Here is a 55,677-nt window from a genome sequence, read left to right on the forward strand (position 1 = left end):
TGGCCAATGTCTATCTGGCGCTGGACGCCAATCTGGAGATCGTGCCCGTCCTCAACAAGATCGACCTGCCGGCGGCCGAGCCCGACCGCGTCAAGGAGCAGATCGAGGAGGTGATCGGCCTCGATGCGTCGGAGGCGGTGATGATCTCCGCCAAATCCGGCATCGGCATCGACGAGGTGCTGGAAGCCATCGTCACCCGCCTGCCGCCCCCGCGCGACGGGGACCGCACCCGCCCCTTGAAGGCGATGCTGGTGGACAGCTGGTACGATCCCTATCTCGGCGTCGTGGTGCTGGTGCGCGTCATCGACGGAGAGTTGAAGAAGGGCCAGACCATCCGGATGATGGGCACCGACGCCAAGTATCCCGTCGACCGCGTCGGTGTCTTCACGCCCAAGATGGTGGCCGTGGATGCGCTCGGCCCCGGAGAGATCGGCTTCATCACCGCCTCCATCAAGGAAGTGGCCGATACGCGCGTCGGCGATACGATCACCGAGGACAAGCGCCCGACCGCCGAGATGCTGCCCGGCTTCAAGCCGGCCCAGCCCGTCGTCTTCTGCGGCCTGTTCCCCGTGGACGCCGCCGATTTTGACGATCTGCGCGCCGCCATGGGCAAGTTGCGCCTCAACGACGCGTCCTTCTCCTTCGAGATGGAATCCTCTGCCGCGCTCGGCTTCGGCTTCCGCTGCGGCTTCCTTGGCCTGTTGCACCTGGAAATCATCCAGGAGCGGCTCAGCCGCGAATTCGATCTCGACCTCATCGCGACCGCGCCGTCGGTCGTCTACACGATCCGCATGAACGATGGGACTGAGATTCAGCTCCACAACCCGGCCGACATGCCGGACGTCGTGCGTATCGACACGATCGAGGAGCCCTGGATCCGCACCACGATCCTGACCCCGGACGATTACCTCGGCAACATCCTGCAACTGTGCCAGGAGCGCCGCGGCATCCAGATGGACCTGTCCTATGTGGGCAAGCGCGCCATGGTGACCTACGAGCTGCCGCTGAACGAAGTGGTCTTCGACTTCTACGACCGGCTGAAATCCATCAGCAAGGGATATGCCTCCTTCGACTACCAGATGGTCGATTACCGCGAGGGCGACCTCGTGAAGATGGGCATTCTGGTGAATGGCGAGCCGGTGGACGCCTTGTCCATGCTGGTCCACCGCAACCAGGCGGAGCGGCGCGGACGCGCCATGTGCGAGAAGCTGAAGGAACTCATCCCGCAGCATCTGTTCAAGATCCCGATCCAGGCCGCCATCGGCGGCAAGGTGATCGCGCGGGAGACCATCTCTGCCCTGCGCAAGGACGTGACCGCCAAGTGCTACGGCGGCGACGCGACCCGCAAGCGCAAGCTTCTGGACAAGCAGAAGGAAGGCAAGAAACGGATGCGCCAGTTCGGCAAGGTGGAGATCCCCCAGGAAGCCTTCATTGCCGCCCTGAAGATGGATAGCTGACCCCGGCCAGCCCGTGCCCTGTGCCGGGTCGGCCCGGCGCATGACCGGATATCTGACATGACCGAGACGATCGCCGCCGGACTGGATTTCGGCACCACGAACTCGACCCTTGGCGTCGCCGCCCGCGGCGGGCCGGCGCGGCTCCTCCCCGTCGAGGGGGACGCCACCACCATTCCCTCCGCGCTCTTCTTCAGCCTGGAAGACGGCAGGACCTATTTCGGACGGCAGGCCGTCCGGGAATATGTCGAGGGCGCGGAAGGCCGCTTCATGCGCGCCCTGAAGAGCATTCTCGGCACAAGCCTCATGAAGGAGACGACGCTGATCGGCCGGGAGCGCATGAGCTTCCAGGACCTTATCGGCCGTTTCCTGCGCCACATGCGCGAACGGCTGGAGGCAGCAAACGTGCCGGCCGACAGGATCGTCCTGGGGCGTCCGGTCCATTTCGTCGATGACGACCCGGTGGCCGACCGCACCGCCCAGGACCAGCTCGCCGCCGCAGCCCGGGCGGAGGGCTTCTCCCATGTCGAGTTCCAGTTCGAACCCGTCGCCGCGGCGCTGTATCGCGAATCGGCCATAGACCGCGAAGAGCTTGCGCTGATCGTCGATATCGGCGGCGGCACGTCGGACTTCTCGCTCGTTCGCCTGTCGCCCGAGCGGGCCAAGGCCGGCCATGGGGCGAGCGACCGGTCAAGCGATATTCTGGCATCCGCCGGCGTCCATATCGGCGGCACGGATTTCGACCGGCTGATGAGCATCCGCACGGTCATGCCGCATTTCGGCCTCGGCACCATGACGTCCGACGGCAAGCGCAGCCTGCCGGTCTGGTACTTCAACGATATGGCGACCTGGCATCGCATCAACTTCCTCTATACGCCGCAGGTCCGCCGCGACATTGCCGCGCTTGCCCGTGAAGCGGCCGAACCAGCGCGGGTCGAGCGCTTTGCGCATCTGATCGAGCATCGCTCGGGGCACCGGCTCGCCGGCGCAGTAGAGGCTGCCAAGATTTCCCTGACGGACGCGCCGCACGCATCTGTCCAACTGGCCGAGCCCGGTCTGGATGTGGATCTTCCCGTAAGCCAAGCTGCCTTCGCGGCGGCCACGCAGGAGCTGGTGGCGCGCATCGGCCGGACCTTGAAGGAGACGCTGGACAGCGCAGGCGTCGCCCATGCGGCGGTCGACAGCGTCATCCTGACGGGCGGCGGCGCGGAAGTGCCGGCCATCCAGGCGGCGGTGACGGCGCTCCTGCCGCAATCGGCCCTTCTGCGCTCGGATGCCTTCGGCAGCGTCGGCATGGGCCTTGCGCTGGATGCCGCGCGCCGCTTTGCCTGAGACGGGCTTTGCGCGCGGGCACCCGGCTTGCTACATCCCGAAGGGCGATCCATCAGTCCGGAGGAAACGACCGCATGACGCTGAACCTCGACACCGCCCGCACCATCATCTCGGCCGCCCTTGCCAAGGCATCGGATGCCGGGTTCAAGCCGCTCACCGTCGCGGTGCTCGATGCCGGCGGCGCCCTGGTGGCGCTGGAGCGCCAGGATGGATCCTCTCGCATGCGCCCGGACATCGCGATCGGCAAGGCCAATGGCGCGATCGCGCTCGGCATGGGCTCGCGCGCCATCTTCAAGCGCGCCGAGGAACAGCCCTATTTCATCCAGTCCATGAACGCGCTGGCCGGCGGCAAGCTCGTCCCGGTTCCGGGCGGCGTGCTGATCCGACAGGACGGCGCCATAGTCGGCGCAGTCGGCATTACCGGCGATACGTCCGACAATGACGAGATTGCCGCCAAGGCCGGCATCGAAGCGGCAGGGCTGACGCCCGATGCCGGCTGAGTGGGAGACAGCCCCGTACATCGGGCTGGACGGCCTGACGGATCTGATCCTGTCCCGGACACAGCCCGGCCAGCGCAGGCTCGTCGCACTGGCCGGCCCGCCCGGCGCCGGCAAATCCACCGTGTCGGACAGGCTCAAGCACGCGCTCAACGCAGAACGGCCGGGTCTCGCCGACATCCTGCCGATGGACGGCTATCATTACGACGACGCGGTGCTGAACGCACGCGGCCACCGGCCCCGCAAGGGCGCCCCGCATACGTTCGATCTCGGCGGGCTGACCGCCATGCTGGACCGTCTGGCCCAGCACGGAGGCGAGGAAATCGCCGTTCCGGTTTTCGATCGTGACCTGGAGATTTCCCGGGCGGGGGGACGCATCATCTCAGCCACGACAAGGGTGATCCTGGTCGAAGGGAACTATCTCCTGCTCGACGCGGAAGGCTGGCGTGATCTGAAGCCCCGCTTCGACCTGACCGTCTTCGTGACCGCCGATCCCGCCACGCTCAAGGCCCGGCTGACCCAACGCTGGCTCGGCTTTTCCTATGACGACGCCATGATGGACGAGAAGCTGGAAGGCAACGACCTGCCGAATGTCCGCCTGGTCCTGAAGTACAGCACCCGGCCCGATCACGTGCTTCGGACGGATATAGCATAAATTGGTCTAACCACTTGCCCTTTCCGTCCGCTTCCTCCTATGGAACGCGGACGGGAAAACGGAAGGACGACATCTCATGACCATGCTGGCCGGCAAGACCGCCTTCATCACCGCCGCGGCCCAGGGGATCGGCCGCGCCACGGTCGAGCTCTTCGCCGCGCAAGGCGCCCGTGTGATTGCCACCGATATCAACGAATCCGCCCTTGCGCAGCTCGGCAGCCTGCCGGGCGTGGAGACGCGGCGCCTCGACGTGCTCGACCGGAACGCGGTCAACGCCGCGGTGGCGGAAGCCGGGCCGCTGGATATCCTCTTCAACTGTGCGGGTGTCGTCCATTCCGGCACGGTCCTGGACTGCACGGATGCCGAGCTCGACTTCGCCTTCGAACTCAATGTGCGCGCCCAGATGCGCACCATCCAGGCGGCCCTGCCGGGCATGCTCGCCCGGGGCGACGGCAGCATCATCAACATGGCTTCCGTAGCCTCCAGCGTGAAGGCCGTGCCGAACCGCTTCGCCTACAGCGTTACCAAGGCGGCCGTCATCGGCCTGACCAAATCCATCGCCGCCGACTATGTGGCCAAGGGGATACGCTGCAACGCCATCTGCCCCGGCACGGTGGATTCGCCATCCTTGCAGGAGCGGCTGCGCGCCGGCGGCGACTACGAGGGGGCACGCGCGGCCTTCATCGCCCGCCAGCCCATCGGGCGGATCGGCCAGCCGGAAGAGATCGCCAATCTGGCGCTCCACCTGGCAACGGCCACCTATACGACCGGGCAGATCCACGTCATCGACGGGGGGTGGACGGCCTGACGGTGAGCCTGCGCCGGTTTTCCCGCCACCAGATATAGACCCCGCTGGCGATCAATATGCCGGTTCCGGCCAGCGTCAGCGGGTGCATCGGATCCCCGAAGATGGCCACGCTGATCGCGCTCGCAAAAATAACCTGCGAGTAGAGGAACGGCGACAGGAGAGACGCCGGGGCAACGGCGAAGGCCTTGACCAGGAGCGAATGGCCGCAGGCGCCGAGCAGGCCCGCGGCCATCAACATGCCCCACTGCGCCAGCGTCGGAGGCTGCCAGACGAAGGCGACCAGAACGCTCATGATCACCGCGCCGGCTGCCGTCGTGTTGAACTGCGTGGCGGCGGCATCTTCCCGCCCGGCCAGCCGCCGCGTCATCATCAGGTAAAGCGAATTCGAGACGACGGCCCCGAGCGGCAGCAGCAGCCATGGGTCGGTACCGCCGAATTGCGGCCGAACCACCAGCATGACGCCGACGAAGCCGGCGATCACCGCCACGATCCGGTGAATGCCGATCCGCTCCCCCAGAAAGACGACGGATAGGAGCGTCACGAAGACCGGCGAAAAGAACAGGACGGCAGTCGCGTCCGCCAGCGGGATGTGCGACAGCGCCAGATACATCATCAAGGTCGATGACAGGAGCGCCATACCGCGCAGGAACTGCAGCACCGGATGGCGCGTCCGCAGGAAGCCGATGCCCCGGTGCCGCGCGGCGAGGACGGACCCGACCGCCAGCGTATGAAAGATGTACCGGCCCCACACGACCTGCATGACGGGGAGCGTGGCCGCCAGCGTCTTGGCGAATCCGTCCATCGTGGCAAAGAGCATGCCCGCGCACAGCGTCATGCCGATGCCGGTCACGAGAAGGGTCGGATTGGACTGCGCTGACATGGTGACTGCTAAGGCTGGATGACGGTTCGATGTCCCATCCGATTAAGCCTGTCGGCGGCGCTGCGAAAGGGTTGCGCAGCGCCGCATGGCAGTTTTTATGTCGTCAGCACCAGGGCACTCGCCGCCTCGCCGCTGCCGATGATCATGGGCTGCCGCCAAATCTGCCCGGCAGGTGCGTCGAACTTGGTGAAATCGGTAAACTCCGCGTCGGCGGCCGAGCGCGTCAGCACCGTTCCGCCGGTGGCGCGGACCAGGGGAACACCCCCCGCGACATCCCAGATGTTCGGCGCATCGAACCGCGCGCCGGCCAGGAGCCCTGCCGCCACGAAGGCGCATTCGGCCGCGGCCGATCCCGTCTGCCGGGCCTCGTAGCCGAGCGTCATGTCGGTCATCAGGTTGGGCATGGCGACGATCCGGCGGCGGACGGCGGAGCGATCCACGCTGTCGATACGCGCGCCGTCGAAGAAGAGCGGCCCGCCCTGCGCAGCATGGTAGACGCCCGGCCGCAAGGCGTGGCTGGTGGAGCACCAGACCGCCCCGACCACGGGATCGCCGCGATGGACGATCCCGATCGATGCGGCAAAGATGGGAAAGCCGTTGACGAAGTTGGCCGTGCCGTCGACGGGGTCGATGACCCAGGTCCACTCCGCCGGCGGCAGATCGCCGCCGCCCTCTTCCTCGCCGACGATGGCGTGGCTCGGGTAGCGCTCGGCAAGCCGCTCGCGCAGGACGGCCTCCACGGCGCTGTCGATTTCCGACACCGGGTCACGAAACTCGGCCTCCTCGGCAGAGGCAAGCTTCTTGTACTTCACCGCCAGCGCCTGGCCCAGCGAGGCGGTGATGCGGTCGCCGGCCAGATGGGCCAGTTCCACGGCCATCTGCTCAATATCGCGAAGATCGACGTCGCTCATTTGATTTCCTTGATCGTCACCTGTCCGGCCATGATCTCGATGTCATGGATGTTGCCTGTGCCGCGCCCGTGCCGTGTCACGTTCATCGCACCCGCTGCGCTGGCAAGGCGCAGGCAATCCTCTGGCCCGTCGCCGCGCGCCAGCGCCACGGCCAGGGCCGCGGTCATGGAATCGCCGGCGCCTGTGGGGTCGCGCGGGGTGAGCTGCGGAGCGGATGCTTCCCAGAAGCGGCCGTCCATGACGGCCAGGGTGCCGGCGCCGGCGCAGGACACAACGATGGCCTCCGCCTTCTTCTGCAGGCCCTCCATGGCGCGCATCAGGCTCTTGCGGCTATCGTCCTTGGCAAGCCCGGCGGCCATCAGCTCCTCATGGCTGACCTTCAGGAGAGTCAGCCCCTCTTCCACCGCCTCCAGCACCGTGCCGGCAATGTCGGCGATCGATATGACCCCATTGGCCTTCAGGTCGCGGGCCAGCCGGCCATAGGTCTCCACCGGCAGGACCGCACCGTCCGGGACGCCGGTCACGATGATGGTCCCGCAGCGTACGCCCTCTGCCAGCGCCGCATTGTACAGATCGTCCACCTCGTGCCGGTCGAGCCGCGGGGGCGGCACGCTGGCGATCTCCTTGCGCTCGCCGCCGCGCCGGTCGTTGATGTAGCCGCCATTGGCGTGGCGGATCGGCACGGCGCGAAAATCCAGCCCTTCCGCGCGCACCAGGGCCTCGATCAGCGTGCGGGCTTCGCCCCCGACCGGGCCGACGAGCATCGCCTTGCCGCCGAGTTCCGCCGCCATGCGCGCCGCCCAGACACCCTGGCCACCGGCGTGGAAGTAGACCTCGTCCTCTCCGCTCGCCAGATGCTCGATGGTGATGGTGAAAAGCGGCCAGGGTGCGAAGACGGCAACTTCGACGGGCTTGTGTTTTCGAGGCGCTGGGTCGGAAGGCATGTGTCATCCATGATCGTTGTCGACGGATGATAAAGCCGGTATCGGCCCGACGGTTGCACGGGGCCCTGCGCAAAAGAAAAGCCCCGGCGCCGGGCGCCGGGGCTCGTGGGGGATGGTGGCGGTGCGGTTCGCGTCAGTTGACGCGGCGCGCCTTTTCCACCGCTTCCTCGCAGACTTCGACATGCTTCAGCAAAGCCTCGTTGGACAGGATCGACGCGATGCTTCGGATGTTGCGTCCCTGCATTTCCGGGGTTTGCTGGACTTTCTGAAGACGGACCAGAAGTTCGGCTCTGCTCATCGATACTCTCCCCTTTTCCTGTACGCGCCGCGAACGGTCAGCCGTTGGCCACACGCGCCCGGGCGCCGCCGGCTTCCGCGAGCGGCAGTTCGATGTCGACTTCCAGCGTGGAGATGGCGTCTCCACGGTCCATCGAGACCTTCACCTTTTCGCGATCGATATTCACGTGCTTGGCGATCACCGCCAGGATTTCCTCGCGCAGCACGGCGACGAGGTCGGATTGGCCGAGCGTCGCGCGTTCATGCGCCAGGAGCACCTGCAGGCGCTCGCGCGCCGCCGGCGCGGTATTGCGCCTGGCGAAGAGATTGAAGATGCTCATGCGGCCCTCCTTCCGAAGAGTTTCCCGAGCAGGCCCTTCTTGTCCGAGGGGACTAGCATCGGCACGCTTTCGCCCTTCAGACGGCGGGCGGCGTCCATATAGGCGCGGGCCGGTGCGCTGCCGGCGTCCGACAGGGTCACCGGCGTGCCGAGGTTGGATGCGCGCAGCACCTCGGCGCTTTCCGGAATGATGCCGAGCAGCGGGATGGACAGGATTTCCAGAACGTCGTCGACCTTGAGCATGTCGCCGCGCTCGGCGCGGTTGACGTCGAACCGGGTCAGGAGCAGGTGCTTCTCGACGCGCTCGCCGCGCTCGGCCAGTTCCGTCTTGGAATCCAGAAGGCCGATGATGCGATCGCTGTCACGCACCGAGGAGACTTCCGGATTGGTCACGACGACGGCGATGTCGGCATGGCGCATGGCGAGCGTCGCCCCGCGTTCGATGCCGGCCGGGCTGTCGCAGATAACCCAGTCGAACTGCTCGCGCAGGTCCGCCATGACGCGGGCGACGCCTTCGGTGGTCAGGTTGTCCTTGTCGCGCGTCTGGGACGCCGGCAGAAGGTGCAGCGTATCCACGCGCTTGTCGCGGATCAGGGCCTGGGGCAACTTGGCGTCACCCTGCACGACATTGATGAGATCGTAGACCACGCGGCGCTCGGCGCCCATGACGAGGTCGAGATTGCGCAGGCCGACGTCGAAGTCGACGACGACGACCTTCTGGCCACCCTGTGCCAGGGCAGCGCCCAGAGCGGCTGTCGACGTGGTCTTGCCGACTCCCCCCTTGCCCGACGTCACTACCAGAACTTTTGCCATTATCGACGTCCTTTCGTTCAGCTTAAGACCGCTGCCTTCAACACATCCCCGTCGAGCCAGACCTGTACGGCCTGGCCGCGGAGTTTCTGTTCCATGTCTTCCGCCGTCTTGTAGAGCCCGTCGATCGCGATCAGCTCGGCCTCGAGCTTGCGGCAGAAAATGCGGGCCTTCGGGTTGCCGGCGGAACCGGCCAGCGCGCGCCCGCGCAGCGCGCCGTAGATGTGGATGGACCCGCCGGCAACGATCTCCGCGCCGGACGACACCGATCCGAGCACCGTCACGTCACCATCCGGGTGGATGATGGACTGGCCGGACCGCACCCCCTCTTCCACGATCAGGGTCGTGCTGCCCTGGGGCGGCGAGAAGACACTGGCCGCAGGCTCGCTCGCCGCAGCGCCCTTGGGCTGCGCCTTGCTGGCATCCGCACGGCCGGTGGCAGATTCGTCCGGCAGCTCCGGATCGGCGGCGGGCCGTCCGCCGCGCATTTCCGGCGGCATGCCGGGCCCGAGCAGCGACGGCTTGGCGCCTTCGATGCCCATGATCCGCACATTGCGCCTGGCCAGTTCGTCGATCAGCCGTTGCAGGTCTTCCCGCGTCACGGGAAGGCCCGCCACGTCCAGCACGATCGGCCGGCTCAGGAAGAAGCCGGTCGAGCGGCGCGCCAGGTCGTCCAGCTCGTGAAGCCAGTCCTCGAAGGGAAGCTCCGGGGACAGGACGAGCGCCAGGAAGGACCGTCCGCGCAGGCGGATTGCTTTGCGACTGGTCAATGCTTCATTCATCTTGGTTAACGAGTGGTTTCCATCGGTGTACGGCACACAGGATTAACAGGCGGTTAATTCCCGAACCTTGCGCCTTTGATGGGAAACGCTTTTTTTTGAGCCGCCTCAGGCAACCCCGGCACGCAGCAGGTCGACCGTCCGCAGCATGCCGACGGGCTTGCCCTCCGCCACCACGAAGAGCGCGCCGATCTGCCGGGCTTCCAGGATCTTCAAGGCTTCGCCGGCAAGCATATCGGGAGAGACGCAGACCGGATTGCGGGTCATCACATCCTCGACGGTCCGCTCCAGAAGGTCGGGCGCCATATGGCGGCGCAGATCGCCATCGGTGATGACGCCGACGAGCCGTTCATCCTGGTCGACAATGCCCACGGCTCCGTAGGTATAGGCGGAGATGATGCCGATCGCCTCCGCCATGGCGGTGCCCGGCCGTGCCAGCGGCAGGTCCGGCGCCCGGCGCATGAGCTCTGCGACGGACAGGAGCCGCGCGCCCAGCCGGCCGCCAGGGTGATAGATCTTGAACTCGGCTGCCGAGAAGCCGCGCACGTCGATCAGCGCGACGGCGATGGCATCGCCCAGCGCCAGTTGCAGAAGGGTGGATGTCGTCGGCGCAAGATTGTGCGGGCAGGCCTCCCGCACGCGGGGGAGAACCAGCGCGACCGTCGATTCGCGCGCCAGGGTGCTGTGCGCATCGGCGGTGATGGAGATCAGCGGAACGGCGAAGCGCTTGGTGTAGTGGATGGTCTGGGCCAGTTCGCTCGTCTCGCCCGACCAGGACAGGGCCAGCACGACATCGCTCGGATCGACCATGCCGAGATCACCGTGCGTCGCCTCGGTCGGGTGCAGGTAATAGGCGGGGGTACCGGTGGAAGCGAAGGTCGCCGCCAGCTTGCGTGCGATATGTCCGCTCTTGCCGACGCCGGTCACGATCAGCCGGCCCGCGCGGTCGCGGATCAGCCGGACCGCCTCAGCCAGCGCGCCGCCCAGGGCGCCGCTCGCCACCTGCGCTTCCACATCCACGAGCGCTTCGCGTGCGATCGCCATGCTGCGGCTTGCGGAGGCGATGACGTCCGCATCGGGCAGCGTGCCGCCGTTTCGTGTCGCGCTCGATGTCATGCCGGCCGTCGCCCTCCGCAGCTACTTGCAACTACACCTCATAGACGAGGTCGTGTCCGAGATAGCAGCGCGCGACGCGTCGTTCCAGCGGGCGCCCGTCGTGACCGAAGATGACCTGGCGCAGAAGCAGGATGGGTTCGCCGGCAGCGACCCCGATTGCCCGGTCGGAGGATTTGGCGGCTTCGACCGACAGCCGCTCCACCGCACGCACGGCCAGACCATGCCCGAACCAGCGCCGGGCGGCGACCTCCCGAAGGGCGGCCTCGTCCGCGATGGCCGCATCCGGACTCAACGGAGATTGCGCCACCTCCGTCGCGAACACCCGACCGTCGTGCCTCCGCCGCCGATGGCTCACCAGCACCACCGCATGCATCGGTATCCGCAGGTCGCCGGCAATCTCGGCATCAGCCGTGCCAAGGGCGACATGCGTGACGTCCATCACCCCGTCGACCCTTTTGCCGTCGGCGGAACGTACGGCCGACAAGCGGCTCAGGAACCGCTCACTCCTTACGTCGTGAAGCATGGTCCACCGACCGGCGGAGCGGTCGATGACGCCGAAACCATCGAGGACGTCGAAGGCCCGCCGAACCGTGCCGATCGACAGCGAGAATTCCCGGGAAATGTCCGCCTCCGATGGAAGGAACTGACCGGGCGCCCATTGGCGGCTGACGATCTTCCCCACGAAGACGTCAACGACCTGAAGATACAATGGTCGAAGATCGAAGCTGTTCAGGATTACCACACGTCCTAGTGAGCGATAGAATCTGAAGGAATCATATCACGGCTGTAGGAAGTTTAAATCACAAACATAAAGGATTATGCCAGATCGCAATTATGTGAATGTTTATCTTCTAATACCTGAAGGATATGGAACTGCGATTTCGACCTGTTTCTAGATTGGTTGGCCCTCACCGGCACCGCATTGGCACTTGCATATAATATGCTGCATGACAGCGCGCATGTGCGTAGGCCAATGGTTGCGGAGAGACGGCGTCTTCGGCAAAAGGGACGCGAACGCCGTCCTCGCTTTGAGCGATGAATTTTTTAATCGATTAGATTATCATGAGGCCCAAGTAGGCTATAATGACCGAGCAGGCACCACCAGGAAGAGAGCGTGTGACCAGTCTTATCATTCCCGTCGACAGTTTCGATTACGTCGTCTTTGGCGGCAATGGCGATCTTGCCGAACGCAAGCTGCTGCCCGCTTTGTACCACCGCGATCTCGACGGTCAGATCCCGGCCGATTGCCGCATTATCGGCGCATCGCGCACGGCAATATCGGACGATGAGTACCGAGACTTCGCCCGCAAGGCGATCGACACCTTCGTCAGCACTGCCGACCGCAAGCCCGAGGCGATCGAACGCTTCATAGGACGTTTATCCTACCTCCAGGTCGATGCGCGCAGCGATGACGGGTGGGACGCGCTGAAAGCGCGGCTCGATGAAGCGCCACCGGAGCGCATTCGCGCCTTCTACCTTGCTGTCGGGCCGGCCCTGTTCGGCGATTTCGCCATGCGGATTCGCCAGTTCGGCCTCGTCAACGCCAATACGCGGCTCGTGGTCGAAAAGCCGGTCGGCCGCGATCTCCAGTCCGCCCGGGAGCTGAACCGCATCATCGGCGAGCATTTCGACGAGCAGCAGGTCTTCCGCATCGATCACTATCTCGGCAAGGAGACGGTGCAGAACCTGATGGCGCTGCGCTTCGCCAACATGCTCTACGAGCCGCTTTGGAATTCCGCCTATGTGGACCATGTCCAGATCACCGTGGCGGAATCGGTCGGGCTCGAGGGCCGCGCCGGCTACTACGACAAGGCCGGGGCCCTGCGCGACATGGTGCAGAACCACATCGTGCAGCTCATGTGCCTGGTGGCGCTGGAGCCGCCGGCCGCCATCGACGGCGACAGCCTGCGCGACGAAAAGCTGAAGGTGCTGCGCGCCCTCAAGCCGATCGACGCCAGCAACATCGAGCATGTCACCGTGCGCGGGCAGTATCGGGCGGGCGCCTCCAATGGCGGGCCGGTCGCCGGCTATCTGGAGGATCTCGGGGAGCCGAACAGCAGCACCGAGACCTTCGTCGCCATCAAGGCCGAGATCAACAACTGGCGTTGGGCCGGCGTGCCCTTCTATCTGCGCACGGGCAAGCGGCTGACGCAGCGCATGAGCGAGATCGTCGTCACCTTCCGGCCGATCCCGCATTCGATCTTCGGCCCCAATGCCGGCCACGTCCAGCAGAACCAGCTTGTCCTGCGGCTGCAGCCGGACGAGGGTGTGAAGCAGTGGCTGATGATCAAGGATCCGGGCCCCGGCGGGATGCGCCTGCGCCACGTGCCGCTGGATATGAGCTTTGCCGAATCGTTCGGCGTGCGCAATCCCGATGCCTATGAGCGGCTCCTGATGGATGTCATCCGCGGCAACCAGACCCTCTTCATGCGCCGCGACGAAGTCGAGGCGGCGTGGGAGTGGATCGATCCCATCCTGACGGCCTGGGCCGAAAAGGACGTCAAGCCGCAGGGCTACACCTCCGGCACCTGGGGTCCGTCCAGCTCCATTGCGCTCATCGAGCGTGACGGGCGGACCTGGCACGAACCCGAGTGAGGCCCGGCATGGACTTGCGTTTCCACGAATACCCATCGCGTGAAGCTCTGGCCGAAGGGCTGGCGGCGGGGGTCGCCGCCATCCTGGCGACCGCCATTCATGCGCGCGGGGCCGCGACACTGGCCGTCTCCGGCGGATCGACACCCAAGCTCTTCCTGCAGAAGCTGTCTGCCGCCCAGATCGAGTGGGACCGCGTCACCGTGCTACTCGTCGACGAGCGGTGGGTGGCGAGCGACAGTGAGCGGTCCAATGCGCGGCTCGTCGCCGACAATCTTCTGCAGGGTGCGGCCGCCAAGGCACGGTTCGAGGCCTTCTTCGTCCCGGGCGAGTCGGCATTCGAGGCCGCCGCCGGACTGAACCGCCGCTTCGAGGCGCTGACCCGCCCGCTCGATGCGGCCGTGCTCGGCATGGGCAATGACGGGCACACCGCGTCCTTCTTCCCGCAGTCGGAACAGCTCGGCCATGCGCTGGCGCCGACCGGCGGCGAATGCATCGCCGCGGTGGAGGCCCCCGGCGCCGGCGAGCCGCGCATCACGCTGACGCTGCCGGTCCTTTTGTCGGCCCATTTCCTGGCGCTCCACATCGAGGGGGACGACAAGCGCGACACGCTGCGCGAAGCGCTGGCGGAAGGGCCCGTGGAGGATATGCCCGTGCGCGCCGTGCTGCGGCAGGACCAACGCGACGATCTGCAGATTTTCTGGGCCCGCTAGGATCCGGGCATACTGAAAGGCTGAAAGCCATGACCATCGACAGGCGCCTTGCGGCCATCACCGATCGTATCCGCGAGCGCTCGCTGCCCCGCCGCGAAGCCTATCTCGCCCGCGTCATGGCGCAGGCACAGTCGCGCCCGCGGCGCGCGGGGCTAGGCTGCGGCAACCTGGCCCATGGTTTCGCAGCCTGCGGCGTGGGCGACAAGGACAGGTTGATGGGTGATGTCACGCCCAATCTGGGCATCATCACCGCCTATAACGACATGCTGTCCGCCCACCAGCCCTATGAGCGTTTCCCCGACCTGATCCGCCAGGCCGCGCGTGATTTGGGCGCCACCGCCCAGGTGGCCGGCGGCGTGCCTGCCATGTGCGACGGCGTCACGCAGGGTGAGGCCGGGATGGAGCTCTCGCTCTTCTCGCGCGATGTCATCGCCATGTCGGCCGGCATCGGGCTCAGCCACGACATGTTCGACGCGGCGGTCTATCTCGGCGTTTGCGACAAGATCGTTCCCGGCCTCGTCATCGCCGCGCTGACCTTCGGCCATCTACCGGCGGTGTTCATTCCCGCCGGGCCGATGCCCTCGGGCCTTCCCAACGACGAGAAAGCCCGCATCCGCCAGCTCTATGCCGAGGGCAAGGTCGGGCGGGCGGAACTCCTGGAGGCAGAGTCCAAATCCTATCACGGTCCGGGCACCTGCACCTTCTACGGGACGGCCAACTCCAACCAGATGCTGATGGAGATCATGGGGCTGCACTTGCCGGGCAGTTCCTTCGTCAACCCGAACACGCCGCTGCGCGACGCGCTGACGCGCGAGGCCGCCCAGCGCGCGCTCGCCATCACCGCGCTCGGCAACGAGTACACGCCCGTCGGCGTGATGGTGGATGAGCGCACCATCGTCAACGGCGTGGTCGGCCTGCATGCGACGGGCGGCTCCACCAACCATACGCTGCATCTCGTCGCCATGGCGGCGGCGGCCGGCATCAGCCTGACCTGGCAGGACATATCCGACCTGTCGGACATTACCCCGCTCCTGGCGCGCGTCTATCCGAATGGCCTGGCGGATGTGAACCATTTCGACGCGGCCGGCGGCATGGGCTTTTTGATCCGTGAGCTGATCGGGGCCGGTCTTCTGCACGACGATGTGCGCACCGTCTTCGGCCAGGGGCTCGCCGCCTATACGGTGGAAGCCGGGCTGAGCGAAGACGGGCTCGGCGTGCGCCGCAGCCCCGCACCGGCGCAAAGCCACGATCCGAAGGTCCTGGCGCCGGCCTCCGCCCCCTTCTCGGCCAATGGCGGGCTGCGGGTCCTGGGCGGCAATCTCGGCAAGGCGGTCATCAAAGTGTCCGCCGTCAAGCCGGAGCGCCGGATCGTCGAGGCGCCGGCCCGGGTCTTCGACAGCCAGGAGGCCGTCCAGCGCGCCTTCAAGGCCGGCGAGCTGACGGGCGACTTCATCGCCGTCGTGCGCTTCCAGGGCCCGGCCGCCAACGGCATGCCGGAGCTGCACAAGCTGACCCCGGCGCTGGGCGTCTTGATGGACCGGGGCCAGAAGGTGGCCCTGGTGACCGACGGCCGTATGTCCGGGGCCTCCGGCAAGGTTCCCGCCGCGATCCACGTCACACCGGAAGCCAAGGAAGGCGGCATGATCGCCCGCATCCGGGATGGCGACATCCTCCGGCTGGATGCCGAGACGGGGCAGCTGGAACTCCTTCTGGATGACGCGGCGCTGGCCGCGCGCCAGCCGGCACAGATCGACCTGACGCCCAACGAATTCGGCATCGGCCGCGAACTCTTTGCCGTGTTCCGGCGCGCGGTCGGCCCGGCCTCCACGGGGGCGTCGGTCTTCTAGCGATGGTCGGCACCTTCTAACCGCGGTGGAAACGCTCTAGTATGAACCCGTCCGCGCCGTCGTCGCGCAGCGCGGACGGTCGAGCTGCGCCGCCACGGATATCAGGACCCCATGTTCAACTCGAAGCCGCACCTGCCCCGCGGATCGCTTCGCTCCCTCGGCATTCTGCACGATATCTTCGTGGCCGCGCTGTCCATGATGCTCGCCCTCGGCCTGGCGTGGAACTTCCAGGCGCTGACCATCTACTGGCAGCTCTGGGCCATCATCGGCGGATTCACCCTCCTGTCGGCCGCCATGTTTCCGCTGTTTTCCCTGAACAGCGGCGCCTGGCGCTACGCATCGCTGCTCGACGTCGTGTCCATCGTGAAGGCGGTGACGGCGATCGTGACCCTGTTCCTGCTCGGACATTTCATCCTGTTCCGGGGCATGTTCCTGCCCCGCTCGGCGCTTGTCATGTGCTGGTTCATCATGATCGTGGGCCTGGGCGGCCCGCGGCTCCTGTACCGCCTGTCCAAGGAACGCGGCTTCAGCGAGAACGCCGTGCGCCCGCTCCTGCCGGGCAAGGTGGAGCATGTCGTGCTTTACGGCTTCAACGACAATGCCGATCTGTTCATCCGCAACGCCCGCCGGTCGCGCCCGCTGACCCATATCGTCGCCATACTGGACCCGCAGCCCAAGAACTGGCGCCGCCGCCTGCACGGCGTGCGGGTGGTGGGCGATCTTTCGGCGCTGGCCACGCTGACGCGCAAGAGCGAACTGGCCGCAAGTCCGGTGTCACAGATCATCGTCACGCAGACCAACCTGCCCCCATCGGACATGTCGCGGGTGGTCGAGGCGGCGTCGCCGCTGAAGCTCGCCATCAAGCGCCTGCCTGACATATCCCGTGCCGGCGGCGTGGACAGCGAGGCGCCGATCGACGCGCTGCCCGTCTCGCTGGAAGATCTGCTCGGGCGCCGCGAGGTCGATCTCGACATCCGCGAGGTCGCCCAGCTCATCAATGATCGCTGCATCGCGATCACCGGCGCCGGCGGCTCCATCGGTTCTGAGCTGACCAAGCAGATCGCCGGCTTCCAGCCGCGCCGGCTGCTGCTGATCGACAATTGCGAGTTCAATCTCTATTCGATCGGCCGCCAGATCGCGGCCGCCCATCCAGAGATCGCGACCATCGAGCGCATTCTGGACGTGCGCATGGCGGACCGGATCAACGCCGCCTTCCAGGAGTTCCAGCCGGATGTGGTCTTCCATGCCGCGGCGCTGAAGCACGTGCCCTTGGTGGAGGAAAACCCCGTCGAGGGGATCGAGACGAACCTTCTGGGCACCCGCAACGTGGCGGACGCCGCTCTGGCATGCCGCGCCACCGCCTTCGTGATGGTGTCCACCGACAAGGCCGTGAACCCGGCCAATGTCATGGGGGCGACCAAGCGGGCGGCAGAGGCCTATTGCCAGGCCCTGGACCTGGCCGGCAGCGAAACGCGCTTCATGACCGTGCGCTTCGGCAATGTCCTCGGCTCGGCAGGATCGGTCATTCCGCTGTTCCAGTCGCAATTGCAGCGCGGCGGACCGCTGACCGTCACCCACCCCAAGATCACCCGCTTCTTCATGACCATCCCGGAAGCCTGCCGGCTGATCCTGCATGCGGCGGGCCATGGTGTCGCCAACCGCACCGAGCGGGGCCGCATCTTCGTTCTGGACATGGGCGAGCCGGTCCTGATCACCGAACTGGCCGAACGCCTGATCCAGCTTGCGGGCCTGCGCCCCGGCGTCGACATCGAGATCCGGTATATCGGCCTGCGGCCTGGCGAAAAGCTCTACGAGGAGCTCTTCGGGGAAGGCGAAACCGTGGAGACCACGGGCCGCGAGGGGCTTCTGGCCGCCAGCTCCAGCGTCAGCGACACATCTTTCCTGCGGCGCAATTTCGAGGTACTGGAGCGGGCCGTTCGCGCCAGCGATGCGCCCCGCGCCGTCGAGCTCCTGTCGCATATCGTGCCGGATTACCGCAAGGCCGAGATCCTCGACGAGCCCGTCGCCCGGCCGCGTCCGCAGGCACCGGTCCTCCCGCCCGCGCAGTAACGGGCGGCGTCCTCAACTCAGGCGTGTCGGCGCGCTGCGCGCATCGTGGCGTTGGCGCAGTTCCTCCGGCGTCAGGATGCGCGCTCCACCCTGCTCCCCCGCCCCATCGGCCAGTCGCCGCGCGGCCATGTCCCGCAGTTCCTGGCGCAGCCTGTCCCGCCGGCCGAGCACCGTCTGCGCAGTGTCGGGCTCCGGCCCGTCGGGTGCGAGCGTGGATGCCGCATCACGTGGCCGGGTCGGCAGCGCCGCCTGCGCCTGTCGGACGGCTTCAGCCAGGTCCTGGACGGACCGGGCCATGTCGTCCACCTGCGCCGCTTCGTCCCTATCCTCCGGCGGCGGCTCCTGCGCCACGGGCGTTTCCGCCGGCACCGGCAGCGGCGCTTCGGCCACCGGCTCACCCTGCGGTTCGTCCTCTTGCGCAGATGCTGCCGGTGCGACCGCGGCAGACGGAGAGACCAGCCGCATCGGGGCCTGACCTGCCCCCAGATCCACCGCATGATAGGGCACGTCGGACAGGATGGTGGGGGTGCTCTGCTGCGGGCGGCGCAGAAGCCGCGCCACGGCCAGCACGCACAGCAGCGCGAGGGCGAGGACGATCCCCGCCGCCGCCCCCAGGATCGCCCGTGCGAGTGGACCGGGGCCGACCGGTGCCATGGGCGGCAGGGCCCTGGATACGATATCGACCGGCGCGCGCCGCGGCCCCGCCGCCAAGGCGGCCAGGGAGGCCTGCGCGCCGGCCAGTTCGGCCTCGAGCGCAGCCACTGCTGGCGATGGGGCGGCCGGCGCAAGCGCCGGCTCCGCTTGCGGCGGAGAAACCGGGCGCGCCTCGGCCTCTTGGCGCGCCGCGTCGAGACTCGCCTCACTGGCAGCGATCAGCCGCCGGCCTTCCTGCACAAATGCAGCGCGCGCCGCATCCAGGCGACGGGCGGCTTCGATGCGCCGCGGATGGCGCGGCCCATAGGTCCGGGACAAAAGGTTCAGTTCGGCTGCGGCCTCGTCCCGGCGCGCGCCGAGCGTCGCCAGAGCGGGCGGCAGCGCCGACAGGTCGGCCTTGTCACTGCCGACTGCTTGCGCGAGCGCGTCGCGCTCTGCTGTCAGCGCCGCGATGCGGGGATCGGGTTGCGATGGCTTTGCCGTCTGGCGGGATGGCGCGGCGGGCCGCGCAGGCGCTTGCCCTTCATCGCCCAGGGCAGCCAACCGGTCTTCATAGGCTGCGATGCGGCGCTGTGCGGCGGCAAGGGCCGCATCCTGCCGCGCGGCCAGATAGGCCGCCTCGCCCTGCGCGAAGGTCTCAGCGACCGCATTGGCCCCGCGCGCGGCCGCCTCGGTCGTGGTGGAGCGCACCTGCAGGGATGCCGTCAACTCGCCGGATGGGCTGACAAGGCTGACATCCTGCGCAGCCACGCCCGTAGCACGGAGGGCCGCCTCGCCGGTTGCCCGGGCAAGGCGTGCGCGCAAGGCGGCCAGATCGTCGATCCCCGCATCCGCATAGGACCCCGCATCCAGGACAAGCCGTGCCTCCGCCTGGTAGTGCGGCGGCGCGATCCTGTGCCAGCCGAGGCCGGCCGTAAGGCCCGCGGCTCCGCAGGCCAGCACGAGGAAACAGGCGGCGATGCCCCGGTTCGCGGGCCGGTCGCTTCTCTCCCGGGCCATTGGGCGTTGATCGCTTGGCATGATCCATCCGCATCGGGCGCATTATGGGAAGGCGCCAGTCTCGCCGAACATGGCAAACAAACTCTTAAACCTGCGGTTGCCAACTGTCACGCCGGAGCCGGTGGTCATGACAGGTGGGGGAATACCAACGCGGCGCCAAATGCCCTAGATGAAAGGCCCGACGGATTCTTGAGCGTCGCCGAAAGCGAGACCATGAGCGAATTACACCTGATGGCCCTGGACGAGGCCGACCTTCAGATCATCTCGGCTTGCTGCCAGGATGCGGTGATGAAGCGGGGTGACGTCCGCTTCGAGGAGGCAGCGGGACGTTTCATCCTGGTCATGAACCGCTATGCCTGGGAGGCGGCCGCCAAGCGGCGCGGCCTGTCGCTCCTGCGCAGGCCCGTCAAGGAACGTCGCCGTTCGGTGCTGCATTTCGACCGCGTGACGAAGGTGCGCCAGCAGAACGTCTCCATGGACATGGCCGACGAGGTCCTGTCCCTGCTCGCGATCCGCTTCCACGTCGATGAGGCGCCCTCCGGCGTGGTCGAACTTGTCTTTGCCGGCAACGCTACGATAAGGCTTCACGTCGAGTGTATCGAGGCGCAACTGGCGGATCTCGGCGCGGCGTGGAGCACGGAACTGCAACCGGACCACGAGCGCGGCTGACGGAAGCTTGCAACGGCGCGCCACGGCAAGGAGTTGAAGGAACGTGCCGATACGGCTTAGCACCGCCGATCCCGATTTCGAGGATCGGTTCGAGACACTGCTCGGCACCAAGCGGGAAGTCTCGCCCGATGTCGACGATGCGGTCCGTTCCATCATCGCACGCATCCGCTCCGAGGGCGATGACGCGCTGATCGACCTGACGCGGCGCTTCGACATGCTGGAGCTGACGCCAGAGACCCTGCGCATCGATCCGGCCGAGATATCCGCCGCCTTCGCGGCGACGCCGCCGCGCACGCTGGACGCTTTGAAGCTGGCGCATGACCGGATCCGCGCGCATCACGCGCGCCAGCGCCCCGCCGACGATCTCTACACCGATGCGCTCGGCGCGACGCTCGGCAGCCGCTGGACGCCCCTGCGCTCGGTCGGCCTGTATGTTCCGGGCGGCGCGGCCAGCTACCCGTCCTCGGTGCTGATGAACGCCGTGCCCGCCGTCGTGGCGGGCGTCCAGCGGATTGCCATGGTGGTGCCGGCCCGGGCGGGCGAGTTGAACCCGCTGGTCCTGGCCGCGGCGCATCTGGCCGGTGTGAGCGAGATCTACCGTGTCGGCGGCGCGCAGGCGATCGCCGCGCTGGCTTACGGCACGAAGACCATCCGGCCGGTCGCCAAGATCGTCGGCCCGGGCAATGCCTTCGTCGCCGCAGCCAAGCGGCAGGTTTTCGGGACGGTGGGGATCGACATGATCGCCGGCCCGTCGGAAGTGCTGATCATCGCCGATGGCGACAACAACCCCGACTGGATCGCCGCCGACCTTCTGGCGCAGGCCGAACATGACGCCGCCGCACAGTCGATCCTCATCACCGACGATGCCGCCTTTGCGCAGTCCGTGCAGGAATGTGTCGAGCGCCAGCTCCGCCGCCTCCCGCGGGAAGCCACCGCCCGCGCGAGCTGGGAGGATTACGGCGCCGTTATCCTGGTCCGCTCCCTGGAAGCGGAGGCGCCCGAACTCGCCAACCGGATCGCGGCCGAACATCTGGAAATTGCGCTGGACGAGCCCGAGCGCCTGCTCGCCGGGATCAACGATTGCGGCGCGGCCTTCCTGGGCCGCCACACACCGGAAGCCATCGGCGATTACGTGGCCGGGACGAACCATGTCCTGCCCACAGCGCGCTCGGCCCGTTTCTCCTCCGGCCTGTCGGTTCTGGACTTCGTCAAGCGCACATCAATCCTCAAGCTCGATCCGCAGAGCCTCTCCGCGCTGGCGCCGGCCGCCGTGGAACTGGCCAATGTCGAGGGGCTCGATGCCCATGCACGGTCCGTTTCCATCCGCCTGAACATGGATTGAGCGGCACATGGCGGGGGAGCGGCACGGACGCTTGGTGGACATCGAGCTCGACGAGTCGATCGGTCGCGCCACGCCCGATGTCGAGCATGAGCGCGCCGTCGCCATTTTCGACCTGATCGAAAACAACGTCTTCGAACCTGCCGGCATGGAACCGGGCGGGCTCTACCGGCTGCGCCTGGCGCTCGTCGAAAAGCGCCTCGTCTTCGACATTCGAGATGCGGAGCGGCGCAAGCTCGCGACGCACATCCTGTCGCTGACGCCTTTCAAGCGCATCATCCGCGACTATTTCCTCATCTGCGATAGTTACTACGAGGCGATCCGCTCGGCGACGCCATCACAGATCGAGGCGATCGACATGGGCCGGCGGGGTGTCCACAATGATGGTTCGGACCTTCTCTGCGAAAGGCTGAAGGGCAAGATCACCCTCGACCGGGATACCGCCCGTCGCCTCTTCACCCTGATCTGCGTCCTGCATTGGCGGAGCTGAGCGGTGAACCGTCGCACGCTCCCCGGCTCCATCCTCTTCGTCTGCGGCATGAACGCCATCCGCTCCCCGATGGCGGAGGCTCTGGCCCGCAGCATCCTCCCTCCATCGGTCTATATCGCTTCGGCCGGTGTCAAGGACGGCCAGGCCGACCCCTTCGTGGATGTCATCCTGCGTGAGGAAGGGTTGCCGCCCGTGAACCAGCCGCCCCGCCGCATGGACGAGTTGGAGGACGACTTCTTCGACCTGATCGTCACCATGTCGCCGGAAGCGCATCACTATGTGCTGGACGAGACGGCCGGCAGCGCGGCAACCGTGGAGTTCTGGCCAACGCCCGACCCCTCCGTGACGACCGGAAGCCGCGACCAGATCCTGGAGGCCTATCGCGATGCCTTCCAGCGGATCGAGAGCCGGATCCGCGCCCTGACGCAGGACGTGCCCGAAGGCCGCGCCCCCGCCTGAAACGCACAAGCTCACGCAGAACGCGGCGCCGAGCCTCAGGCAGGCTCCACGAAGGAGCGGATGGCATCCTGAACGTCGGACATGCCGGCGCCTTTTTCGGACGAGGTCGCCAGAACCACGGGGTGCGCGGCCGGGCGCTTGCGGATGGCCTCCTGGGTCGCGTCCATGAGCTTGGGCAAGGCCAGCGCGGAAATCTTGTCCGCCTTGGTCAGGACCAGCTGGTAGGAGACGGCGGCCTTGTCCAGGAGGGCAAGGACATCCGTATCGTTCTTCTTGATGCCGTGGCGCGAGTCGATCAGCACGAAGACGCGCTTCAACGTGGCGCGGCCGCGCAGATAGTCGAAGACGAGCCGCGTCCAGGCATCGACCTGCTCCTTCGGCGCCTTGGCATAGCCGTAGCCCGGCATGTCGACCAGCGCGATGGGCGGCAGATCCGCGCCCTCGCCGCTATAGCCATCGGGAACGAAGTAGTTCAATTCCTGCGTTCGCCCGGGCGTGTTCGACGTCCGGGCAAGGCCCTTCTGGCTCAAGAGTGCATTGATGAGCGAGGACTTGCCGACATTGGAGCGGCCGGCAAAGGCGACTTCGGGCGGCCCTTCCGGCGGCAGGAACTTCATCGACGGCACACCGCGGATGAAGACCCAGGGCCGGACGAAGAGAAGATCCCTGTCCTCGGGCACCGACCTCAGGCCTCCTTGCCGGATCGTCGGAACACGGACCGGATATTGTCCCACAGCTCGATCTTGGCGCCGTTGCGCTTCATGATGACGGATTGCTGGATGATCGACAGGAAGTTGTTCCAGGTCCAGTAGATCACCAGCCCGGCCGGGAAGGCGGCGAGCATGAAGGTGAAGAGGATCGGCATCCAGGTGAAGATCATCTGCTGCGTCGGATCGGGCGGCGTGGGGTTGAGCTTCATCTGCACGAACATCGTGATGCCCATGAGAATTGGCCACACGCCGACCATCAGGAAGTGCGGCAGCGTCACCGGCACCAGTCCGAACAGGTTGAAGAGGCTGGTCGGGTCCGGCGCGGCCAGATCCTGGATCCAGCCGAAGAAGGGCGCATGGCGCATCTCGATCGTAACGTAGAGCACCTTGTAGAGCGCGAAGAAGACGGGGATCTGAACCAGGACGGGCCAGCAGCCGGCCGCCGGGTTGATCTTCTCCTCCTTGTAGATGCGCATCATCTCCTGCTGCTGCTTCATCCGGTCGTCGGCGAACTTCTCGCGCAGCTCCGCCAGCCGCGGCTGCACGTTCTTCATCTTCGCCATCGACTTGTAGCTTTTGTTGGCGAGCGGGAAGAAGAACAGCTTCAGAAGGACGGTGACGACCAGGATGGCGACGCCGAAATTGCCGGTGAAGTGATAGATCCAGTCGATGACGTAGAAGAGCGGGCGCGTCAGGAAGCGGAACCAGCCCCAGTCGATCAGGCGGCTGAACTCGGGAATGCTGAGGCTGTCCTGGTAGCCGTCCACGAGGCTGACGATCTTGGGCCCGGCGAAGGCGCGCGTCAGGAGCTCACGCGTTTCGCCCGGCTGTACCGTCAAGGCTTCGCTCAGATACTCGGTCTGGTAGCGGCTGCCATTGTCGGACGAAAAGCGGAAACCGGGCTGGAACGGGACGTTCGTATCGGGAACGAGGGCCGTCGCCCAATACTTGTCGGTGATGCCGAGCCAGCCGGTGGTGGTCTGCGCCGGGGTGACGCGCCCCTCTTCCTCGATCTTGGCGTAGGTGACCTCGTTCAGGCCGCTGTCGCCGAGATAGCCGATCAGCCCCTCGAAGACGACCCAGGCCGAGGCGACCTGCGGCTTGGAATGGCGCACGACGCGGCCATAGGGCTGCAGCGATACGGCGCCTTCGCCCGTATTGGCGATGCTGTCGGTGATGGTGAACATCGCGTTCGGATCAACCGCGATTTCCCGCGTGAAGGCGATGCCCTGGGCGTTGGTATAGGTCAGCGTGACGGGGGTGCCGGGCGTCAGCGTCTGGCCTTCGGCGGTCTGCCAAGGCGTGTTGGGGCCCGGCAGTTCGCCGATATTCTGGCCGACATAGCCGAATTCGGCGAAGTAGCCGTCCTGCCCTGCCGATTCGGGCGACAGGAGCACGATGGTCGGCGAAGAGTCGTCGACCGTCTCGTGGTACTGCTTCAGCCGGACGTCATCCAGCCGCGCACCGACGAGGTTGATCGAACCCGACAGGGACGGCGTATCCAGCGGCAGGCGCGGCGAAGCGGCCAGCGCGGCTTCGCGCGTCAGCGTATCCACCTGCGCGGCAGGTTGGGGAATGCTTTCGCGCCCGGCAGGTGCCAGGGCCTGCTCCTGCGGCGTCCCGGCCGGCACCGTCTCGGACTGGAGCGAGCCCTGCGCGCCGGTCGCCGGGTCGCCCGGCGTGGTCGCGGCCTGCTCGGAATCGGCCATGCGAGGGTTGATGACAAGGAACTGCCAACCCACGAGAACCGCGATGGACAGCACCATCGCCAGGAGGAAATTGCGGTTTTTTTCCATCACTCACATTCCCGGTGGTCGGCGCCCGCCTGGCGCTGGCCGGCGCGGTCGCCGCCGGCTCCGCCCCTTGCCACTTTTTGAAACCGTGCGGACAATTCCGCCCCGATGCGCTCGAAGGGGGCGACAAGCAGGTCCCGCCGCGCGACGATCACATAGTCGAAGCCCGCGACCATGTCAGCCCCGGACCGCACACGGATCGCTTCACGAAGGCGTCGGCGGATACGGTTCCGCTCGACGGCGTTGCCGACCTTGCGCGTCACCGTCAGCCCGTAACGCGCCGGCCGTCCGTCGCGTCGATCCAGAACCTCGACAAAGAACAAAGGGCCGTTCAGACGACGGCCCTTGCGCGCGGCGAGGAATTCGGCCCGCTTCTTCAGTCGTTCCACAGCCGGAACGGCGCCTGGCGTGCGTGCCGGACCGGCCCGATCAGGCGGACAGGCGCTTGCGGCCACGGGCGCGACGGGCCGCGATGACGCGGCGGCCGCCCGAGGTTGCCATGCGGGCACGGAAACCGTGACGACGCTTGCGGACGAGTTTGCTCGGCTGATAAGTGCGCTTCATGTTGACATTCCGCGATCGCGTCGCGGACCCCTAGTTCGGCAGGTCTTCAATAGAACTTCGGCGGACGGGGCGTCGGACATGCGAAAGCAATCTGACGCGGGCAGCCACCCGCTCTGGTGTGGCGCTTATAGAAAAAGTCATAGGCACAAGTCAATTGCGCCTTCCAGTCTCTGTCGTAAAGCCTATGAACTGTGAGGGCGCCGAAGGCCGGACCGAAGTCCCTTCTGCGGCCAGGGCGGACGAAAAAGGGCATTGCATGTCGGATGAGCGGGAGAGGCCGGTTGGGCAGGAAGGCGGCAGCGGTCAACGACCGACCCTGCCGCGCCGCCTATCGACCCGCATTCTCTGGTTCACCATGCTGTCGATCATGCTGGCCGAAGTGGCGATCTTCGTGCCGTCCGTATCGAAGTTCCGCCGCGACTGGCTGCACGCCAAGATCGAGACCGTGGCAGCGGCCAGCCTGGCGGCGGGCCGCAGCAGCGGCGGCCAGTTCGGCCTGATGACGCCCGAGGACGAGGCGGAGCTCCTGCGCTCACTCGGCGCGCAGCTCATCGCGGTGGAGGCCGACGGCGTATCGCGCCTTCTGGCGCGGGCCGAGGAGGTCGGGCCGGTGGACCGGGAGGTCAATCTCGACACCGAGACGCATATCGGCTCGATCCGCGCAGCCATGGACACGCTGCTTTTCGGCGGCGACCGGACGATCCGGGCGATCAGCCCGATCGGCGACGGGACCGTGTCGGCCGAGGTGGTGCTCCTGGAAGCGCCGCTGCGCCGGGCGATGCTGGTCTATGCGCGCAACATCTTCTCGGTCTCGCTGCTCCTGGCCAGCTTCGCCGGGCTTCTCGTCTATGCGGCCATCAGCCGCTACCTTCTGCGGCCCATGCGGCGCATGACCGAATCAATGCTGCGCTTCAGCGCCGAGCCGGAGAACCCCGCCCGCATCATCGCCGCCAGCCGGCGCGACGACGAGATCGGGATTGCCGAGCGGAACCTCGCCGAAATGCAGGCCCGCCTCCAGCGCATGCTGCGCGAGCAGCGGCACCTGGCCGATCTCGGCCTTGCCGTCTCCAAGATCAACCACGACCTGCGCAACACGCTGGCTTCGGCCCAGCTCGTATCGGACAGGCTGTCCGACATTCCCGACCCCCAGGTCCAGCGCTTCGCTCCGACCCTGATCCGCAGCCTGGACCGGGCGCTACACTATACGCAATCGGTCCTCGCCTATGGCCGGGCGGTGGAAAGCAATCCGCAGAAGCGGGTGATCCGCCCGCGCCTCCTTGTCGACGACGTGTTCGAAATGATGGCGGGTCTCGACGAGCGGATCGAGCTTGCCAACGAGGTTCCCGAATCGATCGAGATGGAGGTGGATCCGGACCATTTCCACCGTGCCATCGCAAACCTGGTGCGCAACGCCATCCAGGCCTTCGAGCACGAGCCGGGCGATTCGCTGGTGCGGCGCGTCGTGGTGGATGCGTCGATCGACGCGCAGGATCATGTCTGCATTACCGTCACCGATACAGGCCCCGGCCTGTCCGCCCGCGCCCGGGAACATCTCTTCAAGGCCTTCCGCGGCTCGACACGCGCCGGCGGCACGGGCCTTGGTCTCGCCATCGCGGCAGAGATCGTCCAGGCCCATGGTGGCACGATCCGCCATGTCGACGGCCATGCCCCCGGCGCCCGCTTCGAAATCTGCGTCCCCCGCCGCGCCACGCAGGACTGACCTCCCCACCCGATCATTTTTTCAAACAGGCGACTTGCTTTCCCCGCAACGAGCCGCTAGGAACCGCTCACACCGGTCGCGGGGCCCACAAACCCTGACTTTACCGGATGCGCCCGTAGCTCAGCTGGATAGAGCACCAGACTACGAATCTGGGGGTCAGAGGTTCGAATCCTTTCGGGCGCGCCATTCATCTCACTGAAATCGCTGCAAATATTGAACTTGCACATTTCGGGGGATGTTATTGCACCGCCAGCGACGCGCGGCTCCCCCATCCATAAACACCACCGGAACACAGCAGCGAACGTTTGATCTTCTTCGGTTTTTTAGCGGGCCGAAAGCCATCGGTCCGCTCCCCACTCCAGTTGAGCGGTTTGGCGGTTACCTGAACGCAATCATCCTAACTCGAACCGCCTCGGTTCATTTGACGACCGTCACCCATTCCACCGAACGCTCGGACGGTATCCATCATTGTGTCAGGATCGATTGGCCAGGCGATGAATCAGGAGCGCACCGGTAGCCTGATGCGTGCACTGTCAACCTGCGATGCGGAGAACCGCATCGCCTAGCCATTCGCATTATGTCCGTACTGTGCTGCTTATCTCATCGAACTACGGTCGCAGACGAGCCGTCTATCGGTGCCCTGAGGCGACGCTGACACCATCGCCCCTTAACGCGATGCCTGGGTCTGCGGGTCCTGAGAAACACGCCAGATCGTGTTGGAAAGGTCGTCGGCGATCAGCAGGATGCGCTTGGTCGGATCGAAGGTAACGCCAACCGGGCGACCTCGCGTCTCACCGCCTTCGATGTGGAATCCGGTAGCGAAATCGACAGGGTCGCCAGCCGGTTGACCCTGTTCGAACGGTACCCAGACAACCTTGTAACCCGAGGGGTCCTGACGGTTCCAGCTTCCATGTTCGCCGATGAAGGCGCCTTGTGAGAAATCTCCGCCAAAGCCATTATCCGTCGCGAATGACAATCCCAGCGCCGCGACGTGGGAGCCGAGCGCGTAATCAGGCGCAATGGCCGTATCGACGAGTTCGGGCTTCTGCGGATGAACGCGAGGGTCGAGGTTCTTGCCCCAATAGCTGTATGGCCAGCCGTAGAATGCGCCATCACGCACCGACGTCAGATAATCCGGCACCAACTGCGGCCCGAGCTCGTCGCGCTCGTTCACCACGGCCCACAGGCTGTTGCTCGTGGGCTCTATCGCCAGCGCAGTCGGGTTGCGGATGCCACGCGCGATCGTGCGGGTTGCGCCGGTCAGGCGATCGATCTCCCAGACGACGGCCCGCTCCTCCTCCACGTCCATGCCGCGCTCTCCGACATTGCTGTTCGAGCCGATGCCAACATAGAGCTTCGATCCGTCAGCGCTGGCTGCGAGCGACTTTGTCCAGTGGTGATTGATTGCCGAAGGCAGCTTGGCCACTTCCTCGCCCGGCACCGCAATCTCCGTCTGCCCCTCCTGGTATGGGAAGCGCATAAGCGCGTCCTGATTGGCGACATAGATTGCGCCGTCGACGTAGGCCAAACCATAGGGCGCGTTCAGATTGTCGATGAAGACGCTTCTGATTTCCGGCGTGCCGTCATTATCTGCATCGCGCAGAAGAGTAATGCGGTTGCCGCTCTCAACCTGCGTGTTGCCCTGCTTCTTGATGTAGCCGGCAATGACATCCTTGGGGCGAAGCGCCGGCGCATTACCGCCGCGCCCCTCTGCAACCAGGATATCCCCGTTGGGGAGAACGAGCATCTGCCTGGGGATCAGAAGGTCGCTCGCCAATGCATTGATTGCGAACCCTTCCGGAACGGTCGGAACCTCTCCGTTCCACCCGGCGGGCTCGGCAATTTTCATCGGCGGGATCAGCGTCTCGTTTACCCCCGGAAGATCGGGCGTTGCGCCAACCTGGTTGAGGGAAGGGTCACTTTCGCTGCAGCCCGTGAGTACCAGCGAGGCGACGGCAGTCATCAGAAACGTTCGGGTCATCGAGCTGCTTCCAAGCGTGCGGTTCGGGAAAAAAACATCCAGCCTGCGATGAGCGCGAGGATGGTGGTGGCAGCCGACAGGCCGACGCCCATAGTGCCAACGGAACTCCAAGCATCCCGCGCATGATGGAACGCGTTGACGAGGCCAAGAAGCCACATGAGAGCAACGACTGCGAAATAGAAAAGACGGCTGGAGCTGTCAGCGCGTCGGAGCTTGAAAAGCCAGTCGACAAGCGCCCAGGCGGCCACCAATCCACCGAACAGGAGTGCTCCGGCGATCGCCCAGCTTGCGAAGTTGGTCCACTGGATCTCAGCAGTGTTGAGGTAGGCAATGTCACAGGCGAGCGCCATTGTGAAAAGCGCTATCGGAAAGCTCAGTAGGTTGCCGTGCACCGCCCCCGAAAAGGACCTTCTGCCATTGATAGGGTAAGTCATGGGCGTCTCCGGATCTTCGTACTGGAACAAGGTGGCGTGGATCATTCTGTTCCCACGGCACACAAGTTTTGACCGTTGCGTATCCTTCCGGCCCGCTCACATCCTCAGCGGCGCAGCTATGGTCAGCCCGCTTTCGTGAATTCTGCGCGGAACCCGCTCCACGGCCGCTGGACTCCACTTCTGGGTCATTTGCAGCACAATCGCGACGATGGAAGGGGCGCCCTTCCCTCGCGGTCGGCAGAGACAGCACGACCCTGAGTATGGTGACGATGGTTGACTGGCAAAGTTTGAGATACTTCCCATCTGTGCTGCCCACCTTAGATGTTACTGAAGCGGCAGCGCGATGAGTGAGGTTACGAATGCGCAGTTCGGTATTGTCCTGCCTCGTTTTTGCAGTCCTTGCTGGTTGCGTTTCTAACGAGCAGGCAGATGATAACCGCTGCAAGTCCATTGGAGCCTCGCCCGGAAGCGACACATATGTACAATGCCGGATGTGGGCACAAACCGAGCGACGCAAAGAGTCCGAATTCGATCAGCAGATGCTGTCGAAACTGAACCAGCCGCAGACCGGTAACCGTGATGCGTTCTGCATGGGCTTCACCAATGGCTACATGAACGGCTACAACCAAACGAGCCCATCATCGATATCGGCTTCGGCTGTCCCGAGCTGCCCACCACAACCTCCGCAGTACGGTCCAACGAACGACATTGACCAAGGCTACCAAGTGGGCCAGCAAATGGGGCGATCCGACGGGCGCAGCTGACGCCAGGAAGCCTCCCCAACCGGCACATCGGGCTCGCCCGATCCTGCGTCATGTCTCGCCAGTGCGGTGTCCCATGCGGAGCTGGGTACTCGGAGAGACAACACGGATGATCGTCGCCGCGCCGTCCTATCTGGAACGCTGCGGCGAACCGCACAGTATTGCCGATCCGGAAGGGCACAATCGCCTCGGCTTCGGCTCTGCCCGCGCCGTCGACGGCTGGCCGCTTCGCCAGAAGGGTGAAACCATTTTCGTACCTGCGATCGGCCGCGTGCAGGCGAGCGATGGCGAAGGTCTTCGTCATCTGGCGCTCGCCGGCACCGGTCTGGCGCGTCTCGCGGCTTTCACGGTCCGCAAGGACATCGCCGCCGGCGTCTGGTTCCGGTCCTCGATCACCTCGACACCGGCGAGACGGAGGCATTCATGCCGTCTATGTCGGCCAAGGCGGCCCACTGCCATCCCGCGTCAGGGCACTGCTCGACTTCCTTGCGCTGAACGGCAAAGTGAGTTGATTTCCATGTTCGTCTCGGCCGCCCGGTGGCTGATGCTGCGTTCGATCGAACTTATGACACGCGCGTCTTCGGCGATTTCACAAACCTCACGCCGCCGTCGGCGCTCCGATCTGGCGTCGCCCGATTACAGCTCCGCGCTCCCTGGTAGCGCCGCGGCGAGCGCGTCGATTGCAAAGCGCACGCGCAGCGGCAGATGCGGCGTCGCCGGCCATAGCGCGTGGGAGCGGAATACGAGACGCGGCGTGTTTTCGAGCAAGGGGACGAGCGCGCCGGTCCGGACACGGTCGCGGATCAACCAGCACGGCAACCAGGCCAGCCCGTAGCCGGCCTCAGCGGCGTCGGCGATCGCTTCAAGGTCGTCGAAGCGCAGTCGGCTCGGAGGGGTCGCCTCTCGAAGCGTCCGGTCGTCGACCGGGAACTGCCACGCCTTGATCCGTCCGGCCCGGCCATAGACGACCGCGCGATGGGCTGGAAGGTCGTCGAGGCTCTGCGGACGGCCGAACGTGTCGAGATAGGCCGGTGCCGCGCAAACCGTCATACGTTGCAGGCCAACGGTACGGGTCATCAGCCCGGCGCCGTCTCCAATATCGCCGTTGCGGATCGCAAGGTCGATGCCGTCCTCGATCAGGTCGACAGGCCGGTCGCTGAACGACAGGTTGAGCTCGAGCTTGGGGTGCGCCGCCGCCAGCCGCGCCAGCACCGGCGCAACGCAGCGCCGCCCAAATTGCACCGGCATGGAGACGCGCAGACGCCCTGCCGCCTCATTCCGACCCGAATCGAGAGCCGCCTCGCCGGCGCGCAGCTCATCGAGTGCCCGCACGCAACGCTCGTAATAGCCCTGCCCATCCTCGGTCAGCGCCGGCTCCTCGTGGTGCGGTGGAACAGGCGGACGTCGAGCCGGGCTTCCATTCGGCTGATGGTTTTTGCAACTGCCGATCGCGTCAGATGCAGGCGCCCGGCCGCAGCGGCGAAGCTGCCGGTCTCCACCGCCGCAACGAACACATCCACACCGTTCAACATGTCACTCATGATTGTTGCCCATAAGGAACCAACGTCGCGATAAATTATCACTCTTGGAGTGCAGCATTCAACGTTAGTCTGCTTACGTCAAACATATCCAAAGGATAGACAATGTCAGACACAATGCAGCGTTGGGAAATGGACGAAATCGGTCGCGAAAGGCTGGCGCTGAAGACCGCGCCTGTGCCGATGCCCCAGGCCGGCGAGGTTCTGGTGAAAGTGTCGGCGGTGTCGCTCAACTATCGTGACAAGCTGGTGATCGACAGCGGCATGGGCCTGCCGCTCGAATTTCCCTTCACACCCGGCTCCGATCTTGCCGGAACCGTGAGCGCCGCCGGCGAGGGTGTCACGCGCTTTGCCCAAGGCGACAAGGTGATCTCGACCTTCATGCCGGGCTGGATCGACAGCGCCCCGCTCGGCAGCGCCCGGATTCCGCCGTATAAGACGCTCGGCGGGGTTTATCCGGGCGTGCTTGCACAGTACGTCGTGTTTCCCGAAGAATGGCTGGTTCATGCGCCGGCCTCGCTCGACCTGGCGCAAGCCAGCACCTTGCCATGTGCCGGCCTGACGGCGTGGTTCGCCCTGATCGAGAAGGGCATGCTCCAAGCCGGGGAGATCGTGCTGATCGAGGGCACGGGCGGCGTCGCACTGTTCGGCCTGCAGATTGCCAAGGCACATGGAGCACAGACAATCGTCGTCTCGGGCAGCGCGGAGAAGCTGGCGCGGGTGAAGGCGCTCGGCTCCGATCATGGCATAGACCGAACCGCGGAAGACTGGGTGGAAGCGGTTTACCGTGTCACAGACGATCACGGCGCGGACCATATCCTCGAACTGGTCGGCGGAGCGCATCTCGGCAAGGCGGTGCAAGCCGCCGCGATCGGAGGGCGCATCCACCAGATCGGCGTTCTGGAGGGGTTCGAGGTCGCGGCCCCGGTCGGGCCGCTGATGTTGAAGAACCTGACCGTGCAGGGCATCGGCGTCGGCCATCGCAGCGCTCTGGAGGACCTGGTCGCCATGGTGGATCGCACGGGGCTAAAGCCGGTGATAGACCGGCGCTACCCGCTCGCCGAACTGCCGGCCGCGCTCGATCACCTCGACCGCGGGGCGTTCGGCAAGATCGTCATCGATCTGGTCTGATCTCCATTGCGGTGTCGTAGTGGCGGCGCTTCCGCGTTTTGTCGGGCGACTGAACGGCCTTGTCTGCTGCAAGGCAATCTTGGCCTCGACCAGGAAATTTGGCTCGCTGTCCAATTCGGACCTCGCTCAATCGCCCAGGCTTCGAGTGGTTGCCAGTTTTCTGACGCGTTTGATCCGCCAATTTAACGCGGAACTGGAAACGCCACTCCTCGGGTAACCGTTGGCTAGCCTCGCTTCGGCCAACGCGGCACGCGATCCCATGTCACGCCCCGTCGGGCTAACACGCCCGTACGGGGCACCCTACCGCTCCCGCAACGCCCCGCCTTCCGCATCGAAGAAGTGCAGATGCTCCGGCCCGCAGGCCAGGACGACGTTGGAGCCGATGCGCGGAGCCTGCGCCGCGCGGTCGAGGGCGAGGCAGATGTCGCCGGAGGCAAGCCGGACATGCAGCAGCGTTTCGGCGCCGAGATACTCTGCCAGCGCCACCGTGCCGGGCAGCCCGGGCATGCCCTCGCCCGTACGCAACGCTCGTAACAGCGGGGCCCATCCTCGGTCAGCGCCAGGCTCCTCGTGGTGCGGTGGAACAGGTGGACGTCGAGCCCGGCTTTCATATCGAGCGGAGCTTCAATTCGCCAAATGGCTTTTGCGACAGCCGACCGCGTTGCGGCGGCACGTATATCAATGACGATTTTTAGGGCGTACCGCGTGCTTTAGCCGAAATCCCAGGCGCCCCACTACGATGCGTGCAAGATCGACGGTTCTCGTAGTGCCGACCGCGTCCATAGGCTGCATTCCCGCGCCGATCGCTAACGGCTCTGTAGCACTGACAATGGATCTCTTCGCGTCGTAGCCTTCAATCGGAAGCCACGGGGTTCGACCAGCCGTAGCAGATTGAAAGGGGAGGGACGAAATCTTCTTCGCGTTGCCTTCGACGGATAACGAAAACATCATGTCGAACCCGATCTGGTTGAAGATCAGCGAATAGACCCCCTCGGATTTAATTAGATACTCCGCAATTTCATTGCGAAGTATATGATCAGGTTCGCTTGTCACGTTATCAAACGACCGGATGCTGGAGAATCCAAATGTCGAATGGAAATTTTCAGCGGTCAGGAGATTAAAGAATCGGCGCGCGATCAGTGCATGTTCATTAATAGATCGTATACTGTTTGCTGGATTTGGGGTGCTGGTGTTGTTCGTGTGTATCCGAAACCGAACGAGGCGTTCGGGCATAACAAATATCTCGTAGCGCTGCAGAACTCGAAGCCACATATCGAGATCCGGCAATTGGCGCAAATAATTGTTATAGCCGCCAAGCTGAGCGTAAAGTTCACGACGCAGCAGGACAGAGGGGTGACAAAGGCAGTTCCCCTCTTCAATAAGCCTTTTTAGCCATTCAAATCTGGACCTATTTGGCTGCGCAAATACATCGGAAAACGCTGGCAGCTCCGCTCCTTCGAGCAGATCGCCGTCATCATCAATCCAAGTCACATTTGAGAAAACTGCAGCGATATCATCGTGCTCATCGAGGACAGGTATCTGGCGCTCTAATTTGTCGAGCTCCCATATATCGTCCGAATTACATACCCCAATGTAATCGGCGGTACACATCGATATAGCGATATTCATCGCCTCACAGGCACCGACGTTCTTTTGTAGGTAGCATGTTTTCAAACGGGGATCGCTGAATTCCTTAATGACCTCTATGGTACTATCAGATGACGCGTCGTCAACTACAATGACTTCAATATCCTGAACACTTTGGTTTAATAGTGATGTCAATGCACTTCTGATGAAGGCAGAGTGATTGTACGACGGAACGACGATTGAAACTTTGGGCATTATTTAACCTCCATCTGCTTTATGCGCGCATCAATAAGCGATTTCCAATGTGCCGATACCAATTCTCGCGCATGATGCAGCGTCGACAGAAGCATGCCTTTCCTCTCACTCTCGCTCATGCGACTCCAAGTCCCGGATGGGTGCACGCGGTAATTCGTTCCATGTCGCCCCAGGAAGCCGAGAGGGCTTCTTGCCGCCAAAACCAGATTAATCAGCCAATCATAGCCATCTTGGATGCTCGGAACTGACATCAGGTCACGTATCGCTTCCGTACGGTAGAGGCAGGTCGAAAAAGTGGCTACAATGTTCTCTTGCAAAAGCTCTGGAAAATACACCAACCTATGCCTGTTCTGCGGAAAGCCGCTTGGCCCTAAAGCGTCAGGCGCCGCTCCCTGAAAGTCCAAGCGGTAACCCGTGAACGCGCACTCCATCTTCTCATTAAGCTTCATCAATCGAAGCTGCTCATCAAGCTTCCGCTCGTTAATCCAATAATCGTCGCCTTCGAGTATTGCTACATACGGTGTGTTAACTCTATCGATAAGGCTCTTATAGTGACGCATAATCCCTAGATTATGGTCATTACTAATAACGCTGATATTGTCGTACGGCTTCGCAAACTCAAGAGACTTTTCGAACGTATCGTCGCGCGACTTATCGTCGGAAACGACAATCACTAATGACCGAAAGAGGCTCTGTTGCGTGACGCTGTCCAGAGCCTTCTTAATAAAGCGACTATGGTTGTAAGTCGGTATAAGAACAGTGATGTCATTCATGATGGTTCCCACCTTCAGCCAGCTTTACTGCTCTATTGTTCGGGACATCAACGGTCGAGCTGGAACCCCAGCGACCGTATCACCCGCTCTGACGTCTTTGACAACGCAGGCGCCAGCGCCAACAGTAGCACCGTTTCCGATCAGGATTTGGGCCTCTGATGAGCCATTTATTATGGTGCAGCCTACGCCAAGCCAGCAGTCGCGCCCAATGATAACGTGCCCCGCCACCGTCGTCCGTGGAGCTAGAAAGCTGAATTCACCGACCGTTACGTCATGAGCTACAATCGTTCCGAAGTGCAGGACTGCAAAAGGCTCAATGCGCGTGTTTGCTGAAACAACTGTGTTCGCAAATATTTGCGCCGGCGCCATGATCTGTGCGGATCCACTAACAATAGCATTTGGACTCACGAAGCTGCCCAAGTAGTTGTTATTCTTGATGATTTTGGCGGCCAGCCGTCGCTTCGCAGAAATATTACCAATGGCAATATGCCATTCGGCATCTCTGAAAGCTTGATCTGCTTCAGAGAAAGAAAGAATTGGCAAATGATCCGCTGACCCAGATGGCGAGATATCGTCAACGAACGCAACGACGTCATGCCCCGCCTGCTTGAGCTGGAAAGCGAGTTCGCGAGCATGGCCGCCCGCACCGTAAATTATCTGCCGTCTATACGGTTCGGAACTGGGCTCTTTCGAAATATTTTCCATTAGGACGCCGCTTCGCCCGAGGCCTCGATAATAAGCTCATGGTTAAACGGCCGGCACTCGATATTATTCAGAGCGGCAAACGAGCTTTCCCGCCACGGAACAAATTGAATGTCTGAAAATCCAGCTTCGCTTAACAGCAATCGCAATTCATCGGCATCGTAGAGGAACCTATGACCCCAGTTATAGAATGCTTCATTGAGAAGGTGGCAACGGTTTCTAGGTTGCCACAGGTTCCCCCAGCGTCCGACGTCGTTTCTGGTATATGCGTCTATGATGTGCTGGATGTCCGGCGTAGATAAACGAATTACACCCGTAGGATTCAGAACGCGTCGACACTCCTTTAGAAGCGCTACCGCTTCAGGGCGTGATATGTGCTCGATAAAGTGCTCCGCGAAAACGTAGTCGATTGATCTGTCCGCGTACGGTAATGGTTTTCGCAAATCCATGAGTACATCAGCGGCCGGAGAATCAAGATCGATATTGATCCATTCGTCCAGTCTTATAGGACCACTACCAAGATGCAGTTTCAATGCCGCTCCTCCCGTAATTCGGAAATCACCTGGTTGATGCAGTCAATAATATACTTCACTTCAATTTCTGTGATCTGGTCGTATATTGGCAGAGAAATAATCCGGCTTGAAACCGAGTTTGTGAATTGCAATTCAGTCTCTAAGGAGAATTCTTGAAAGTAAGGCTGCTCATAAAGGTGGGGGCTAAAATATTTAGCAACGCCAACTCCCATCTGAGCTAATTTATCTACTATTATATCTCGTTTTGATGACAAAGATTCTGGAACCAGAGCTGGGAAAAATTGATACGCTACCTGATCGCCTTCTTCGTTCTGGAACGTCAGATCGTTTATGCCATTTTTGTACGCCTCGGCAACACGCTGGCGGCTAGCCACGACAGCGGGGAGTACATTCAGCCGCTCTTGAGCCAACAAGGCGATTACTTCGGGCATCTTCGAGTTAAGGCCAAGCATTGAGGAGTTACGCGGCTTTTCGAAGCCGAAGTTCCCCATTATTCGTATTTGGTGGATAAGAGCTGCGTCGGCGCTATAGATCAGACCACCTTCTGCGGTCGAGAACGTTTTGGTCGCATGAAGCGAATATACGAAAGGTATGTCAGACCCATAACCCACTTGCCGGCCATGTCGGTCTCTTCCGCCCAATGAAGCCGCAGCATCAACGACGACTGGCACTGAGAAGCGATTCCGCAGGTTCTCGTAGTGCGCGATATCGAGGCCTCGACCGAATGTGGCGTACGGGATGACGACCCTAATTTCGCTACCGTACTTTTCGAGCAGCGCTTCCTCCTGAGCCTTAGACGGAAGCCACGTGTCGGGATCAATGTCATAGAAGATAGGGCGCAGCCCGGTCCAGATTGCCGCTTGGGCTGTCGCTGCGAAAGTGAAGGAAGGGATTAAGGCGTAACCCGAATTGCTTGCAGGATCCGTTGCGTTCGTCACCGCAGCAATAGTTGACATTAGTCCGATGGTTGCATTGCAGACAGTTACGCAAGAGCCGCTGCCAGCGAATAGTGATTTTACGACATTGGTTTCAAAGGCCGAATTGACTGGGCCATAATTGGTGTAGATGCCAGACTCTTCGATTGCCGAGAGTGCTTCAGGCAGTTTGCTGAGGCGGGGTGGCGTTGGTCGTAGAAAAGGAACGCGCACGTCAGAGCTCCACGCTAAGGTAAGAGGCTGACTGCGCCTCCGTAGGTGCCACTCGTTAGCCAGCAGCAGAGTCATGTGTCAATTGAGGATCGGAAAATGGCGTAAATGACTTAGCTTGTATGGCACAATCGACATCACGTGAATGAACCGGCCCGGATTTGTCGATGGCTGTCACTCTTGCGATGACGGGGCTGTAACGAGCAAGACGATGACCAAGTTATCACCTAAGGTGCGGGCCCAGGCTAAGCTCCTGCAGGGCAAGAACGTAGAAGTCGTCATCACTGAAGGGTTATGGCCAATCCGTGCCGGAACTGAAGACGCAAGTTCCTGGGCAGCCTTCGTCTAGGCTCGCTTCGGCCAACGCGGCACGTGATCCCATGTCACGCCCCGTCGGGCTAATACGCCCGTACGGGGCACCCTACCGCTCCCGCAACGCCTCGCCTTCCGCATCGAAGAAGTGCAGATGCTCCGGCCCGCAGGCCAGGACGACGTTGGAGCCGATGCGCGGAGCCTGCGCCGCGCGGTCGAGGGCGAGGCAGATGTCGCCGGAGGCAAGCCGGACATGCAGCAGCGTTTCGGCGCCGAGATACTCTGCCAGCGCCACCGTGCCGGGCAGTCCGGGCATGGCCTCGCCGGCCAGGTGCAGATGGTCCGGGCGGATGCCGCAGCGCGTGGCCGCGGCCGGGGGCGTGGCGGCAGCTGCGAGCGGCTGTGCCGTCGCGATGTCCAGGACATTCATCTTGGGGCTGCCGATGAACTGCGCGACGAAGACGTTGGCCGGCGCCTCGTAGAGCTGGCGCGGGGTTCCGACCTGTTCGATCCGCCCGTCGCGCAGGACGACGATCTTGTCGGCCAGCGTCATCGCCTCGACCTGGTCATGGGTCACGTAGATCATGGTCGTGGACACGCGTTGGTGCAGATCCGCGATCTCGGAACGCATATGGACGCGCAGTTCGGCATCGAGGTTGGACAGCGGCTCGTCGAACAGGAAGACCTGCGGTTCGGCGACGATCGCCCGCCCGATCGCCACGCGCTGGCGCTGCCCGCCGGACAATTGCCGCGGGTAGCGGTCCAGGAGTGAATCCAGCTTCAAAAGGTCGGCTGCGCCGGCGACCGCCCTTTCGCGCTCGGCGCGCGGGACTTTGCGCACCTTCAGGCCGAAGGCCATGTTTTCCCGCACGGTAAGGTGCGGGTAGAGCGCGTAGGACTGGAACACCATGGCCACGCCCCGTGCCGAGGCGGCCACGTCGTTGACCACGCGCTCGCCGATCGAAAGCGCGCCGCCGCTGATATCCTCCAGGCCGGCGATCAGGCGCAGGAGGGTGGATTTGCCGCAGCCCGACGGGCCGACGAAGACGACGAATTCGCCATCCGCGATGTCGAGGTCGATGCCGCGGATGATCTCGGCCGAGCCGAAGGATTTGCGGATGTCTTTCAGATGCAGATGGGCCATGGCGGTCCTCAACCTTTCACGCCGGACAGCGCGAAGCTTTCGACGATCTGGCGTTGCGCTATCAGGTAGATGATCAGCACCGGAATGACGGCGATCGTCGTTGCGGCGAGCTGCAGGTTCCAGAGGGGCAGGCCGTAGCTGTCGTTGAAGTTCGACAGAGCGAGCGGCAGGGTGAAGTTCTCCAGCGAGCTGAGGAAGATCAACGGCTCCAGGAACAGGTTCCAGGAGTTCAGGAAGGTGATGATGGCAACGGCCGCCAGCGCCGGCCGCGACATGGGCAACGCCACCTTCCACCAGATGCCGAGCCGCGTCAGCCCGTCCATCTTGGCGGCTTCCTCGAGCTCCTTGGGCAGAGCCAGGAAATACTGCCGCATCAGGAAGGTCGCCACGACGCCCTGCGAGCCGAAGACCGGCAGGAGGATCAGCGGCCAATGCGTATCGACCAGCCCGAGCCACCGGATCAGGAAGAAATTGGGGATGATCGTGACCTCGTCCGGCACCATCAGCGCCATGACGAGGAGAAGCATCAAGAGCCCTGCCCCGCCGAAGCGGATCCGAGCCAGCGCATAGCCGGCGAGCGAGGCGATCACCAGCGTCAGGAGGGTGACGACCGCCGCAATATACAGGGAGTTGAAATATTGCTGCGCGAAGGGCTGATAGGAGAAGACCTCGACGAAGTTCTCGTAGCGCCAGACCCGCGGGATGAGGCTCGGCGCGCCGAAGATTTCGGTGACGCTCTTGAAGCCTCCGGACACCATCCACAGGAACGGGAAGACGAAGGGAACGGCCAGCAGCGATAGGCTTGCCGTCCAGGCGGCGCGGTACAGGCGGTGACGGCTCATGCAGCCTCCTTGCGCCGCAGGAGCACCTGGACGATCGTCAGCGCCATCACGATGACGAACATGATCATGGCCAGCGCCGAGGCATAGCCGATATCGAAGAACTGGAAGCCCTGCTGGTAGATGTAGAAGGCCAGGACCAGCGTTCCGTTTTCCGGGCCGCCGCCGGTCATCTGGTAGATGTGGTCGAAGACCTTGAAGGAGCCGATCGTGGTCAGGACGGTAATGACCAGCGTCGTGGGGGCCAGCAGCGGCAGGGTGATCATCCGGAAGATCTGCCAGCGCGACGCGCCCTCCAGCCCGGCCGCTTCCTCGTAATCGCGCGGGATCGACTGGAGCGCCGCGATGTAGAGGATCATGTTGAGCCCCACCATCTTGATCACGCGGGTGACGATGACGGCGGCCATGGCCCAGTTGGGCTCGCGCAGCCAGTTCGGCCCTGCGATGCCCAGATAGGCCAGGAGCTGATTGACCGCACCGCTTTCGCCCTGGAGCATGAAGCGCCAGACGATGGCCCATGCGATGGCCGAGGTGATGACGGGCGCGAAGAAGATGGTCCTGAACAGGATGACGCCCCGGAAGGGCCGTGCCAGCGCCACCGCCAGAAACAGCGCCAGGGCGACATTCAGCGGCACCAGCCCGAGTGCGAAGACGGCGGAGTTGCGCACGACGTGCCAGAAGTCGGGATTTTGAAAGAGCGCGTCCTCGAAATTGGCAAGGCCGACGAACATCGCCTCGCCGGACAGGAAATTCCAGTCCGACATGGCATAGACGAAGATGGCGATGAGCGGGCCGAGGAAGAAGATCAGAAAGCCGATCACGGTCGGGCTGACGAAGAGCCAGCCCTCCAGCGTCTCCCGGCGGCGCAGGCTCAGGCGGGAGACGCTTGCGGTGTCGGTCATGCCGGTTGCACGCACGGTCGACCTCACAACAGGGGCTGGACGGCCGCGCAGACGGCCTTGAGCGAGGCGCCGACATCGGCATCCGCGCGCCAGACGGCATCGACCCTCGGCTTCATCGCCGCCAGGATCTGCGGCACCTTCTCATGGGCCGGGTGGACGCGCCCGTTCTGGATCGCATGCGCCACCACGTCCATCTGCTCGGGCGACAAGGCCGGATTCTGGTTCACGAAGGCCGGGCTCGACAGGACGCTGGCGCGGGCCGGCGGGAAGAAGCGCGACAGAGCGGCGACAGAGGCCTTGTCGGTCATGGTCGCGACGAGCTCGGCCGCCAGTTCCTTGTGCGGGCTGGTGTCGAACACCACGAAACCCGCCTGCCCGATCACTGGCGCTTCGCCGTCGGGACCGGACGGCAGGGGCGCGATGCCCCAGTTGAAGCCAGCTTCCGGCATTTTGGAAACGCGCGAGATCTGGTTCACGGTCATGGCCGAGTTGCCGGAGAAATAGTCCCCCTGCTCGCCCGGCGGAACGATGGTGCGGTCGACGAAGATCATGTCGTGGAGCTGCTGGACGGCCCGGACCGCCGCCGGACTGTCGAGGCCGCATGTGCCGTCCTGCCACAGATCGCCGCCATAGGCCCGGATCGACGGCAGGAGGGCATGCGTCATGCGCGCGCCGTAACCCTCCCCATCCTTGAACTCAAAACCCCATTTGCCCGGATTGGCCGCGACGAGCTTGCGGGCGGAGTCCTGGAAGGCGTCCATCGTCCATGCGCCCTTCTTCGCAAGCTGCATGGGATCCTCGAGACCGGCCTTGTCGAACATGTCCTTGTTGTAGAAAATCAGGAAGGGCGATGTGGAAAAGGGAATTCCCCAGACGGCATCGCCATCGCGCCAGAGCGCCATGGACAGGTCGGTATAGTCGGCCAGGTCGTAGTCCGGGTAGGCAGCAAGCGTGGGGCCCAGATCCATCAGGATTCCGGCATCGACGAAGGCGGGCGCCGCATCCTCCATCATCCAGGCGACATCCGGCGCATTGCCGCCGCCCACCTGGAACGATAATTTCTGCGTATAGTCGCTGACCGGAATGGTCTCGAAGCGCACGGTGACGCCCGGATGCTTTTCCTTGAAGCGGTCGGCCAGCTCGTTCAACAGCGTCAGGTGCGGCTGGCTGCCGGTATAGACGGCAACGCGCAGCTCCTGCGCCGCTGCCTGCGTGGCGAAGACGGCGATTGCCGCCGCCATGGTGTTGCAGATGCCCTTCATCGCTTCCTCCCGGTATGAAATGTCGGAGCTGTCGGCTCTTTCGGCCTGCCCTATGCAGCGGCCCGGTGCAGCTCCCCTGCCTTCAGGTGCCCGATCCCTCGGGCGCGTCTCCGATGGACCACCCGCCATCGATCGGAATGTCCGCCCCCGTCACGTAGGCGGCGCCGTCGCTGCACAGGAACACATAGGCGCCAGCCAGATCGTCCGGCCGCCCATGCCGCCCGGCGGGAATCTTGGCCGTGATCTTGCGGCGCAGCTCTCCATCGGCGTAGCGATGGGCGTTGGCTTCCGTCTCGATCGCGCCCGGCGATACGATGTTCATGGTCACGCCGGATGCGGCGACCTCACGGGCAATGGCCCGCACGGCGGTGCGCTGCGCCGACTTCAAGGCGGCATAGACGACGGTTTCGGCTCGCGGACGGGCACTCAACACGCTGCCCGTCGCCACGACGCGGCCCCAGCCCCGTGCCGCCATCTGCGGCACGAGAGCACCGGCGACCGTCAGGAAGGCCGAGAAATTGGCAGAGATCGTATCGGCGATATCCCGTTCGGCCAGCCTGTCCCAGGGTCCGCGCCGCTCGATGGCCGCGTTCCAGATCAGAATGTCGATGGGTCCGGCCGCCAACGCCCGATCGGCGAAGGCCGTGGTGTCGTGGGCCGAGGTAAAATCCGCCTCCAGGCAGAGGGCGCCGCCGACACTGTCGGCCAGCCCTGCCGCGCCGTCCGCATCCGCGAAGTGGTGCAGGACCAGCTCGGCGCCATGCTCCGCCAGCGCCATTGCCACGGCGCGGCCGATCCCCGCGCTGGCGCCCGTCACGAGGGCGCGGCGACCGGCAAGGGAGAAGCGCCCGGCACTCATTGCCCGTGCTTGCCCGTATCGGCGGCGATTTCGAGCGAGGCGATATCGGTCGCCTCGTAATGAAGGCGCACCGCCTGTCCGGCCAGCGTGGCATCGCCGCCCGCGATCGCGTCGTAAATCGCGCGGTGCCGCTGGACCGTGGCCTGCCAATCCTTCTGCGTGCGGGCATTGCGGGCCGTGAAAATCTCCGACACTTCGCGGTGGATCGAGCGCAGACCCTCGATCTGGATGCGGATCATGGCGTTGCCGGTGGCCATGGCCATGCCGTGATGGAACGTCAGGTCGGCATCGGTGAAGGCGCCCGCCTGCCCGAGCGCGCGCTCCATCCGGTCGAGCGCCTCCCGCATTTCGGACAGGCCGCGCGCGTCACGCCGCTCGGCCGCCAGGCCTGCAATGCCGGTTTCCAGAACGCGGCGCATCTCGTTGGCTTCCATCAGGGATTTGATGCTCGCGCGCACCGCATAGCCGTAGATGCGATCCATCGGCTCGCCGCTCAGCGCGCGGGCGCGGGCCACCTTGCCCTGCTGCGTCGTCACGAGGCCGGCCGATGTCAGCTGCCGGAGCGCTTCCCGGGCGATGGGGCGTGAGACGCCGAACTCCCGGGCGATCTCCCCTTCCGGCGGCAGGGCATCGCCCGGCTGTATCTTGCCGTCCAGAAGCGCGGCCGCGATGGCGTCGGACACCGCATCCGCAAGCCTGGACGGGCTCACAGCCTTACCGCTGAAAATCGAATGCTGCTTGGCGTCACTCATGCCGTCACCATATCCATCACTTTTCAACTTGGCAACTAGGTTTGTTTGTTGATAAGAAACCTGGCCGACCGGCAGGTGCGGTATGGGAGTTGCGGACCGATGTCCACGCAAGCTGATGAGATCACCGACGTTATTGCGCATCCGCTGCAGCAGCGCCTGCCGACGCCGACGGTCACCGCATGGGGGCGTTACGAGACGGTTTCGACCGTCCTCGTCGAGGTGCGGACACGTGAGGGCTATGTGGGGGTCGGCGAAACGCTTGGCCGCTTCGCCCCCAGGGCCTATGCCGAACTGATCCATTCGGGCATTGCACCGCGGATCGTCGGCCGCGATCCGGCCGACATCGCGGCGCTCTGGCAGATCATGCGCAGGACCCTGTCGGGCCGCGCGGGCGGCATGCTGATCGAGGCGATCGCCGGGATCGACATCGCCTTGTGGGACATTGCCGGCAAGGTCGCCGGCCAGCCCATTGCCAGGCTGCTCGGCGGGATGGGCCGCGACAGGCTCGACGTCTATGCCGCGGCGGTGAACTGGGTGGAGGATGCAGCGGCCGAGCGGGAGCTGCGGGCCTATGTCGAACAGGGCTTCACGCGCATCAAGATCAAGCTGGCGGGGCCGGTCGACGCAGCCTGCCGGCGCGCCGAACATATGCGCCGCCTGGCGGGCCCCGGGATCGGCCTGTGCGTGGATGCCAATTGGGGCTTCCGGCTCGACGAGGCGGTGCAGGTCGGCAATGCCCTTTCCGACAACGAGTATTTCTGGTTCGAGGAGCCGCTGGCGCCGGAAGACGAGCAGGGCTACGAGGAACTGCGCGCGCGCTGCCAGGTGCCGCTTGCGGCCGGGGAGAGCAATTACACGCTCGATCAGGCGCAGCGGCTCGTCGCCTCGCGGACATTGTCGGTCCTGCAGCCGGACATCGCCCGCTCAGGCGGTTTTACCGAGACGCGGCGCATGGCGGACTATGCCGCTGCGCACGGCGTTGCCTATGCACCCCATATCGGCATGTCCGGCATCGTCTGCGAGACGGCCAGCATCCACCTTGCCGCCGCCATGCCCAACTTCCGCATCCTCGAATGCGAATGCGACCGCAGCCCCTTCAAGGTCGCGCTGGCGGACCTTTCGCCCGCCTGCCTGCGCCAGAGCGGCGGTACGGTGGATGTGCCGACGGGACCGGGGCTCGGCCTCGAAATCGACTGGGATGCCGTTCGGCGGCTGACGGTGCAATGAGAAGGAATCCGATGATCGAAACCGACCCTTCACGCCCCCTGTATCACGCCATGCTGCGGGCCGATCCGACCTTGAGCCGCTACGACCCCTTGCCCCGCATCATCACGCATGATCGCTTCGCATCCGGCCATTGCGGCTGGTCGCAGCTCGTCGGCAATTACGAAGACGATCTGGACACGATGCTGCCCGGCTATGCGCAGCATGGCAGCGCCATGCTGTCCACCCTGCCCCACTGGGATGCCGGTTCGCATGGCGGCATGGATTCCTCCTATGCCCTCAAGATCGCCACCAAGCCGCGCGCGGGGGCGCGCAATGTCGCCATCAAGCGGCACACCTTCCGCAAGCGCGGTCCGATCCGCCTGGAAGCCTATCTCTGCTTCAAGCCCGAGGCCAATGAGCTGAAGCTTTCGGAGACGGACGTCCGGTCGGTGGGCTTCCTGTTCGACCTGCAGGGCGGCGACAGCGACGGCGACGTCATGCGCGTCATGCCGCATCTGCGCTTCCTGAACGCGCTGGACGGCGTCCACGAACAGAAGTGGCAATTCAAACGGCAGACGGGCGCGCTTCAGCGGATCGGCACGCAGGACAAGATCCTCAGCCACGACCATCTGAACCCGAACGACTGGCAGGACCTGCCGGGCGCCGCCCAGAAGCTCTGCTACAACGAAATCCCGACCAAGGTGAACTGGACCTATATCCGCTTCGACTTCGACCTGGAAACGATGCAGGCCACTGGCTTCCAGTGCAACGATCGCGTCTTCGACGTCGCGGGCTTCGACAGTATCAGCATCCCGGCGATGAAGAACCTCTGGTGCATGCTCAACATCTGCTTCTTCGCCGAAACGGATACGGACAAGCGCGCCTTCCTGTATCTCGACTCCCTCTGCCTTTCGGGAGATTTCTGATGCTTCCCGAAAACATCACCGCCGTGATCGCACGCAACGAAAGCTGGCAAGGCACTGCGACGAGCGAGCCCTATGAAGCCGGTTGGGCCAGAGAAGCCGTCTTCTTCGTCCGCGCGCTCAAGGAGCCGCAGGGGCAGCCCGGCACCGCTTTCGTGGAAATGTCGCCGGACGGCATGTTGTGGATCGCGGAGGGGACGCAATTCACCCTGCCCGACCGGCGCGACGGCATCGCCGTCGGGCGCGTCGCCCATTTTGGAAATTGGCTGCGGCTCCGGGTGGAGTTCCCGGACGCCGCACAATGCACCGTTCTCGTCACCCTGCACCTCAAGGCCTGATCATCATGAGCACCTACCCGACCTTCTCCGACACGGCCTTTGCCGGAAAGTCCGTCCTCGTCACCGGCGCTGCCAGCGGGATGGGCCTCGAAACCGCCCGCGCCTTTTCCACGAAGGGCGCGACCGTCATCCTGGCCGACCGTGATGCCGCCGGCCTTGCCCGCGCCAGGGCCGGCCTGTCCGGCCCGGCCCATACGATCGAGGTCGATATCGGACGGATCGACGCCATCAAGGCCATGTATGCGCAATGCGACACGCTCGTCGGCCGGCTCGACAATGTCGTGTGCTGCGCGGCCATCATCACGGCGAAGAAGATTCCCGATCAGGACTGGGCGCATTGGGAACGCGTCATGTCTGTCAACCTGCTCGGCACCTTCTTCACCGTGCAGGGCGCGGTGGAGCGCATGCTCGCCGACGAGGCCGGTGGCAACATCGTCTGCGTCGCATCCGATGTCGCCCATCATGGCGGCGGCGGGCTGATCGCCGATACGGCCTATGCCGCCTCGAAGGCCGGCACGCTCTCCATCGTCAAGTCCGTGGCGCGCGAACTGGCCGGCCGCAAGGTGCGCATCAACGCGCTGAACCCCGGGCCGACGGATTCGCCGATGCACACCCATATCGACCCCGCGCTCAAGGAGCGCATCGCGGCGAACCTGCCCATCCGCCGGATGGGACGCGCGGAGGACATGGCCGCGGCGATCCTCTTCCTGTGCTCGCCCGATGCATCCTTCGTCTACGGCTCGGCGATGGACGTGGATGGCGGCTCCAGCTTCCGGTAACGGGGCGGCACCCCCATGGGACGCAATCCGGCCGGGTAGACAAGAGTCAGTATATCCCCGGTAATCATCTTGCCCCGAACTACCAATCCTGGGTTTAGATTTCCGGATGGTCGATTGACAGTGCCAGATCGTGGGCTCATACGGCGACTATACCGTCGGAGAGCACCCTTTGTACAAGCGCATCGCGACCGTTTCAATGCTTGTGACGGCAGCCCTCCTGGCGTCGACCCCGCCCTCTGCCGCGCAGGAGGCCGTGCCCGGCAACCCGGCCTACCAGGAAATGGGCGGCGATGTGCCGGCGTTGAAGGATTGCGTTGAGAACGAGGGCCGTAATGCGGGCAGCTGCATCGGCCGTGTCTCGGGCTACTGCACTGCCGAGCCGTCGCAAGATGAGCCGCTCGAGACGTTGAAGTTCTGTTGGGCCCGCGAACAGTTGGCGTGGGACCATCTGCTCAATGCCGAATATGCAGAGCGTGTGGCCGAGGCCAAGGAACAGGACGCCGCGCCGGACAACGAGTCGGAACGCGAAAGCTTCGCCTCCCTGCGCGATGCGCAGCGCGCCTGGATCGGCTTCCGGGACGCCGAGTTGCGGCGCTTTTGGATGAAGCGGGCGCCCTACTCGGCAAAGTGGCGTGACGCGGATTCCGAAAAGCTGAAAGCCCAGCTGACCGCCACGCGCTACATCGACCTGCACCAGACGGATTGAACCTCTTTCGCGGACGGTTGCGCAGGGAGGCGGCAGGGCAAGCCGCCGCCACCCCCACCGGCTCAACGCGTCCGGTTCAACCCATAGAAGTCCACGGCATTGCCGCCGAAGATCCTGTCCATGTCGGCCGGTCCGAAATGGCCCCCGAGGAGGGTCCGGGCGGCGTTCACCACCTCGCCATAGGTGGCGGCGAGCGTGGACACCGGCCAGTCCGACCCGAAGATCAGCCGCTCCGGCCCGAAGCACGCGACGACATGGTCGACGAAGGGCCGCAGATCCTCCAGCGACCAGTCCGCACTGGCCTCCGTCACGATGCCGGACACCTTGCAGGACACGTTCGGAAAGGCGGCGATGGCCGCGATATCCGCGCGCCAGGGGTCCAGCGTGCCATCCTTGATGAGCGGCTTGGACAGGTGGTCCACCACGGCGCGAAGGCCAGGCGTCTGCCGCAGGGCCTCGAGCACATGGGGAAGGTGCCGGGGGAAGGTCAGGATGTCGAAGGGAAGACCGCTGCGCGCCACATGGCCGAGATTCTCGAGCACACGCGGCCGCAGGATATAGGCATCCTCCAGCCCCTCCAGCATCGGGCGCAGGCCCACGAAATACGGGTTGGCGCGATAGACCTCGAGCCGCTCGGGGAAGCGGTCGGATTCCATGTCGAGCCAGCCGACCACACCGGCCACGTAATCCGTGCCTGCGGCGATATCGAGGAGGTAGTCCGTTTCGGCCTCCGTCGCCGCCGCCTGCACCAGGACCGTCCGGCCGATGCCGGCGCGCCGGAGCAGCGGCTCCAGATCCTCCGGTCCGAAATCGCGAAGCAGCGGCGCGACATGGTCGCCCATCCAGTGATAGTCACCGCGGGCAATGCGCCAGAAATGCTGATGCGCGTCCACGCGCCCGGTATCGGCAGCCTTGAGCGTCACGGTCTGATGACTCCCTTGCGCAGGATGATGTTGCCGTACAGTCGTCGCTCGCCGCTGGCGATGACCGCATAGGCGCGCTCGGTCCGCGCGCAGAAGACGCCCGGGTCGATCTCTTCCATGCCGATGGCGCGGCCTTCGGCCCGGTCCAGGCTGGCCTGGAAGCCATCATAGACGGGCCGCGTCTCGTCGGGCGCAATCATGACGGCGGCGGGCGCGTCGACGAAATCGTCCAGCGGCAGGACGCTCAGGACGGCGTCCAGGAGCGCCTGCGCATCTGCGCCCGGCATGTCGACAAGCCGCTGCGCCAGGTTTGCCGCCCCGAAATTGGCGTCGGCGATCACGATCTCGTTGCCGTGTCCCATATCGTCCAGAATGGCCAGAAGATCGCCGTTCAGCAGCGGATGGATATTTTTCAGCATAAGGTCTCCTTGCGGGCGATCCGGCGTCAGACGGCCGGGATCAGCCCCTTGTCTTCGAGGCTCGTCCAGAAGGCCTGCGGAATGTCCTGTTCGAACCAGGCGACGTTCTGCTTCACCTGCGTGGCCGTCTTGGCGCCGATCACCACGTTGCCGGTCGCGGGGTGGCGCATCGGGAACTGGATCGCCGCGGCGGGGAGCGGCACGGAGAATTCCCGGCAGACGGCCTCGAGCGCATCGGCCTTGGCCAGGATCTCGGCCGGGGCATCCACGTAATTGTACTTCTTGCGCCCCGACGAGGAAGCGAGGATGCCGGAATTGAAGACCCCGCCCATGACGAGCGCCACGTCCCGCTCCAGCGCCCTGGGCAAAAGCGCCTCGGCGGCCGAACCGTCGATCAGCGTGTAGCGACCGGCCAGGAGGCAGACGTCGAGGTCCGCCTCTTCCATCGCATCCAGGATGACCTCGTTCTCGTTGACACCCAGCCCGAAGCCGGCGATCAGCCCGCCATCGCGCAGTTCCTCCAGAGCGCGGAACCCACCGCCACGGGTCAGCGCCTGCCAGTGATGGTCGTGCCGCTCACCATGCGTGACCTTGCCGATATCGTGGACGAAGAGGATGTCGAGCCGGCCGAGGCCCGTGCGCTGGCGCGAGTCGTCATAGGATCGCAGGATCGCATCGTAGGAATAGTCGAAGACCTCGCGGAACGGCAGGCCGTTGTGCCATCCGGAATCGAACTCGTTCTTTTGCGCTTCCGCCGGCAATTGCCGGCCGGGCCGCTCGAAGCTCATCAGCCGGCCGACCTTGGTGGACAGGACGAAACCTTCGGTCTCTTCCCGCAGGAGTTCCCCCATCAGATGCTCGGACCGGCCGAGGCCGTACATGGGCGCCGTGTCGAAATGGCGGATACCCGCCTGCCAGGCTGCGGAAAGCGCCGCGCGCGCATCGGCCAGCGGGACGGGCGCATAGAGACCGCCGAGGGGCGCACTGCCCATGCCGAGCGCCGTCAGTTCCACCTTGGCCCGCTTGAGCCGCCTCGTGTCGGTTACTTTCATGGATTCATGCCTTTCAAAGCCGGCTGCGGGTCTTTCGGCGGGTCCAGACCACGAGCGCGACACCTGCGATCAGCAAGGCCGCCCGAACGATCTGCCGCTGGGAATCGGTCCAGCCGAGCAGCGCCGCACCGGATAGGAGCACCGCCAGGAGGAGCACGCCCACCAGCGTTCCGACCATGTTGGGCTTGCCCATCTTCAGCGCCATGCCCCCCAGGAGCACCGCGGTCAACCCGTCGATGAAGTAGGAGGTGCCGATATAGGGCTGGCCCGACGACAGGTCGGCCGCCAGGAGCACGCCGGCCACCGCCGACAGGATGCCCGACAGAACATAGAGCAGGAACAGGATCCGTCCTGCCCGCACACCCGCCTCGACGACGGCGCGGGGGTTTTGCTCCATGGCATAGATATAGTGGCCGAAGGTGGTGCGGTCCTGCAGATACCATCCGATGGCATAGAGAATGGCGACCGCGACGGCGAGCACGGGCACGATGCCGATATTGGCATCCACGAAGGGCCCGACGAAGCCCGTCGTGGCGACGGGAATGGAGGTGCCCCGCCCGATCGCCGCGGCGATCGAGCCGGCAAGTCCGCCGGTGGCGATGGTGATTACCAGAGCGGGCAAGCCCATTCCCGCCACCAGGAGCCCGTTCAGCGCGCCGATGACGGCGCCTGCCGCAATGGCGGCGAGCGCTGCCACCAGCCAGCCGGAGCCCGAGGAGACCAGTCCGGCGATGATCATGGTCGACAGCGCGGCGACCGACATGAAGCTAACGTCGATTTCTCCCGCCGCGATGATCCAGGTCAGGCCCAGGAACATCACCGCGGCGATGGAGGCCGACCGCAGGATATCGTTGGCGTTGCCGGCACTGGCAAAGCTCGGCCGCAGCCAGGAAAAGACGATGACGAGGATCGCCAAGAGGATGAAAAGCCCGTAGCGGACGATGAAGCGGCGGGCGTCGAAACCGCGCGACGCGGCTGTGCGGGACGTCGAGGACATGACGGCGCTCATGAAGTGGCCTCACGCAAGGCGGGTTTGCCGGCCCGGCGCAAGCGCCGCGCAGCCTCCGCGATTTTGGGGTCGAACAGCGCGATGGCGCTGATCAGGACGATCGAGACGATGGCGTCCGAGTAGTAGTAGGGCACGGCCAGAAGGGTGAAGCCGTTGAGCATGGCCGACATCAGGAGCGTGCCAGCCACCGTGGCCGGCACCGACGGTGCACCGAACAAGGCCGCCCCCAGATAGACTGCGGCATAGGCGGGCATCAGCAATTGTGCGCCGGCCGTGACGTTGGCGGCGCCGGACGAGGCGACGAGCAGCGTGATGGCCAGGCAGGCGAACATGCCCGACAGCGCGAAGGCGGCCAGCACATAGGCCTTCACCCGAATGCCCGAAAAGACGGCCGATGTCCGGTTTTCCCCGGTGGCATAGAAGGCACGTCCGAAGCGGCTGGCATGCAGGATGGCGGCGCAGACGAGCGCGGCCACGATCAGGATCGCGACGGGCGCATCCATGCCGAGATATTTCGCATCGTTCAGCTCCAGAATGCCCGACGAGAAGAAGTTCTTCGAGATGGAGGTGCCGTTGGAATAGAAGTAGGACAGCCCGATGGCGGCGCCCCCGGTGGCGATGGTGGTCACGATGTCCGGCAGGCGCAGCTGGGCGATGGCAAAGCCGTTGATCAGCCCGAAGAGAAGGCCGATGGCGAGCGCCCCTCCCACACCGATGGTCAGCCCGTAGCGCCCGGCGATGAGCCAGCCCAGCGTCATGGCGCCGAGCGAGGCCACGCCCGGAAACGACAGGTCGAACTGGCGCACCACGATGACGAAGGTCAGGCCGAGCGCCGCCAGACCCTGCACCGCCATATGGCGGAACAGGCCCTGAAGGTTCCCCGGGGTCAGATAGGCAGGGCTGAGGCTGGCAAAGACCGCCGCGATGATTCCCAGGAGGACCAGGAAGGCCAGAATGCGGAGGACGAGGGGGTTTCTGCGTCGGGTCATGCTGCGCGCGCTCCCATGATGCCGGCGGCGAGAAGTTGGTCGCGGGTGGGGCTGGCCGTGCCGGGCTGGATCGGGCTTCCCTTGTAGAAGGCCATCACACGGTCCGCGAGGCCGTGGACCTCGTCGCAATCCGACGAAACCACGATGACGGCGGCCTTGCGCGACAGTTCGCGCATCAGGGCATAGAGCTTGGCGCGCGCGCCGATATCCACCCCGACCGTCGGTTCGGCGAAGATGTAGACATCCGATTGGCGGAACAGCCCCTTGGCGATGACGATCTTCTGCTGGTTGCCGCCGGAGAAGGCGCTGACGGGCCTGTCGAGTTCGAGCGGCTGAAGCCCGACATCCCGCGCAAGTTGTTCCGTGGCGCCCCGGTTCGATCCGAAGCGCATCATGCCCCCCGCAACGGAAGCGCGGCCCAGATGGGCGATGGTCGTGTTGAATACGACATCCTTGGTCATGGTCAGGCCTTCGGTGCGCCGATCGCCCGGCACCAGGAAGATGCCGGCCGACAGCGCATCATGCGGGCCCTTGAAGGCGCGCGGCTGGCCCTTGACCAGGAGTTGGCCGGCATCCGGCCGCATGGCCCCGAACAGGACCTTGGACAACTCGTCGATGCCCGAGCCGACCAGGCCGAAAATGCCGAGGATCTCGCCGCGCCGCACAGACAGATCGACGCCGGAGAAATAGCTGCCACAGCCCAGCCCCCTGGTTTCCAGGAGCACCTCGCCACCGGTCGCACCGTCGCGCTCGGGGAACAGGTCGCCCGCCGCCTCGTCCAGCATGAGCTCGGGAATGGATACGTTGCGGGCACGCGCATCGGCCAGCGTCAGGGTGGCGACATTGCGACCGCCCCGGAACACCGTGAAGCGATCGGCGATCTCGAACACCTCTTCCAGCCGATGGGTGATGTAGATGATGGAGATGCCGGCGCCCTGGAGGGTGCGCATCATTTGGAACAGGGAGGCTTTCTCGCGCTCCGTCAGGGTCGATGTCGGCTCGTCGAGCACCAGCACCTTGATATGGTCGTGGCGCAGCGCATGCAGGATGGCGACGATCTCGCGGTCGACGGCCGGCATCTCGCCGACCTGCGCATCGAGATCGATCTCGATGGGAAAGCGCTGCAGCAGCCGATGTGCCGAGGCCCGCATGGCAGCCCTGTCCATGCGGCGGAACAGGCCGGGCCGTTCGCCTTCATGGCCCAGGAAGATGTTTTCGACGCCGGTACAGTCGGGCACCAGCTCCGGGTGCTGCTGGACGGTGGCAACGCCCGCCTTGATGGCGGCGCGGGGACTGCCGAGCTCGACCTCCTGCCCGTCGATGACGATCTCACCGGCATCCTTGGTATAGACGCCGGACAGGATCTTGATCAGGGTGGACTTGCCGGCCCCGTTGATGCCGAGAAGGGCATGGATCTCCCCCCGGTCGAGGTCGAAATCGACGCCGCCCAGCGCCTGCACGGGACCGAAGCGCTTGGCGATGCCGCGCATGGTCAGGATCTTCGACATGGGCTCCCCCCCTCCTCATCGGGCGGGAGACGGCGCATGGGGCGCCGCCTCCCCTTGTTGCAGGGGTCTCGTCAGAGGACCCGGTTCCAACCGAGCTTGGCGGCCTCGCCGGGCTGGTCGTAATTGTCCGGGATCTCGATGTCGGCCAGGCTTTCCTGCGTCACCGCGTAGGACGGGGTGATCACGAAGCGCGGGGCCTTGCGGCCGGCGATCACTTCATGCGCGAAGAAGGCGTTCATATAGGCCATTTCGTAGAAGCTCTGGGCGAGCGTCAGGGCGAAGGGCGAGCCTGCCTGGATGTATTCGAAGGACTGCGCGCCGCCGTCGATGCCGGTGATGAACACATCCCGGTTGGCCGCGCGGATCGCCAGCGTGCCTTCCGATGCCGCACCGTCCCAGGCGCACCAGATGGCGTTGAGCTCGGGATTGGCCGTCAGGATATTGTCCACCACCTGGCGGGGCGTCGTGGTGCCGCCGAGCGCGAAGGCGATCTCGGACACGATCTCGATGTCCGGGTAGCGCATGAAGACGGACTTGGCGCCCAGCGTGCGCTGGTCCCAGGACTCGTTGGACGGCAGGCAGACCATGGCAACCTTGCCCTTGCCCTGCAGCCGGTCGGCAATGTACTGCGCGCCATAGGAGCCCAGGCCGAAATTGTTGGACATGGCCGTGGAGGTGACCGTGGTGTTCGGCACGTAGCTGTCACCGCAGAAGATCGGGATGCCGGAGGCAACGGCTGCCTGGACCGCCGGCGCGATGGCGGCGGCGTCGGCCGGGGTTATGAAGATCGCCGCGGGCTTGGACGCCACGAAGGCGGCGATCTGGTCGGCCTGCTTCTTCACGTCGTAATTGGCGTCCGCGATGGTCAGCGTACCGCCCAGGCGGCTTACCGCATCCTCGTAGCCGGCCACGATGTGGCGGCCCGATTCCCAGACCGTCCAGCCGAGCGAGGCGCAGAACTGCGCATCCTGCGCGAAGGCGAAGTTGGGCCGCGCGAGCGCCGCGGCCACCGTCATCGCGGCCGCGCCGCTCAGGAAGCCGCGGCGGCTCAGGCGGAGCCCTGCGGCTTGCGGGCTGTTGTCGTCGAATTCAGTCATGTCTGTCCTCCCAGATGAAACGGACGGCGACCCGCCGTCCGGCATGCGACCGCCGGTCAGGCCGACTGGCGGAGAATCTCGTGATATTCCTCACGCGTCGGGATCCGCGGATTGGTTCCGTGGCAGTGATCCTTGAGCGCCTCGCCGCTGACATGCGCCATGATCGGCTCGTTCACGCCCATGGCCGACAGGCCCGAGGGCAGCCCGATATCGCGCGAAAGTTCGGCGATGACCGTGTCCGGCTCACCGCCCAGAATGTCGTAAAGGATCTGCCACTTGCCGCCGATCGCCGGGCGGTTGAAGCGCAGCACGGCCGGCATCAGCACCGCGTTCAGCGTGCCATGATGCAGGTTCAGCTCCCGGACGGCGCCCAGCGGATGGGTCAGCGCATGAACGG

General features: G+C 64.6%; 57 protein-coding genes, 1 tRNA gene and 2 pseudogenes (2 of these 60 cut by a window edge). 23 read left to right on the plus strand and 37 right to left on the minus strand.

Going from position 1 to position 55,677, the window contains the following annotated elements; translation table 11 throughout:
* From lepA to AUL30_RS11230, 5 genes are all read left to right on the plus strand, one after another.
* Positions 1–1,457 carry the 3' portion of a translation elongation factor 4 gene (lepA, locus tag AUL30_RS11210; protein WP_062227972.1) on the plus strand. Its footprint begins 355 nt before the window's first position, so only the last 1,457 of its 1,812 coding nucleotides appear in the window; the start codon falls outside the window, past its left edge; its stop codon occupies positions 1,455–1,457.
* A 57-nt stretch (positions 1,458–1,514) separates the two neighbouring features.
* The gene (locus AUL30_RS11215) at positions 1,515–2,786 is read left to right on the plus strand and encodes an Hsp70 family protein (RefSeq protein WP_062227973.1); all 1,272 of its coding nucleotides are present in this window, start codon (positions 1,515–1,517) and stop codon (positions 2,784–2,786) included.
* A gap of 74 nt (positions 2,787–2,860) precedes the next feature.
* The gene (locus tag AUL30_RS11220; RefSeq protein WP_062227974.1) at positions 2,861–3,286 is read left to right on the plus strand and encodes a GlcG/HbpS family heme-binding protein; all 426 of its coding nucleotides are present in this window, start codon (positions 2,861–2,863) and stop codon (positions 3,284–3,286) included.
* The gene (locus tag AUL30_RS11225) at positions 3,276–3,938 is read left to right on the plus strand and encodes a nucleoside/nucleotide kinase family protein (RefSeq protein ID WP_062227975.1); all 663 of its coding nucleotides are present in this window, start codon (positions 3,276–3,278) and stop codon (positions 3,936–3,938) included. Before AUL30_RS11220 ends, AUL30_RS11225 begins: the two co-directional genes overlap by 11 nt.
* Positions 3,939–4,014: 76 nt before the next feature.
* Positions 4,015–4,746, plus strand: coding sequence for an SDR family oxidoreductase (locus tag AUL30_RS11230; protein WP_062227976.1), 732 nt, complete (start codon positions 4,015–4,017; stop codon positions 4,744–4,746).
* Here the strand turns inward: AUL30_RS11230 and AUL30_RS11235 are convergent.
* The 9 genes from AUL30_RS11235 to AUL30_RS11270 all read right to left on the minus strand — a co-directional run bounded on the left by AUL30_RS11235 (position 4,721) and on the right by AUL30_RS11270 (position 11,544).
* Positions 4,721–5,626 (minus strand): DMT family transporter, encoded by a 906-nt coding sequence (locus AUL30_RS11235; RefSeq protein WP_083507870.1) that lies wholly within the window; start codon positions 5,624–5,626, stop codon positions 4,721–4,723. The two genes, AUL30_RS11230 and AUL30_RS11235, sit on opposite strands and share 26 nt — an antisense overlap.
* A 95-nt stretch (positions 5,627–5,721) precedes the next feature.
* Entirely contained in the window at positions 5,722–6,537 is an 816-nt protein-coding gene (locus tag AUL30_RS11240) for an inositol monophosphatase family protein (protein WP_062227977.1), read from the minus strand.
* A complete protein-coding gene (locus tag AUL30_RS11245) occupies positions 6,534–7,481 on the minus strand; it encodes a 1-phosphofructokinase family hexose kinase (RefSeq protein WP_062227978.1) in 948 nt (315 codons plus the stop codon). The genes AUL30_RS11240 and AUL30_RS11245 overlap by 4 nt, the downstream gene beginning before the upstream one ends.
* Positions 7,482–7,614: 133 nt before the next feature.
* Positions 7,615–7,779: a hypothetical protein gene (locus AUL30_RS19945; RefSeq protein ID WP_192843056.1), complete on the minus strand. Its 165-nt coding sequence runs from the start codon at positions 7,777–7,779 to the stop codon at positions 7,615–7,617.
* A gap of 37 nt (positions 7,780–7,816) precedes the next feature.
* The gene (gene minE, locus AUL30_RS11250; protein WP_062227979.1) at positions 7,817–8,098 is read right to left on the minus strand and encodes a cell division topological specificity factor MinE; all 282 of its coding nucleotides are present in this window, start codon (positions 8,096–8,098) and stop codon (positions 7,817–7,819) included.
* Entirely contained in the window at positions 8,095–8,910 is an 816-nt protein-coding gene (gene minD / locus AUL30_RS11255; protein WP_062227980.1) for a septum site-determining protein MinD, read from the minus strand. Before minD ends, minE begins: the two co-directional genes overlap by 4 nt.
* Positions 8,911–8,927: 17 nt before the next feature.
* On the minus strand, positions 8,928–9,689 hold the full coding sequence (gene minC / locus AUL30_RS11260) for a septum site-determining protein MinC (RefSeq protein WP_062227981.1): 762 nt from the start codon (positions 9,687–9,689) through the stop codon (positions 8,928–8,930).
* 105 nt (positions 9,690–9,794) lie between these two features.
* The gene (locus AUL30_RS11265) at positions 9,795–10,802 is read right to left on the minus strand and encodes a KpsF/GutQ family sugar-phosphate isomerase (protein ID WP_062227982.1); all 1,008 of its coding nucleotides are present in this window, start codon (positions 10,800–10,802) and stop codon (positions 9,795–9,797) included.
* 31 nt (positions 10,803–10,833) lie between these two features.
* The gene (locus tag AUL30_RS11270) at positions 10,834–11,544 is read right to left on the minus strand and encodes a GntR family transcriptional regulator (protein WP_083507871.1); all 711 of its coding nucleotides are present in this window, start codon (positions 11,542–11,544) and stop codon (positions 10,834–10,836) included.
* 374 nt (positions 11,545–11,918) lie between these two features.
* Between AUL30_RS11270 and zwf the strand changes: the two genes are divergently transcribed.
* The 4 genes from zwf to AUL30_RS11290 all read left to right on the plus strand — a co-directional run bounded on the left by zwf (position 11,919) and on the right by AUL30_RS11290 (position 18,024).
* The gene (gene zwf / locus AUL30_RS11275) at positions 11,919–13,397 is read left to right on the plus strand and encodes a glucose-6-phosphate dehydrogenase (protein WP_062227984.1); all 1,479 of its coding nucleotides are present in this window, start codon (positions 11,919–11,921) and stop codon (positions 13,395–13,397) included.
* Between the two features lie 8 nt (positions 13,398–13,405).
* Positions 13,406–14,107 carry a 6-phosphogluconolactonase gene (gene pgl, locus AUL30_RS11280; RefSeq protein ID WP_062227985.1) on the plus strand — a complete coding sequence of 234 codons (702 nt, stop codon included), beginning with the start codon at positions 13,406–13,408 and terminating at the stop codon, positions 14,105–14,107.
* Positions 14,108–14,136: 29 nt separating this feature from the next.
* A complete protein-coding gene (gene edd, locus AUL30_RS11285) occupies positions 14,137–15,954 on the plus strand; it encodes a phosphogluconate dehydratase (RefSeq protein ID WP_062227986.1) in 1,818 nt (605 codons plus the stop codon).
* 111 nt (positions 15,955–16,065) lie between these two features.
* Positions 16,066–18,024: a polysaccharide biosynthesis protein gene (locus AUL30_RS11290; protein WP_062227987.1), complete on the plus strand. Its 1,959-nt coding sequence runs from the start codon at positions 16,066–16,068 to the stop codon at positions 18,022–18,024.
* A 12-nt stretch (positions 18,025–18,036) separates the two neighbouring features.
* On the opposite strand, the gene AUL30_RS11295 is transcribed toward AUL30_RS11290, so the two are convergent.
* Entirely contained in the window at positions 18,037–19,677 is a 1,641-nt protein-coding gene (locus AUL30_RS11295) for a hypothetical protein (RefSeq protein ID WP_062227988.1), read from the minus strand.
* A gap of 213 nt (positions 19,678–19,890) precedes the next feature.
* Between AUL30_RS11295 and AUL30_RS11300 the strand changes: the two genes are divergently transcribed.
* The 4 genes from AUL30_RS11300 to AUL30_RS11315 are packed head-to-tail and all read left to right on the plus strand — an operon-like array spanning position 19,891 to position 22,634.
* Entirely contained in the window at positions 19,891–20,346 is a 456-nt protein-coding gene (locus AUL30_RS11300) for a DUF2948 family protein (protein ID WP_062228047.1), read from the plus strand.
* A 43-nt stretch (positions 20,347–20,389) separates the two neighbouring features.
* Positions 20,390–21,688, plus strand: a complete 1,299-nt coding sequence (gene hisD / locus AUL30_RS11305; RefSeq protein WP_062227989.1) for a histidinol dehydrogenase — start codon at positions 20,390–20,392, stop codon at positions 21,686–21,688.
* A 7-nt stretch (positions 21,689–21,695) separates the two neighbouring features.
* A complete protein-coding gene (locus AUL30_RS11310; protein WP_062227990.1) occupies positions 21,696–22,175 on the plus strand; it encodes a UPF0262 family protein in 480 nt (159 codons plus the stop codon).
* Between the two features lie 3 nt (positions 22,176–22,178).
* Positions 22,179–22,634 carry an arsenate-mycothiol transferase ArsC gene (locus tag AUL30_RS11315; RefSeq protein ID WP_062227991.1) on the plus strand — a complete coding sequence of 152 codons (456 nt, stop codon included), beginning with the start codon at positions 22,179–22,181 and terminating at the stop codon, positions 22,632–22,634.
* A gap of 35 nt (positions 22,635–22,669) precedes the next feature.
* On the opposite strand, the gene yihA is transcribed toward AUL30_RS11315, so the two are convergent.
* The 4 genes from yihA to rpmH are packed head-to-tail and all read right to left on the minus strand — an operon-like array spanning position 22,670 to position 25,701.
* Positions 22,670–23,323, minus strand: coding sequence for a ribosome biogenesis GTP-binding protein YihA/YsxC (gene yihA / locus AUL30_RS11320; RefSeq protein ID WP_407638281.1), 654 nt, complete (start codon positions 23,321–23,323; stop codon positions 22,670–22,672).
* A complete protein-coding gene (yidC, locus tag AUL30_RS11325) occupies positions 23,320–25,140 on the minus strand; it encodes a membrane protein insertase YidC (RefSeq protein WP_062227993.1) in 1,821 nt (606 codons plus the stop codon). The genes yihA and yidC overlap by 4 nt, the downstream gene beginning before the upstream one ends.
* Positions 25,140–25,526, minus strand: a complete 387-nt coding sequence (gene rnpA, locus AUL30_RS11330; RefSeq protein WP_062227994.1) for a ribonuclease P protein component — start codon at positions 25,524–25,526, stop codon at positions 25,140–25,142. The genes yidC and rnpA overlap by 1 nt, the downstream gene beginning before the upstream one ends.
* Positions 25,527–25,566: 40 nt before the next feature.
* Positions 25,567–25,701 (minus strand): 50S ribosomal protein L34, encoded by a 135-nt coding sequence (gene rpmH / locus AUL30_RS19390; protein WP_036482406.1) that lies wholly within the window; start codon positions 25,699–25,701, stop codon positions 25,567–25,569.
* A 256-nt stretch (positions 25,702–25,957) separates the two neighbouring features.
* Between rpmH and AUL30_RS11335 the strand changes: the two genes are divergently transcribed.
* Positions 25,958–27,421, plus strand: a complete 1,464-nt coding sequence (locus tag AUL30_RS11335; protein WP_083507872.1) for a sensor histidine kinase — start codon at positions 25,958–25,960, stop codon at positions 27,419–27,421.
* Between the two features lie 109 nt (positions 27,422–27,530).
* Positions 27,531–27,607, plus strand: a tRNA-Arg gene (locus tag AUL30_RS11340).
* Between the two features lie 481 nt (positions 27,608–28,088).
* Here AUL30_RS11340 and AUL30_RS11345 read toward each other — a convergent pair.
* Together AUL30_RS11345 and AUL30_RS11350 are read right to left on the minus strand one after the other, a co-directional pair.
* Complete coding sequence (locus tag AUL30_RS11345; protein ID WP_062227995.1) at positions 28,089–29,402, minus strand: PQQ-dependent sugar dehydrogenase; 1,314 nt, start codon at positions 29,400–29,402, stop codon at positions 28,089–28,091.
* Positions 29,399–29,881 (minus strand): DUF2231 domain-containing protein, encoded by a 483-nt coding sequence (locus AUL30_RS11350; RefSeq protein WP_202814496.1) that lies wholly within the window; start codon positions 29,879–29,881, stop codon positions 29,399–29,401. The genes AUL30_RS11345 and AUL30_RS11350 overlap by 4 nt, the downstream gene beginning before the upstream one ends.
* 314 nt (positions 29,882–30,195) lie before the next feature.
* On the opposite strand from AUL30_RS11350, the gene AUL30_RS19750 reads away from it, so the two are divergent.
* Positions 30,196–30,600, plus strand: a complete 405-nt coding sequence (locus tag AUL30_RS19750; protein ID WP_157070092.1) for a hypothetical protein — start codon at positions 30,196–30,198, stop codon at positions 30,598–30,600.
* A gap of 88 nt (positions 30,601–30,688) precedes the next feature.
* A pseudogene (locus AUL30_RS20125) lies at positions 30,689–31,109 on the plus strand (LysR substrate-binding domain-containing protein); the annotation flags it as partial.
* 124 nt (positions 31,110–31,233) lie between these two features.
* Here AUL30_RS20125 and AUL30_RS11355 read toward each other — a convergent pair.
* A pseudogene (locus AUL30_RS11355) lies at positions 31,234–32,138 on the minus strand (LysR substrate-binding domain-containing protein).
* A 102-nt stretch (positions 32,139–32,240) separates the two neighbouring features.
* On the opposite strand from AUL30_RS11355, the gene AUL30_RS11360 reads away from it, so the two are divergent.
* Positions 32,241–33,266 (plus strand): zinc-dependent alcohol dehydrogenase family protein, encoded by a 1,026-nt coding sequence (locus tag AUL30_RS11360; protein WP_062227996.1) that lies wholly within the window; start codon positions 32,241–32,243, stop codon positions 33,264–33,266.
* 300 nt (positions 33,267–33,566) lie between these two features.
* Here AUL30_RS11360 and AUL30_RS11365 read toward each other — a convergent pair whose 3' ends face one another.
* From AUL30_RS11365 to AUL30_RS11410, 12 genes are all read right to left on the minus strand, one after another.
* A complete protein-coding gene (locus AUL30_RS11365) occupies positions 33,567–33,773 on the minus strand; it encodes a TOBE domain-containing protein (RefSeq protein WP_157070094.1) in 207 nt (68 codons plus the stop codon).
* A gap of 171 nt (positions 33,774–33,944) precedes the next feature.
* The gene (locus AUL30_RS19400; RefSeq protein WP_083507874.1) at positions 33,945–35,108 is read right to left on the minus strand and encodes a glycosyltransferase; all 1,164 of its coding nucleotides are present in this window, start codon (positions 35,106–35,108) and stop codon (positions 33,945–33,947) included.
* Entirely contained in the window at positions 35,108–35,881 is a 774-nt protein-coding gene (locus AUL30_RS11375) for a glycosyltransferase (RefSeq protein ID WP_062227999.1), read from the minus strand. Before AUL30_RS11375 ends, AUL30_RS19400 begins: the two co-directional genes overlap by 1 nt.
* Positions 35,882–35,905: 24 nt before the next feature.
* Positions 35,906–36,586: a NeuD/PglB/VioB family sugar acetyltransferase gene (locus AUL30_RS19755; protein WP_157070095.1), complete on the minus strand. Its 681-nt coding sequence runs from the start codon at positions 36,584–36,586 to the stop codon at positions 35,906–35,908.
* On the minus strand, positions 36,586–37,116 hold the full coding sequence (locus AUL30_RS19405) for a class I SAM-dependent methyltransferase (RefSeq protein WP_157070097.1): 531 nt from the start codon (positions 37,114–37,116) through the stop codon (positions 36,586–36,588). The genes AUL30_RS19755 and AUL30_RS19405 overlap by 1 nt, the downstream gene beginning before the upstream one ends.
* Positions 37,113–38,264 (minus strand): DegT/DnrJ/EryC1/StrS family aminotransferase, encoded by a 1,152-nt coding sequence (locus AUL30_RS19410; protein ID WP_192843058.1) that lies wholly within the window; start codon positions 38,262–38,264, stop codon positions 37,113–37,115. Before AUL30_RS19410 ends, AUL30_RS19405 begins: the two co-directional genes overlap by 4 nt.
* Positions 38,265–38,682: 418 nt before the next feature.
* Positions 38,683–39,717 carry an ABC transporter ATP-binding protein gene (locus AUL30_RS11385; protein WP_062228001.1) on the minus strand — a complete coding sequence of 345 codons (1,035 nt, stop codon included), beginning with the start codon at positions 39,715–39,717 and terminating at the stop codon, positions 38,683–38,685.
* Positions 39,718–39,725: 8 nt separating this feature from the next.
* A complete protein-coding gene (locus tag AUL30_RS11390; RefSeq protein ID WP_062228002.1) occupies positions 39,726–40,559 on the minus strand; it encodes a carbohydrate ABC transporter permease in 834 nt (277 codons plus the stop codon).
* The gene (locus AUL30_RS11395) at positions 40,556–41,458 is read right to left on the minus strand and encodes a carbohydrate ABC transporter permease (protein ID WP_062228003.1); all 903 of its coding nucleotides are present in this window, start codon (positions 41,456–41,458) and stop codon (positions 40,556–40,558) included. Before AUL30_RS11395 ends, AUL30_RS11390 begins: the two co-directional genes overlap by 4 nt.
* A 23-nt stretch (positions 41,459–41,481) precedes the next feature.
* Entirely contained in the window at positions 41,482–42,720 is a 1,239-nt protein-coding gene (locus tag AUL30_RS11400; RefSeq protein ID WP_062228004.1) for an ABC transporter substrate-binding protein, read from the minus strand.
* Between the two features lie 82 nt (positions 42,721–42,802).
* Positions 42,803–43,579, minus strand: coding sequence for an SDR family NAD(P)-dependent oxidoreductase (locus AUL30_RS11405; RefSeq protein WP_062228005.1), 777 nt, complete (start codon positions 43,577–43,579; stop codon positions 42,803–42,805).
* Positions 43,576–44,331: a FadR/GntR family transcriptional regulator gene (locus tag AUL30_RS11410; protein WP_062228006.1), complete on the minus strand. Its 756-nt coding sequence runs from the start codon at positions 44,329–44,331 to the stop codon at positions 43,576–43,578. The genes AUL30_RS11405 and AUL30_RS11410 overlap by 4 nt, the downstream gene beginning before the upstream one ends.
* Positions 44,332–44,430: 99 nt before the next feature.
* Here AUL30_RS11410 and AUL30_RS11415 point away from each other — a divergent pair, with 99 nt between their 5' ends.
* From AUL30_RS11415 to AUL30_RS11435, 5 genes are all read left to right on the plus strand, one after another.
* Positions 44,431–45,558, plus strand: a complete 1,128-nt coding sequence (locus AUL30_RS11415) for a mandelate racemase/muconate lactonizing enzyme family protein (protein WP_062228007.1) — start codon at positions 44,431–44,433, stop codon at positions 45,556–45,558.
* Positions 45,559–45,569: 11 nt separating this feature from the next.
* Positions 45,570–46,463 carry a DUF6772 family protein gene (locus AUL30_RS11420; protein WP_062228008.1) on the plus strand — a complete coding sequence of 298 codons (894 nt, stop codon included), beginning with the start codon at positions 45,570–45,572 and terminating at the stop codon, positions 46,461–46,463.
* Entirely contained in the window at positions 46,463–46,798 is a 336-nt protein-coding gene (locus AUL30_RS11425) for a hypothetical protein (RefSeq protein ID WP_062228009.1), read from the plus strand. The genes AUL30_RS11420 and AUL30_RS11425 overlap by 1 nt, the downstream gene beginning before the upstream one ends.
* An 80-nt stretch (positions 46,799–46,878) precedes the next feature.
* Positions 46,879–47,577, plus strand: coding sequence for an SDR family NAD(P)-dependent oxidoreductase (locus tag AUL30_RS11430; RefSeq protein ID WP_062228050.1), 699 nt, complete (start codon positions 46,879–46,881; stop codon positions 47,575–47,577).
* 169 nt (positions 47,578–47,746) lie between these two features.
* Positions 47,747–48,283, plus strand: coding sequence for a lysozyme inhibitor LprI family protein (locus AUL30_RS11435; protein ID WP_062228010.1), 537 nt, complete (start codon positions 47,747–47,749; stop codon positions 48,281–48,283).
* 62 nt (positions 48,284–48,345) lie between these two features.
* On the opposite strand, the gene AUL30_RS11440 is transcribed toward AUL30_RS11435, so the two are convergent.
* From AUL30_RS11440 to AUL30_RS11475, 8 genes are all read right to left on the minus strand, one after another.
* Entirely contained in the window at positions 48,346–49,206 is an 861-nt protein-coding gene (locus tag AUL30_RS11440) for an amidohydrolase family protein (RefSeq protein WP_192843059.1), read from the minus strand.
* The gene (locus tag AUL30_RS11445) at positions 49,203–49,625 is read right to left on the minus strand and encodes an RbsD/FucU family protein (RefSeq protein ID WP_062228011.1); all 423 of its coding nucleotides are present in this window, start codon (positions 49,623–49,625) and stop codon (positions 49,203–49,205) included. Before AUL30_RS11445 ends, AUL30_RS11440 begins: the two co-directional genes overlap by 4 nt.
* A 26-nt stretch (positions 49,626–49,651) precedes the next feature.
* Entirely contained in the window at positions 49,652–50,677 is a 1,026-nt protein-coding gene (locus AUL30_RS11450) for an aldo/keto reductase (RefSeq protein WP_062228012.1), read from the minus strand.
* 13 nt (positions 50,678–50,690) lie between these two features.
* Positions 50,691–51,686, minus strand: a complete 996-nt coding sequence (locus AUL30_RS11455; RefSeq protein ID WP_062228013.1) for an ABC transporter permease — start codon at positions 51,684–51,686, stop codon at positions 50,691–50,693.
* Entirely contained in the window at positions 51,683–52,675 is a 993-nt protein-coding gene (locus AUL30_RS11460) for an ABC transporter permease (protein WP_062228014.1), read from the minus strand. Before AUL30_RS11460 ends, AUL30_RS11455 begins: the two co-directional genes overlap by 4 nt.
* Positions 52,672–54,183, minus strand: coding sequence for a sugar ABC transporter ATP-binding protein (locus AUL30_RS11465; RefSeq protein ID WP_062228015.1), 1,512 nt, complete (start codon positions 54,181–54,183; stop codon positions 52,672–52,674). The genes AUL30_RS11460 and AUL30_RS11465 overlap by 4 nt, the downstream gene beginning before the upstream one ends.
* A gap of 71 nt (positions 54,184–54,254) precedes the next feature.
* Positions 54,255–55,280 carry a sugar ABC transporter substrate-binding protein gene (locus tag AUL30_RS11470; protein ID WP_062228016.1) on the minus strand — a complete coding sequence of 342 codons (1,026 nt, stop codon included), beginning with the start codon at positions 55,278–55,280 and terminating at the stop codon, positions 54,255–54,257.
* Between the two features lie 56 nt (positions 55,281–55,336).
* Positions 55,337–55,677: the 3' portion of an iron-containing alcohol dehydrogenase gene (locus tag AUL30_RS11475; RefSeq protein WP_062228017.1), read on the minus strand. Its footprint extends 772 nt past the window's final position; the window shows 341 of its 1,113 coding nt (coding positions 773–1,113); the start codon falls outside the window, past its right edge — the gene reads right to left on this strand; its stop codon occupies positions 55,337–55,339.

The organism is Aureimonas frigidaquae (assembly GCF_001463905.1).
GTDB classification, from domain to species: Bacteria; Pseudomonadota; Alphaproteobacteria; order Rhizobiales; family Rhizobiaceae; genus Aureimonas; species Aureimonas frigidaquae.

Excerpts from the sequence above, each read along its gene's own strand:
- AUL30_RS11215 (WP_062227973.1), top strand. The coding sequence starts at position 1,515 with ATGACCGAGACGATCGCCGCCGGACTGGATTTCGGCACCACGAACTCG.
- AUL30_RS11220 (WP_062227974.1), top strand. The coding sequence starts at position 2,861 with ATGACGCTGAACCTCGACACCGCCCGCACCATCATCTCGGCCGCCCTT.
- AUL30_RS11225 (WP_062227975.1), top strand. The coding sequence starts at position 3,276 with ATGCCGGCTGAGTGGGAGACAGCCCCGTACATCGGGCTGGACGGCCTG.
- AUL30_RS11230 (WP_062227976.1), top strand. The coding sequence starts at position 4,015 with ATGACCATGCTGGCCGGCAAGACCGCCTTCATCACCGCCGCGGCCCAG.
- AUL30_RS11235 (WP_083507870.1), bottom strand. The coding sequence starts at position 5,626 with ATGTCAGCGCAGTCCAATCCGACCCTTCTCGTGACCGGCATCGGCATG.
- AUL30_RS11240 (WP_062227977.1), bottom strand. The coding sequence starts at position 6,537 with ATGAGCGACGTCGATCTTCGCGATATTGAGCAGATGGCCGTGGAACTG.
- AUL30_RS11245 (WP_062227978.1), bottom strand. The coding sequence starts at position 7,481 with ATGCCTTCCGACCCAGCGCCTCGAAAACACAAGCCCGTCGAAGTTGCC.
- AUL30_RS19945 (WP_192843056.1), bottom strand. The coding sequence starts at position 7,779 with ATGAGCAGAGCCGAACTTCTGGTCCGTCTTCAGAAAGTCCAGCAAACC.
- minE (WP_062227979.1), bottom strand. The coding sequence starts at position 8,098 with ATGAGCATCTTCAATCTCTTCGCCAGGCGCAATACCGCGCCGGCGGCG.
- minD (WP_062227980.1), bottom strand. The coding sequence starts at position 8,910 with ATGGCAAAAGTTCTGGTAGTGACGTCGGGCAAGGGGGGAGTCGGCAAG.
- minC (WP_062227981.1), bottom strand. The coding sequence starts at position 9,689 with ATGAATGAAGCATTGACCAGTCGCAAAGCAATCCGCCTGCGCGGACGG.
- AUL30_RS11265 (WP_062227982.1), bottom strand. The coding sequence starts at position 10,802 with ATGACATCGAGCGCGACACGAAACGGCGGCACGCTGCCCGATGCGGAC.
- pgl (WP_062227985.1), top strand. The coding sequence starts at position 13,406 with ATGGACTTGCGTTTCCACGAATACCCATCGCGTGAAGCTCTGGCCGAA.
- edd (WP_062227986.1), top strand. The coding sequence starts at position 14,137 with ATGACCATCGACAGGCGCCTTGCGGCCATCACCGATCGTATCCGCGAG.
- AUL30_RS11290 (WP_062227987.1), top strand. The coding sequence starts at position 16,066 with ATGTTCAACTCGAAGCCGCACCTGCCCCGCGGATCGCTTCGCTCCCTC.
- AUL30_RS11295 (WP_062227988.1), bottom strand. The coding sequence starts at position 19,677 with ATGGCCCGGGAGAGAAGCGACCGGCCCGCGAACCGGGGCATCGCCGCC.
- AUL30_RS11300 (WP_062228047.1), top strand. The coding sequence starts at position 19,891 with ATGAGCGAATTACACCTGATGGCCCTGGACGAGGCCGACCTTCAGATC.
- AUL30_RS11310 (WP_062227990.1), top strand. The coding sequence starts at position 21,696 with ATGGCGGGGGAGCGGCACGGACGCTTGGTGGACATCGAGCTCGACGAG.
- yidC (WP_062227993.1), bottom strand. The coding sequence starts at position 25,140 with ATGGAAAAAAACCGCAATTTCCTCCTGGCGATGGTGCTGTCCATCGCG.
- rpmH (WP_036482406.1), bottom strand. The coding sequence starts at position 25,701 with ATGAAGCGCACTTATCAGCCGAGCAAACTCGTCCGCAAGCGTCGTCAC.
- AUL30_RS11335 (WP_083507872.1), top strand. The coding sequence starts at position 25,958 with ATGTCGGATGAGCGGGAGAGGCCGGTTGGGCAGGAAGGCGGCAGCGGT.
- AUL30_RS11345 (WP_062227995.1), bottom strand. The coding sequence starts at position 29,402 with ATGACCCGAACGTTTCTGATGACTGCCGTCGCCTCGCTGGTACTCACG.
- AUL30_RS11350 (WP_202814496.1), bottom strand. The coding sequence starts at position 29,881 with ATGATCCACGCCACCTTGTTCCAGTACGAAGATCCGGAGACGCCCATG.
- AUL30_RS19750 (WP_157070092.1), top strand. The coding sequence starts at position 30,196 with ATGCGCAGTTCGGTATTGTCCTGCCTCGTTTTTGCAGTCCTTGCTGGT.
- AUL30_RS11360 (WP_062227996.1), top strand. The coding sequence starts at position 32,241 with ATGTCAGACACAATGCAGCGTTGGGAAATGGACGAAATCGGTCGCGAA.
- AUL30_RS11365 (WP_157070094.1), bottom strand. The coding sequence starts at position 33,773 with ATGCCCGGGCTGCCCGGCACGGTGGCGCTGGCAGAGTATCTCGGCGCC.
- AUL30_RS19400 (WP_083507874.1), bottom strand. The coding sequence starts at position 35,108 with ATGCCCAAAGTTTCAATCGTCGTTCCGTCGTACAATCACTCTGCCTTC.
- AUL30_RS11375 (WP_062227999.1), bottom strand. The coding sequence starts at position 35,881 with ATGAATGACATCACTGTTCTTATACCGACTTACAACCATAGTCGCTTT.
- AUL30_RS19755 (WP_157070095.1), bottom strand. The coding sequence starts at position 36,586 with ATGGAAAATATTTCGAAAGAGCCCAGTTCCGAACCGTATAGACGGCAG.
- AUL30_RS11385 (WP_062228001.1), bottom strand. The coding sequence starts at position 39,717 with ATGGCCCATCTGCATCTGAAAGACATCCGCAAATCCTTCGGCTCGGCC.
- AUL30_RS11390 (WP_062228002.1), bottom strand. The coding sequence starts at position 40,559 with ATGAGCCGTCACCGCCTGTACCGCGCCGCCTGGACGGCAAGCCTATCG.
- AUL30_RS11395 (WP_062228003.1), bottom strand. The coding sequence starts at position 41,458 with ATGACCGACACCGCAAGCGTCTCCCGCCTGAGCCTGCGCCGCCGGGAG.
- AUL30_RS11400 (WP_062228004.1), bottom strand. The coding sequence starts at position 42,720 with ATGAAGGGCATCTGCAACACCATGGCGGCGGCAATCGCCGTCTTCGCC.
- AUL30_RS11405 (WP_062228005.1), bottom strand. The coding sequence starts at position 43,579 with ATGAGTGCCGGGCGCTTCTCCCTTGCCGGTCGCCGCGCCCTCGTGACG.
- AUL30_RS11410 (WP_062228006.1), bottom strand. The coding sequence starts at position 44,331 with ATGAGTGACGCCAAGCAGCATTCGATTTTCAGCGGTAAGGCTGTGAGC.
- AUL30_RS11415 (WP_062228007.1), top strand. The coding sequence starts at position 44,431 with ATGTCCACGCAAGCTGATGAGATCACCGACGTTATTGCGCATCCGCTG.
- AUL30_RS11420 (WP_062228008.1), top strand. The coding sequence starts at position 45,570 with ATGATCGAAACCGACCCTTCACGCCCCCTGTATCACGCCATGCTGCGG.
- AUL30_RS11425 (WP_062228009.1), top strand. The coding sequence starts at position 46,463 with ATGCTTCCCGAAAACATCACCGCCGTGATCGCACGCAACGAAAGCTGG.
- AUL30_RS11430 (WP_062228050.1), top strand. The coding sequence starts at position 46,879 with ATGGGCCTCGAAACCGCCCGCGCCTTTTCCACGAAGGGCGCGACCGTC.
- AUL30_RS11445 (WP_062228011.1), bottom strand. The coding sequence starts at position 49,625 with ATGCTGAAAAATATCCATCCGCTGCTGAACGGCGATCTTCTGGCCATT.
- AUL30_RS11450 (WP_062228012.1), bottom strand. The coding sequence starts at position 50,677 with ATGAAAGTAACCGACACGAGGCGGCTCAAGCGGGCCAAGGTGGAACTG.
- AUL30_RS11455 (WP_062228013.1), bottom strand. The coding sequence starts at position 51,686 with ATGAGCGCCGTCATGTCCTCGACGTCCCGCACAGCCGCGTCGCGCGGT.
- AUL30_RS11460 (WP_062228014.1), bottom strand. The coding sequence starts at position 52,675 with ATGACCCGACGCAGAAACCCCCTCGTCCTCCGCATTCTGGCCTTCCTG.
- AUL30_RS11465 (WP_062228015.1), bottom strand. The coding sequence starts at position 54,183 with ATGTCGAAGATCCTGACCATGCGCGGCATCGCCAAGCGCTTCGGTCCC.
- AUL30_RS11470 (WP_062228016.1), bottom strand. The coding sequence starts at position 55,280 with ATGACTGAATTCGACGACAACAGCCCGCAAGCCGCAGGGCTCCGCCTG.